The sequence below is a fragment of the Mycobacterium uberis genome, assembly GCF_003408705.1.
Taxonomy (GTDB): Bacteria; Actinomycetota; Actinomycetes; order Mycobacteriales; family Mycobacteriaceae; genus Mycobacterium; species Mycobacterium uberis.
In genome coordinates this window covers 1-57,671 of sequence record NZ_QAYL01000023.1, presented here as the reverse complement: position 1 = coordinate 57,671, position 57,671 = coordinate 1, and the positions used below count along the sequence as shown (strand labels likewise).

The 57,671-nt window shown below is 60.7% G+C and carries 49 protein-coding genes and 6 pseudogenes (1 of these 55 running past the window's edge); 17 read left to right on the top strand and 38 right to left on the bottom strand.

The genetic code is table 11. From position 1 onward, the window contains the following. From ftsZ to MUBE_RS11880, 14 genes are all read right to left on the bottom strand, one after another. Positions 1-896 carry the 5' portion of a cell division protein FtsZ gene (ftsZ, locus tag MUBE_RS11945; RefSeq protein ID WP_116540688.1) on the bottom strand. The gene continues 244 nt to the left of window position 1, outside the view, so 896 of the gene's 1,140 nt are visible here — the first part of the coding sequence; its start codon is at positions 894-896; its stop codon lies beyond the left edge, outside the window. Positions 897-1,113: 217 nt separating this feature from the next. Next, entirely contained in the window at positions 1,114-1,959 is an 846-nt protein-coding gene (locus tag MUBE_RS11940; protein WP_116540702.1) for a cell division protein FtsQ/DivIB, read from the bottom strand. Between the two features lie 194 nt (positions 1,960-2,153). After that, entirely contained in the window at positions 2,154-3,638 is a 1,485-nt protein-coding gene (gene murC, locus MUBE_RS11935; RefSeq protein WP_116540687.1) for a UDP-N-acetylmuramate--L-alanine ligase, read from the bottom strand. Next, entirely contained in the window at positions 3,635-4,858 is a 1,224-nt protein-coding gene (murG, locus tag MUBE_RS11930; protein WP_116540686.1) for an undecaprenyldiphospho-muramoylpentapeptide beta-N-acetylglucosaminyltransferase, read from the bottom strand. Before murG ends, murC begins: the two co-directional genes overlap by 4 nt. A gap of 19 nt (positions 4,859-4,877) precedes the next feature. Continuing rightward, a complete protein-coding gene (gene ftsW, locus MUBE_RS11925; RefSeq protein WP_424399093.1) occupies positions 4,878-6,473 on the bottom strand; it encodes a putative lipid II flippase FtsW in 1,596 nt (531 codons plus the stop codon). Positions 6,474-6,480: 7 nt separating this feature from the next. Next, entirely contained in the window at positions 6,481-7,953 is a 1,473-nt protein-coding gene (gene murD, locus MUBE_RS11920) for a UDP-N-acetylmuramoyl-L-alanine--D-glutamate ligase (protein WP_116540685.1), read from the bottom strand. Position 7,954: 1 nt separating this feature from the next. Continuing rightward, positions 7,955-9,034 (bottom strand): phospho-N-acetylmuramoyl-pentapeptide-transferase, encoded by a 1,080-nt coding sequence (gene mraY / locus MUBE_RS11915; protein ID WP_116540684.1) that lies wholly within the window; start codon positions 9,032-9,034, stop codon positions 7,955-7,957. Beyond that, positions 9,031-10,551, bottom strand: a complete 1,521-nt coding sequence (locus MUBE_RS11910; RefSeq protein WP_116540683.1) for a UDP-N-acetylmuramoyl-tripeptide--D-alanyl-D-alanine ligase — start codon at positions 10,549-10,551, stop codon at positions 9,031-9,033. The genes mraY and MUBE_RS11910 overlap by 4 nt, the downstream gene beginning before the upstream one ends. Continuing rightward, on the bottom strand, positions 10,548-12,143 hold the full coding sequence (locus tag MUBE_RS11905) for a UDP-N-acetylmuramoyl-L-alanyl-D-glutamate--2,6-diaminopimelate ligase (protein ID WP_243633029.1): 1,596 nt from the start codon (positions 12,141-12,143) through the stop codon (positions 10,548-10,550). Before MUBE_RS11905 ends, MUBE_RS11910 begins: the two co-directional genes overlap by 4 nt. 166 nt (positions 12,144-12,309) lie before the next feature. After that, positions 12,310-14,337, bottom strand: coding sequence for a peptidoglycan D,D-transpeptidase FtsI family protein (locus MUBE_RS11900; protein ID WP_116540681.1), 2,028 nt, complete (start codon positions 14,335-14,337; stop codon positions 12,310-12,312). Beyond that, the gene (gene ftsL, locus MUBE_RS11895; protein ID WP_243633027.1) at positions 14,334-15,401 is read right to left on the bottom strand and encodes a cell division protein FtsL; all 1,068 of its coding nucleotides are present in this window, start codon (positions 15,399-15,401) and stop codon (positions 14,334-14,336) included. The genes MUBE_RS11900 and ftsL overlap by 4 nt, the downstream gene beginning before the upstream one ends. Before the next feature lie 41 nt (positions 15,402-15,442). After that, entirely contained in the window at positions 15,443-16,594 is a 1,152-nt protein-coding gene (rsmH, locus tag MUBE_RS11890; protein ID WP_116540699.1) for a 16S rRNA (cytosine(1402)-N(4))-methyltransferase RsmH, read from the bottom strand. 46 nt (positions 16,595-16,640) lie between these two features. Continuing rightward, positions 16,641-17,072 carry a division/cell wall cluster transcriptional repressor MraZ gene (gene mraZ / locus MUBE_RS11885; RefSeq protein WP_116540680.1) on the bottom strand — a complete coding sequence of 144 codons (432 nt, stop codon included), beginning with the start codon at positions 17,070-17,072 and terminating at the stop codon, positions 16,641-16,643. Positions 17,073-17,446: 374 nt separating this feature from the next. Then, the gene (locus MUBE_RS11880) at positions 17,447-17,851 is read right to left on the bottom strand and encodes a DUF3040 domain-containing protein (protein WP_116540679.1); all 405 of its coding nucleotides are present in this window, start codon (positions 17,849-17,851) and stop codon (positions 17,447-17,449) included. A 310-nt stretch (positions 17,852-18,161) separates the two neighbouring features. Between MUBE_RS11880 and MUBE_RS11875 the strand changes: the two genes are divergently transcribed. Together MUBE_RS11875 and lppM are read left to right on the top strand one after the other, a co-directional pair. Continuing rightward, complete coding sequence (locus tag MUBE_RS11875) at positions 18,162-18,788, top strand: GNAT family N-acetyltransferase (RefSeq protein ID WP_116540678.1); 627 nt, start codon at positions 18,162-18,164, stop codon at positions 18,786-18,788. A gap of 89 nt (positions 18,789-18,877) precedes the next feature. Then, positions 18,878-19,537, top strand: coding sequence for a lipoprotein LppM (gene lppM / locus MUBE_RS11870; RefSeq protein ID WP_207801705.1), 660 nt, complete (start codon positions 18,878-18,880; stop codon positions 19,535-19,537). A gap of 26 nt (positions 19,538-19,563) precedes the next feature. Here lppM and MUBE_RS11865 read toward each other — a convergent pair whose 3' ends face one another. Then, complete coding sequence (locus MUBE_RS11865; RefSeq protein ID WP_116540676.1) at positions 19,564-20,460, bottom strand: mycobacterial-type methylenetetrahydrofolate reductase; 897 nt, start codon at positions 20,458-20,460, stop codon at positions 19,564-19,566. Between the two features lie 277 nt (positions 20,461-20,737). Here MUBE_RS11865 and MUBE_RS11860 point away from each other — a divergent pair, with 277 nt between their 5' ends. Then, positions 20,738-21,811 carry a polyprenyl synthetase family protein gene (locus tag MUBE_RS11860; RefSeq protein ID WP_116540698.1) on the top strand — a complete coding sequence of 358 codons (1,074 nt, stop codon included), beginning with the start codon at positions 20,738-20,740 and terminating at the stop codon, positions 21,809-21,811. Between the two features lie 4 nt (positions 21,812-21,815). Beyond that, positions 21,816-23,354 carry an alpha-(1->6)-mannopyranosyltransferase A gene (locus tag MUBE_RS11855; RefSeq protein ID WP_116540675.1) on the top strand — a complete coding sequence of 513 codons (1,539 nt, stop codon included), beginning with the start codon at positions 21,816-21,818 and terminating at the stop codon, positions 23,352-23,354. Here MUBE_RS11855 and MUBE_RS11850 read toward each other — a convergent pair. Then, positions 23,351-23,755 carry an Rv2175c family DNA-binding protein gene (locus MUBE_RS11850; protein ID WP_116540674.1) on the bottom strand — a complete coding sequence of 135 codons (405 nt, stop codon included), beginning with the start codon at positions 23,753-23,755 and terminating at the stop codon, positions 23,351-23,353. The two genes, MUBE_RS11855 and MUBE_RS11850, sit on opposite strands and share 4 nt — an antisense overlap. 79 nt (positions 23,756-23,834) lie before the next feature. Between MUBE_RS11850 and MUBE_RS11845 the strand changes: the two genes are divergently transcribed. Beyond that, entirely contained in the window at positions 23,835-25,076 is a 1,242-nt protein-coding gene (locus MUBE_RS11845) for a protein kinase domain-containing protein (RefSeq protein ID WP_207801704.1), read from the top strand. 12 nt (positions 25,077-25,088) lie between these two features. Here the strand turns inward: MUBE_RS11845 and MUBE_RS11840 are convergent, their stop codons facing one another. The 3 genes and pseudogenes from MUBE_RS11840 to MUBE_RS11830 form a co-directional block, all read right to left on the bottom strand. Then, on the bottom strand, positions 25,089-26,486 hold the full coding sequence (locus tag MUBE_RS11840; protein ID WP_116540673.1) for a class II 3-deoxy-7-phosphoheptulonate synthase: 1,398 nt from the start codon (positions 26,484-26,486) through the stop codon (positions 25,089-25,091). 63 nt (positions 26,487-26,549) lie between these two features. Beyond that, positions 26,550-27,065 carry a polyadenylate-specific 3'-exoribonuclease AS gene (locus MUBE_RS11835; RefSeq protein ID WP_116540672.1) on the bottom strand — a complete coding sequence of 172 codons (516 nt, stop codon included), beginning with the start codon at positions 27,063-27,065 and terminating at the stop codon, positions 26,550-26,552. 115 nt (positions 27,066-27,180) lie between these two features. Continuing rightward, a pseudogene (locus MUBE_RS11830) lies at positions 27,181-28,036 on the bottom strand (hypothetical protein). Positions 28,037-28,154: 118 nt separating this feature from the next. Here MUBE_RS11830 and MUBE_RS11825 point away from each other — a divergent pair. After that, the gene (locus MUBE_RS11825) at positions 28,155-29,438 is read left to right on the top strand and encodes a glycosyltransferase 87 family protein (protein ID WP_116540671.1); all 1,284 of its coding nucleotides are present in this window, start codon (positions 28,155-28,157) and stop codon (positions 29,436-29,438) included. Between the two features lie 16 nt (positions 29,439-29,454). Here MUBE_RS11825 and MUBE_RS11820 read toward each other — a convergent pair whose 3' ends face one another. The 5 genes from MUBE_RS11820 to MUBE_RS11800 form a co-directional block, all read right to left on the bottom strand. Then, entirely contained in the window at positions 29,455-30,183 is a 729-nt protein-coding gene (locus MUBE_RS11820) for a lysophospholipid acyltransferase family protein (RefSeq protein ID WP_116540670.1), read from the bottom strand. 85 nt (positions 30,184-30,268) lie between these two features. Further along, positions 30,269-30,661, bottom strand: coding sequence for a hypothetical protein (locus tag MUBE_RS11815; RefSeq protein ID WP_116540696.1), 393 nt, complete (start codon positions 30,659-30,661; stop codon positions 30,269-30,271). Continuing rightward, a complete protein-coding gene (locus MUBE_RS11810) occupies positions 30,658-31,926 on the bottom strand; it encodes an ArsA family ATPase (protein ID WP_424399092.1) in 1,269 nt (422 codons plus the stop codon). Before MUBE_RS11810 ends, MUBE_RS11815 begins: the two co-directional genes overlap by 4 nt. Further along, positions 31,910-32,356, bottom strand: coding sequence for an SRPBCC family protein (locus tag MUBE_RS11805; protein ID WP_116540695.1), 447 nt, complete (start codon positions 32,354-32,356; stop codon positions 31,910-31,912). Before MUBE_RS11805 ends, MUBE_RS11810 begins: the two co-directional genes overlap by 17 nt. Before the next feature lie 117 nt (positions 32,357-32,473). Next, positions 32,474-32,881, bottom strand: a complete 408-nt coding sequence (locus tag MUBE_RS11800) for a polyketide cyclase / dehydrase and lipid transport (protein WP_116540668.1) — start codon at positions 32,879-32,881, stop codon at positions 32,474-32,476. Between the two features lie 199 nt (positions 32,882-33,080). Between MUBE_RS11800 and MUBE_RS11795 the strand changes: the two genes are divergently transcribed. Continuing rightward, the gene (locus MUBE_RS11795; protein ID WP_116540667.1) at positions 33,081-34,883 is read left to right on the top strand and encodes an AMP-dependent synthetase/ligase; all 1,803 of its coding nucleotides are present in this window, start codon (positions 33,081-33,083) and stop codon (positions 34,881-34,883) included. A 17-nt stretch (positions 34,884-34,900) separates the two neighbouring features. Here the strand turns inward: MUBE_RS11795 and pimB are convergent, their stop codons facing one another. From pimB to MUBE_RS19530, 4 genes and pseudogenes are all read right to left on the bottom strand, one after another. Further along, on the bottom strand, positions 34,901-36,079 hold the full coding sequence (gene pimB, locus MUBE_RS11790; RefSeq protein WP_116540666.1) for a GDP-mannose-dependent alpha-(1-6)-phosphatidylinositol monomannoside mannosyltransferase: 1,179 nt from the start codon (positions 36,077-36,079) through the stop codon (positions 34,901-34,903). 62 nt (positions 36,080-36,141) lie between these two features. Further along, positions 36,142-36,972, bottom strand: a pseudogene (locus MUBE_RS11785) (hypothetical protein). Positions 36,973-37,022: 50 nt separating this feature from the next. Next, positions 37,023-38,159, bottom strand: coding sequence for a peptidoglycan hydrolase RipC (gene ripC, locus MUBE_RS11780; RefSeq protein WP_116540665.1), 1,137 nt, complete (start codon positions 38,157-38,159; stop codon positions 37,023-37,025). A 211-nt stretch (positions 38,160-38,370) separates the two neighbouring features. Beyond that, positions 38,371-38,552, bottom strand: a pseudogene (locus MUBE_RS19530) (hypothetical protein); the annotation flags it as partial. Positions 38,553-38,979: 427 nt separating this feature from the next. On the opposite strand from MUBE_RS19530, the pseudogene MUBE_RS20485 reads away from it, so the two are divergent. Beyond that, positions 38,980-39,084 (top strand): annotated as a pseudogene (locus MUBE_RS20485) (hypothetical protein); the annotation flags it as partial. Between the two features lie 149 nt (positions 39,085-39,233). Here MUBE_RS20485 and trpD read toward each other — a convergent pair. Then, positions 39,234-40,286, bottom strand: a complete 1,053-nt coding sequence (trpD, locus tag MUBE_RS11770) for an anthranilate phosphoribosyltransferase (RefSeq protein ID WP_116540664.1) — start codon at positions 40,284-40,286, stop codon at positions 39,234-39,236. Positions 40,287-40,463: 177 nt separating this feature from the next. Here trpD and ctaE point away from each other — a divergent pair, with 177 nt between their 5' ends. From ctaE to qcrB, 4 genes are read left to right on the top strand one after another with little or no spacing between them, the layout of a single operon-like run. Next, positions 40,464-41,075: an aa3-type cytochrome oxidase subunit III gene (ctaE, locus tag MUBE_RS11765; RefSeq protein ID WP_116540663.1), complete on the top strand. Its 612-nt coding sequence runs from the start codon at positions 40,464-40,466 to the stop codon at positions 41,073-41,075. Positions 41,076-41,103: 28 nt separating this feature from the next. Continuing rightward, complete coding sequence (gene qcrC / locus MUBE_RS11760; RefSeq protein WP_116540662.1) at positions 41,104-41,967, top strand: cytochrome bc1 complex diheme cytochrome c subunit; 864 nt, start codon at positions 41,104-41,106, stop codon at positions 41,965-41,967. Continuing rightward, positions 41,964-43,148 carry a cytochrome bc1 complex Rieske iron-sulfur subunit gene (gene qcrA / locus MUBE_RS11755; protein WP_116540661.1) on the top strand — a complete coding sequence of 395 codons (1,185 nt, stop codon included), beginning with the start codon at positions 41,964-41,966 and terminating at the stop codon, positions 43,146-43,148. The genes qcrC and qcrA overlap by 4 nt, the downstream gene beginning before the upstream one ends. Further along, positions 43,145-44,800 (top strand): cytochrome bc1 complex cytochrome b subunit, encoded by a 1,656-nt coding sequence (gene qcrB / locus MUBE_RS11750; protein WP_116540660.1) that lies wholly within the window; start codon positions 43,145-43,147, stop codon positions 44,798-44,800. Before qcrA ends, qcrB begins: the two co-directional genes overlap by 4 nt. A 55-nt stretch (positions 44,801-44,855) precedes the next feature. Here the strand turns inward: qcrB and MUBE_RS11745 are convergent, their stop codons facing one another. From MUBE_RS11745 to ctaC, 4 genes and pseudogenes are all read right to left on the bottom strand, one after another. Continuing rightward, positions 44,856-45,500, bottom strand: a complete 645-nt coding sequence (locus MUBE_RS11745; protein ID WP_116540659.1) for a DUF2561 family protein — start codon at positions 45,498-45,500, stop codon at positions 44,856-44,858. Next, positions 45,500-46,426 carry an MmpS family transport accessory protein gene (locus MUBE_RS11740; RefSeq protein ID WP_116540658.1) on the bottom strand — a complete coding sequence of 309 codons (927 nt, stop codon included), beginning with the start codon at positions 46,424-46,426 and terminating at the stop codon, positions 45,500-45,502. The genes MUBE_RS11745 and MUBE_RS11740 overlap by 1 nt, the downstream gene beginning before the upstream one ends. A 183-nt stretch (positions 46,427-46,609) precedes the next feature. Next, entirely contained in the window at positions 46,610-47,029 is a 420-nt protein-coding gene (locus MUBE_RS11735; RefSeq protein WP_116540657.1) for a cytochrome c oxidase subunit 4, read from the bottom strand. A gap of 8 nt (positions 47,030-47,037) precedes the next feature. Next, positions 47,038-48,116, bottom strand: a pseudogene (gene ctaC, locus MUBE_RS11730) (aa3-type cytochrome oxidase subunit II). 216 nt (positions 48,117-48,332) lie between these two features. Here ctaC and asnB point away from each other — a divergent pair. Beyond that, positions 48,333-50,315: an asparagine synthase (glutamine-hydrolyzing) gene (gene asnB, locus MUBE_RS11725; protein ID WP_116540655.1), complete on the top strand. Its 1,983-nt coding sequence runs from the start codon at positions 48,333-48,335 to the stop codon at positions 50,313-50,315. A gap of 37 nt (positions 50,316-50,352) precedes the next feature. Here the strand turns inward: asnB and MUBE_RS11720 are convergent, their stop codons facing one another. Further along, positions 50,353-51,327, bottom strand: coding sequence for a carbohydrate kinase family protein (locus tag MUBE_RS11720; protein WP_116540654.1), 975 nt, complete (start codon positions 51,325-51,327; stop codon positions 50,353-50,355). A 187-nt stretch (positions 51,328-51,514) separates the two neighbouring features. Here MUBE_RS11720 and MUBE_RS11715 point away from each other — a divergent pair, with 187 nt between their 5' ends. Further along, entirely contained in the window at positions 51,515-52,156 is a 642-nt protein-coding gene (locus tag MUBE_RS11715; protein ID WP_165849837.1) for an Rv0361 family membrane protein, read from the top strand. A 35-nt stretch (positions 52,157-52,191) separates the two neighbouring features. Here MUBE_RS11715 and MUBE_RS11710 read toward each other — a convergent pair whose 3' ends face one another. From MUBE_RS11710 to MUBE_RS16380, 3 genes are all read right to left on the bottom strand, one after another. Next, positions 52,192-52,548 carry a HesB/IscA family protein gene (locus tag MUBE_RS11710; protein ID WP_116540653.1) on the bottom strand — a complete coding sequence of 119 codons (357 nt, stop codon included), beginning with the start codon at positions 52,546-52,548 and terminating at the stop codon, positions 52,192-52,194. Positions 52,549-52,892: 344 nt separating this feature from the next. Beyond that, on the bottom strand, positions 52,893-53,078 hold the full coding sequence (locus MUBE_RS16385; protein ID WP_207801703.1) for a hypothetical protein: 186 nt from the start codon (positions 53,076-53,078) through the stop codon (positions 52,893-52,895). 220 nt (positions 53,079-53,298) lie between these two features. Further along, entirely contained in the window at positions 53,299-53,463 is a 165-nt protein-coding gene (locus tag MUBE_RS16380) for a hypothetical protein (protein WP_207801702.1), read from the bottom strand. A 397-nt stretch (positions 53,464-53,860) separates the two neighbouring features. Between MUBE_RS16380 and MUBE_RS11700 the strand changes: the two genes are divergently transcribed. The 3 genes and pseudogenes from MUBE_RS11700 to MUBE_RS11690 form a co-directional block, all read left to right on the top strand. After that, positions 53,861-54,496, top strand: a complete 636-nt coding sequence (locus MUBE_RS11700) for a DUF3043 domain-containing protein (protein ID WP_243633030.1) — start codon at positions 53,861-53,863, stop codon at positions 54,494-54,496. 86 nt (positions 54,497-54,582) lie between these two features. Then, on the top strand, positions 54,583-55,665 hold the full coding sequence (cobT, locus tag MUBE_RS11695) for a nicotinate-nucleotide--dimethylbenzimidazole phosphoribosyltransferase (RefSeq protein WP_165849839.1): 1,083 nt from the start codon (positions 54,583-54,585) through the stop codon (positions 55,663-55,665). Next, positions 55,662-56,362: pseudogene (locus MUBE_RS11690) on the top strand (adenosylcobinamide-GDP ribazoletransferase); the annotation flags it as partial. The gene cobT and the pseudogene MUBE_RS11690, both read left to right, overlap by 4 nt. A gap of 67 nt (positions 56,363-56,429) precedes the next feature. Here MUBE_RS11690 and MUBE_RS11685 read toward each other — a convergent pair. Beyond that, complete coding sequence (locus MUBE_RS11685; RefSeq protein WP_116540650.1) at positions 56,430-57,536, bottom strand: branched-chain amino acid aminotransferase; 1,107 nt, start codon at positions 57,534-57,536, stop codon at positions 56,430-56,432. Positions 57,537-57,671: the final 135 nt, after the last annotated feature.

Sequence of the window (57,671 nt, the reverse complement as noted above, 5' to 3'; positions counted from 1 at the left end):
AACGAATCGTCGATGACGGTGCCGAAAATGATGTTGGCGTCTGGATGCGCGGCGTCCTGCACCAGCGAAGCCGCCTCGTTGATCTCGAACAAGCCCAAGTCGCTACCACCAGCGATCGACATCAACACCCCCTGTGCACCCTCCATCGACGCTTCCAGTAGTGGAGAGTTGATGGCAATTTCGGCGGCCTTGAGCGACCGACCATCGCCACGCGCCGAACCGATGCCCATCAACGCAGTGCCCGCACCCGACATGATGCCCTTAACATCGGCGAAATCGACGTTTATCAGCCCCGGCGTGGTGATCAGGTCGGTGATGCCCTGCACACCGTTCAGCAGCACTTCGTCGGCGCTGCGAAACGCATCCATCAAGGATAACGCGGCATCGCCCATCTGCAACAATCGGTCGTTAGGAATTACGATGAGGGTGTCGCAACTCTCCCGCAACGCCACGATGCCGTTCTCTGCCTGATTGCTGCGCCGCTTGCCCTCGAACGAGAACGGTCGGGTGACCACACCGACAGTCAGTGCACCCAACTTGCGGGCGATACTCGCGACAACGGGTGCCCCGCCGGTACCGGTGCCCCCACCTTCACCCGCAGTAACAAACACCATGTCCGCCCCCTGCAGCAGTTCTTCGATTTCGTCCTTGGCATCTTCGGCGGCCTTGCGCCCGACCTCAGGGTTTGCACCGGCGCCTAGTCCCCGAGTGGAGTCCCGCCCGACATCAAGCTTGACGTCTGCGTCGCTCATCAACAACGCTTGCGCATCAGTATTGATCGCGATGAATTCCACGCCCTTGAGGCCCTGCTCGATCATCCGGTTAACGGCGTTAACGCCGCCGCCACCGATACCCACAACCTTGATGACGGCAAGGTAATTATGCGGGGGGGTCATAATTCGTCTCCTCCGTGGTGGGACTAGCCGACGGTGTGTCTGCTTGCAAACCCTTAACCTCAACCATAGGATTAGAGTTATGTTAAGTAGTTATGTTTAACCAGCACGGTATGGCTACGACGGGTACTAACCGAGCAGGCGCGCCGACGCTCCGCGGTTTTTTTTCTGCAGTAAATCGTGAATATTAACTTCGCGTTTTGCGGGTGCACACCCACCACTACCTCACGGTTGGCAAATCGGGGCTAGACACGTCGTATGTCCGTCCAGGCTGCGTCAAGAGCGCGGCCAGCTTCTCGGCCTTCTCTTCGACGCGCTCGGTGCTTCCCCAGATCACTGCCCGCCCGTCAGTCATAGTAAACGTGATCGACGACACTGACGGGGCTGCGATGCGGGCTACCTGGCCTGCGAACTCAGGACGCAACGCGAGCAATACCACCAGCGCGGCCTTGGTGGCCGGGTCGATCGGTCCGGGATTACCGACATCAATATAGGGCAACGCCGGTGGCACCGAAGTTATCGCGAAGTCGACGCCATCGCGATCAAAGAGATGCGAACCATCGGGAAAGTCTTTCACCACTACTGGAACCCGTTCAACGACGGCTATCCGCAGCACTGACGGGTAGTGACGCTGTACCCGCACACTGGCCACTCGCCGGATCGCTGCTATCCTGTCCGCGACCTGGTTTATATTGATCTGCAGGAGCGGCGTTCCAGGCTGCACTCGGGCCGCATCAAGGATCTCCTCGCGGGTCACCTTCTCAATCCCTGTGACTACAATACTTCGCGCTGACATCGTCGGCGTCAAGTAGAGGATCAACCCGAGCCCGACCGCGGCAATACTCAAGATCACCGTCGCGAACAGCATCTTCAGGCCCCGAACAACGCCACGCGCAACCGGTTTAGGAGAGTTGGATTCGTTGCTAATCTGCCCACGGATGCGGCGTTTGGCCTCGCGGCGAGCTTCTTCGATCGCGGTGGCGCGCGCCTGCGCAGCACGGCGTTCAGCCCGCTCACGACGGGCCCGTCGGCGCGGCCCCTCGAGTTCGTCGTGGTCGCCCAGCATTTGGTTGTCCTGCACTGACTTGTTTCGTGTTGAGGCCGTGAGCAGTTCAGTGGTCACAGCTTTAGCGGAGGTTCCGGAGTCCCCGGCCAACACGCCCAGATCGCCCGGCTCTCTTTCGCAAACCGAGCCCCCCCCCACTTCGGCCCGTATCGTCGCCAGGTGGTTGGTCAGCGCGCCCTTGTTCGATGCTGTCACTATACTGTCCTCAGTCGGCTCGGCGGCGCGCTGTGGTTGGCCCGGATCCGCAGCGCGGCAACGATCTCCGGCCCTAACATGGTCACATCGCCGGCGCCCATCGTGACGATGACGTCGCCGGGGCCGGTCGCCTCGGCGACCTCCGCAGCGACCGTTGAGAAGTCTGGTAGATACCGCACCGGAACGCTGACATGCTCCGCAACACTAGCGCCGCTGACGCCAGCGAGCGGTTGTTCGCGGGCACCGTAGACGTCCAGGATGAACACCGTATCGGCGGCATCGAGCGCACGACCAAATTCTCTGGCAAAAGCCCTGGTCCGCGAATACAAGTGGGGCTGAAACACCACAATGCAGCGACCGCCGCCGCTCTGCTCAAGCACCATGCGGACCGTCGCCAGCGTCGCACTGATCTCCATCGGATGGTGGGCATAGTCGTCGAACACCCGCACCAACGAGTTCGGAGCCTGACCAATTCCCGAGGTCCCGACCAGTTCTAAGCGGCGACGCACACCCTCGAAACCAGCCAGCCCATCGAGCAGCTCATCGGTCGACGCATCTATTTCAATCGCCGCCAGCAACGCACCTAACGCATTGAGCGCCATGTGCCGCCCGGGTACCGATAGTCGCATCACCCGCGGGTTTGGTTCACCAGCCAACTGGATATGCGCAACCACTCCGGTACCCTGTTGCTCCCACGACAATAGCGTCCCGGCCAAACCCGCGGGATCGGGCACCGAGCCGTAGCGCAGCACACGAATTCCTAACTCAGCTGTGCGCTGAGCTAGCGCCGCTGCGCCTGGGTCATCAACGCACACTACGAGCGCTCCCCCGGGAGCAATCTGTTCCACGAACGAATCGAACACCCCGACATAAGCATCGACACTGCCGTAGAAATCCAGGTGATCGGACTCAATGTTGGTGACCACCGCGACATTGGGCGTATACTCCAGCAGGGAGCCATCGCTTTCATCAGCCTCGGCTATGAAGCAGTTTCCACTGCCGTGGTGGGCGTTGGTGCCTGCCTCGCCAAACTCACCGCCGACCACGAAGGATGGGTCACGTCCACAGTGCTGCAGAGCTACAATGAGCATCGATGTAGTCGTGGTTTTGCCGTGTGTGCCGGTAACCATCAGCGTGGTACATCCGTTCATTAGCCTGGCCAACACAGCCGGTCGTAATACCACCGGAATGCCACGCCGCCGGGCTTCGACCAGCTCAGGGTTGGTTTTGGAGATAGCGGCGTGGGTAGTGATAACCACGGTAGCGCCGCCGGGCAGCAGGTCCAGCGACGACGCGTCGTGTCCTATGCGGATCAGCGCGCCGCGCGCCCGCAGCGTGCGCACACCGCGTGACTCCTTGGCGTCTGAACCAGACACCAGCCCGCCGCGGTCCAGCAAGATGCGGGCGATGCCCGACATCCCGGCTCCCCCAATGCCCACCATGTGCACCCGCCGCAGCTCGAGTGGTAGCTGCTCGGCGTTCACAGTTTTCCTCCGGCCGACTGACCGGAGACCATGTCACGTGCTGCATACGCCAGGTCCAGTGCTGCCGTGGCGACGTGATGTGCCGCATTACGATGTCCCACTCGCACGGCAGCCGCCATCATCATAGCCAGCCGCGCCGGATCGTTGAGCAATCGGGCGACGTGCCGCGCTACCAGACCGGGCGTCACGTCGGCGTCGGCGACCATCATGCCGCCACCAGCGTTAACCACCGGCAATGCATTGAGCCGTTGCTCACCATTGCCGATAGGCAACGGTACATAGATGGCTGGCAAACCGACGGCCGACACTTCGGCGACCGTCATTGCCCCAGACCGACAAATCACCAGGTCGGCGGCGGCGTACGCCAGGTCCATTCGGTCCAGGTAAGGCACCGCAACGTACGGAGGCTCGCCGGGCTCGGGTGTGCGCAGCTCAAGGGTGTTCTTGGGCCCGTGGGCGTGCAGCACAGCCACTCCTGCAGCGGCCAGGTCCGCAGCAGCACCGGCGACCGCCCTATTTAGCGAGACTGCCCCTTGAGAACCGCCAAACACCAGCAGCACCCGCGCATCCTCAGCGAAACCGAAGTGCTTGCGGGCGTCCGCCCGCAATGCCGCGCGGTCCATCGTGGTAATGGCCGCGCGGACCGGCACTCCGACCACCTCAGCATCGCTTAACCCGGAACCAGGTACTGCCGCGAACACCCGGTCAGCTGTGCGCGCACCGACACGATTAGCAATACCGGCCCGGGCGTTAGCTTCGTGGACCACCACCGGGATGTGGCGCCGCAATCTGTGGATACCGCGGGCAGCCAAGTACGCCGGCAATGCCACGTAGCCACCGAAACCCACCACCACGTGGGCTCCGACCTCCTCAAGCACCGCGCGGGTCTCTCGAACAGCACGCCACACTCGTCGGGGGAGCCGGACCAAGTCTCCGGTGGGCTTACGCGGCAATGGCACCGAGGTTATCAGCTCGAGGTGGTAGCCGCGCTCAGGCACCAGTCTGGTCTCCAATCCACGCGAAGTGCCCAACGCGGTGATACGGACGTGCGGATCCAGCGCGCGTAATGCATCGGCGACGGCCATAGCGGGCTCCACATGGCCAGCGGTACCGCCGCCCGCCAGCACGATCGACAGGATAGAATGAACCGATGACGCGACACCAGTGGGCGAAGGGCTACCCCCCAGCCTGCCAACCGGCTCCCTGATCGAGTCGTTCACCTGTGACGCTGACCTTAAACTATGCGCGAACGCGCGGTGGATGACGTTGGCCAGTGCGCAGTTGATCAGTTTTATGATGCCCTAATCGTCGCGCCGGCCGATCAGCTGCTCGAGGAAATGCCGGGCGCAGTGGCCGGTCCGACTCCCAGGAGACGCTGCGGGCGGACCTGCAACCACCTGGCCTGTTGGTAGGTTGCGGGCGAGGCTGCTTGCGGTCGCGGAACGTCTTCCCCCGGGGCGGCAGGTACGGCACTGGCAGCGGCAACCGTAACAGCTGGTTCACCTTGTCATCGCGCCCGGCCCGCAGCGTTGCCACCGCCTCTGGTTCATGGCGAGCTGCGTTGGCCATAATGCCAATCATGAAAAGCGTTGCAGCCGTGGATGTTCCACCGGCAGAGATTAATGGCAGCTGCAGACCAGTGACCGGTAACACCCCGATTACGTAGCCTATGTTGATAAACGCCTGGCCCAACACCCACATCGTCGTGGTGGCGGTCAGCAGTCGCAGAAATGGGTCAGCGGACCGCCGCGCGATCCGCATCCCGGTGTAGGCAAACAGCCCGAAAAGTCCCAGCAACCCCAACGCGCCGACCAGGCCAAGTTCTTCGCCGATGATCGCGAAGATGAAGTCATTGTGAGCGTTGGGCAGATAGTTCCACTTGGCGACGCCCTGGCCAAGACCGTCGCCGAAGATACCACCTTGGGCCAAAGCGAACTTTGCCTGTCGAGCCTGATAACCGGTGTCTTGCGGATCGCTCTCAGGGTTCATCCAGGACCGCACGCGGTCTGACCGATAGCCCGCGGACACCGCCAGGATCGCCCCCGAAGCAAAGACCGCGAACAGCGAAGTGACGAAGACACGCAGCGGCAGCCCCGCATACCAGAGCAGGGCCAAAAGGATGATACCGAAAGACACCGTCTGCCCAAGGTCAGGCTGAGCCACGATCAGCCCCAGCGCGATGACCGCGGCCGGCACTAACGGAATCAGCATTTCACGTAGTGACGCCCGCTCCATCCGGCGGGCAACCAACAGATGTGCACCCCAGATGACGAACGCAATCTTGGCCAGCTCGGAAGGCTGCATCGAAAAGCCCGCGATCACAAACCACTTACGTGACCCGTTGGCGAGATTGCCAATTCCCGGAATGAGCACCAGCACCAACAAAATGATAGTGCTGACGTAACTGGAGAATGCGATGCGCCGGATGAACCGCACTGACATCCGCAATGAGCAATAGCCGCCGATGAGGCCGATGATCGTCCACAAGACCTGTTTGTCGAAAATGACCCAGGCCGATCCGTCATCACCGTAGGACCGCACACCAGAGGCCGACAGCACCATGATCAGACCCAGTGTCGTCAGCAACCCAGCCACAGCGATGATCAGGTGAAACGAGGTCATCGGCCGGTCCAGCCAAACGCCGAACCGAGTCCGGAGACCGCGTGCTATAGCCCCCGGAGAACCTGATTGTTTGGCCTTCGCTTCAGACGCTTCGGCGAACGTAACAGCGCCAGGCTCAGTTACCCCCATGGTCATGGCGGCCTGCGAACTGCTGTTGCCTCCTGTGCTCTGGCCCCTATCCCGGCCTAGCAACCAGGTCAGCGTGTTACCCACGCCTAATCTACCGAATCGCCGCGCGTACGGCGGCTGCGAATGTGTCACCACGATCGGCATAACCGCTGAATTGGTCGAACGACGCACCGGCCGGTGCCAGCAGCACGGTGTCACCGGGTTGGGCTAAGTCTCGAGCTGCCGCCACGGCCGCAACCATCACGCGAGTGCCGATCGTTCCACCAACATAATCAACTTTTGTCATATCTATATCAGAAACAACAACACCCTCGTACATGCCATTATCCTCACCTGTCACAACCTGGACGACGGGGACATCAGGCGCGTGTCGTGATAACGCCTCGGCAACCATCGCACGATCTCGGCCGATCAGCACTGCGCCGACCAACCGAGGCGCCATGCGCGCGACCTCCGCATCGACAGATGCGCCCTTTAGTAGGCCACCCGCTACCCACACCACACGCGGATAAGCCAACACCGAGGCGAGGGCCGCGTGCGGGTTGGTGGCCTTAGAGTCATTTACATAGCTGATCCCCTCGACGACGGCCACCACTTCCCCCCGATGTCGGCCCAGCCGAAACGATGCGACTGCGTCGGCAATCGCGGTCGCCCCCACACCCACGCTGCGGGCCAGAGCCGCGGCCGCCAACGCATCGAGAACTCCGACCGGACCCGGCACCAGTATCGACGCAACTGGCATCAAGATCAGGTCGTCAGCAAACGCGCGATCAACGAGATAACCGTCACGCACCCCAAGCTCGCCCATGACTGGCTCGCCGAGTCGGAAGCCAACCCGCACCGGCGCTGCCGCCGTATCCAACAGCGCCGCCGCCCGACTATCGTCTAGCCCAACCACCGCCACCCGGCCGGTCAGCACCCGGGCCTTGGCCCTGATGTACTCGGCCATTGTCGAATGCCAGTCCAGGTGATCTTCAGCAATGTTGAGCACCACGCCGGCCTCTGGCCGTAGCGAGGGCGCCCAGTGCAGCTGAAAACTGGACAGCTCAACGGCAAGAACGTCCGAGGGCTCGGCAGACTCGGTTAAAACATCCAACACCGGGATGCCGATATTGCCACACAGTAAGCTACGCTGGCCGCCTGCCATCAAAATCGCGTGCAGCATCGACGTCGTCGTCGTTTTGCCGTTCGTACCGGCCACGACGAGCCAACGGCGCGGCGGCCCATAGTAGCCCGCGGCATCGAGCCGCCAAGCCAACTCCACATCGCCCCAGATGGGCACCCGCGCCGCTGACGCAGCGACGAGCACGGGGGTGGTCGGCGTGAAACCTGGGCTGGCGACCACCAGAGCGTAATTCTTTTCCCGTTCAAATATCTGCTGTGCGGCGGTGGCTGCACTCACGGTCGGCACCGGACTGTCCGCGTATTTATACACGGCGGCTGGGTCATCGTCACATAGCGTTGCCACTGCACCAAAACGGGTCAGCGCTGCCAGCACAGCCCGGCCAGTCACTCCGCCACCAGCTACCAAAACGGGCGCGCCCGGTACTAGCGGGTCAAGCACGTCAGGCGCCAATGGTAGCTAGCCACTCACCGTAGAACAGGGCCAAGCCCAGACCGCAGGTGATCGCCGTGAGCAGCCAAAAACGAATGATCACCGTGGTTTCGGCCCAGCCGGCCAACTCGAAATGATGGTGAAACGGCGCCATCCGGAACACCCGGCGACCGGTGGTACGGAAAGCCAGGATCTGTAAAACAACCGAGGTGATTTCAGCCACGAAAAGCGCACCGAGCACGACCGCAAGAATCTCGGTGCGACTGGTGACCGACAACCCGGAGATCACGCCACCCAACGCTAGGGACCCGGTATCACCCATAAAGATCTTGGCCGGTGCGGCATTCCACCACAAAAAACCGATACACGCACCCACCGTTGCTGCCGCGATCAGAGTCAGGTCCAGCGGGTCGCGAACATTATAGCAGCCCAGGCTCGGTGCTGTCACGCACGCATTGTGGTATTGCCAAAAGGTGATTAAAACATAGGCTGCGGTGACCATCGCCATGCTGCCAGCGGCCAGCCCGTCCAAACCGTCGGTGAAGTTGACCGCGTTTGACCAGGCGCTGACAATGACCACACAGAACAGCACGAACAACGCCGGTGCCAAGGTGACGGTCGCGATCTCACGCACGTAGGACAGATCCGCGCTGGCTGGTGTCAAACCGGCACCATTACCGAACTGCAACACTAACACCCCGAACAGGACCGCAGCGGTGATCTGGCCGACGGTCTTGGTTATCTTGTTCAACCCGAGGTTACGCGACCTGCGAATCTTGATCAGGTCATCGAGGAATCCGACGCCTGCCAACGCGGTGGCCAGACCCAGCACCAGCAGACCCGACGCGGACACGCCTTCACCGTCGAACGCCAAGCCAGCCAGATGAGTACCCAGGTAACCGGCCCAAATGCCGGCTACAATGGCAACACCGCCCATCGACGGGGTGCCGCGTTTGGCGTGGTGGCTGGGTGGGCCGTCCGCACGGATTTCATGGCCGAAGCCCTGCCTGGTGAACAGCCGGATCAGCGCTGGGGTCACCAGGATGGACACGGCCAATGCGACAGCGAAAGCGACGAGGATATGTCTCATGGGCAGGTGCCCCCGTCGCTCACCAGTGCGTCAGCCAGCGCCCCTAACCCAACCGAGTTCGACGCCTTGACTAGGACCACGTCGCCGGATTGTAGCTCGGCCTGCAACAATGCCAGGGCAACGGCGGAGTCTGCCACTTTAACCGTCTCCAAGCCCCACGAGCTTTCCATAATCGCTCCGCGGTGCATGGCGTTTATCGAACTTCCCTCTCCCACGAAAACGAGTCGAGACACATTTAAGCGCACCGCTAGCCGGCCGATACGATCATGCTCAGTGATCGCGTCCTCCCCAAGCTCGGCCATCTCTCCCAACACCGCCCAGCTACGCCGGGCGCCGCGCGCCATCCAGGCCAGCGCCTGCAAACCGGCCCGCATTGAGTCGGGGTTAGCGTTGTAGGCGTCGTCGATCACCGTCACCCCATCAGCGCGCATGGTGACCTGCATCCGATGCTGCGACACTGGCCCGGTGGCGGCGAGCGCGGCCGTTACCTGCTCGACGTTGGCACCGCATTCCATCGCAACCGCAGCCGCACATAAGGCGTTGGCAACCTGATGGTCGCCATATACGCCGAGTTGGACCTCAGCGGCGCCGACGTGTGAATCGCGAGTATGCAGCGCGAAACGCGGCCTGGCCAGTTCGTCGAGCGACACCGGCCCCGCCCAAACATCTGGGCCGTTTGGCAACCCCAGATCGCGACGACCGCCACGGCTCACCCGAATCACGCGGGCCGCGGTCTCATCGGCCATCGCCGCCACCGCCGGGTCATCGACGTTGAGTATAACCACACCGGATTGTGGAATAGCTTGCGGCAATTCGGCTTTAGTCCTGGCGATAATGTCCCGGGAGCCGAACTCACCTAGGTGCGCAGTACCGACGTTGAGGACCACCCCTACCGTTGGCGGGGCGATCGCTGCTAACGCAGCGATATTGCCGGGATGGCGCGCCGACATCTCCAGAATCAGATAGTCGGTGCTGCGGGACGCTCGCAATACTGTCCAGGGATGACCCAGTTCGTTGTTGAACGACTCGGGCGGCGCCACCACCTCACCGAGCGGCTGCAGCACGACATCCACCAAGTCTTTGGTAGATGTCTTCCCGGACGATCCGGTAATCCCGATGATGGTCAGCCCGCTAGCTACCAACTCCGCGGCCACCACCTGAGCCAGCTTGGCCAACGCAGCCAACACCGCCGCACCCAACCCGTCAGTGTCATGCTTGAGCACCCCGGTCAGCCCGCAGTCGTCGGTGCGAGGGTCGGGCGCGACCACGATGGCAGGAACGCCGACCGGCCGGGCGGCCAGCACCGCGACTGCACCAGCCGCTATCGCCGAGGCGGCGTGGTAATGCCCGTCCGAGCGGGCCCCCGGCAGGGCCAGGAATAGGCCGCCGGGACCAACAGCGCGCGAGTCGAATTCCACGCTGCTGGTGACGCGACGCTCGGCAGCCTCTTCGGGCGAGATGTCGACCAACGCACCACCGACAATCTTGGCGATTTGGGCGACCGTCAGGTCGATCATTGGCGTGCCTGTCCAGGAGCAGGACGCCGCCGGACAGTACGGACATGCAGCGCCCGAGCCAGCTCCACCCGGTCATCGAAAGGGCGGGTCTCAGCGGCACCCTGCTGTCCGATTTCATGACCTTTGCCCGCCACAAGCACCACATCATCAGATCCCGCCCAGGCGACCGCATATTGGATTGCGGCCCGCCGGTCGCCGATCTCGACGAGCTGCGCTGCACCACCAGACGCGGCGGCGCCGGCCAGAATGTCACGACGGATTGCCGCCGGATCCTCACCGCGCGGGTTGTCGTCGGTAACGACGACCAAATCGGCAAGCTTAGCGGCAATCTCGCCCATCGGAGCCCGCTTGCCCGGGTCGCGCTCGCCGCCCGCGCCAAATACCACCGCCAACCGACGGTCCGGCTGTAGTAGAGCGGTCAGCACAGCGCGTAACGCGCCTGGCTTGTGTGCATAGTCAACCAGCGCAAGAAAATCCTGGCCGCCGTCGATCTGTTCCAGTCGTCCGGGGACTCGGATATCTCGCAGTCCCAGGGACGCTTGTTCTGGAGAGACCCCAACAGCATTGAGAATCGCCAGGGCGACAAGACAATTGGCGATGTTATAGCAGCCAGGCAACCGGATAGCGACCCGGTGCTGGACACCGGAGGGATCTACGGCGGTGAATTCTTGTCCGCCGACATCCAGTGGCGCAACGTCCATCGCGCGCCACGATGCGGGCTGGCCTAGGGCGCTGACTGTGATAACGTCACCGGCTCGGGCAGCTGTTGCGCGCCCAGCGTTGTCGTCGATGCATACCACGACGGTATGAGCCCGCAGCGACGAGTGCGGATCGAACAGCACCGCTTTGGTTTCGAAGTACTCCTCAATGCTGGGATGAAAGTCGAGGTGGTCGCGAGACAGATTGGTGAAACCTGCCACTGCAAACTGGGTGCCGTCCACTCGGCCCAGACTCAACGCGTGACTAGACACTTCCATCACCACGGTGTCTACTCCGCGTTCGGCCATCGCCGCGAGCATCGCCTGCAGTGCAGGAGCCTCCGGCGTGGTCAGCGTACTGGAGATGCTGGGGATGTCGGCCCCATCAATCCGGATGCCGATGGTGCCGATCAGTCCGGTCATTCGCCCACCGGCCCGTAGACCGGCCTCAACCATATAAGTGGTAGTAGTCTTGCCCGATGTTCCGGTGATCCCAACAACCGTCATCCGAGTAGAGGGATGGCCATACACGGTGGCAGCTAAGACGCCGAGCACGCTGCGAGGTGCCGGATGTACGAGTATCTGCACGCTGCTGGTCTGGTCTGCCAGCTCAGCGACCCCCGCGATGTCGGTGAACACCGCGACGGCGCCGCGCTCGAGGGCGACGCCGGCATACCGAGCGCCGTGCGTGGACGCACCGGCCAGGGCAACGAACAGGTCCCCAGGCAGAACGTCCTGGGCCCGCAGTGCCACACCGGTTACCGGAACGTCCGGAACGGTCGCCCAGTCGGGGCTGTTGGCCAGCACCGCGCCAACCTGAGCTGCAAGCACAGGTAGCCGCCCGCCCGCAGCGGCGCTGGGGCGCAGCCCAATCGGCACTGCCACCACCCTCAATTACACCTCCGTCCGGTTGTCTACCGCAGTTCGATCGCAAGGACCTGCCATGCCACCTTATCTAGGCGCACCAGCTCCAGCGCAGGGCGACGAAATCGGCCGCCAACGCGAAAATAAACGAATGTAGACGTCGAGCCAACATCGATATCGGCTACACCCACACCGGCTAGGTAGCTTGAAGCGTCAACGGTGGTCCCGGATCCGGGGACAGCGGCACGTTCTCGCGCTGCATCAACCAGCTCGTGATGTTGTGAAAAAGTGGAGCCGCATTGTGACCGGGTGTACCATCAGCGCTGCGCTCTGGATTATCCATCATGATGCCGACGACATAGCGGGGATTGTCGGCAGTGGCTATCCCAGCGAAGGTGATCCAGTAAACGTCGTCAAAATAGCACCCGCAGGCGGGATTAATCTGCTGCGCGGTGCCTGTCTTGCCGGAGATTTGATAGCCAGATATCCCGGCTGCGGAACCAGTGCCCTGCTGATAGCCCATCGGATCTTTTTGCACCACAGCACGTAGCATCTGCCGCACAGTACGGGCAGTCTGCGACGACACCACCCGAATACCGTCCGGCCGCGGTTCTTGCGTCCAAGTGCCGTCGGCTGCGATAGTGGCCTTGATGATCCGTGGCGGTACCCATACCCCGTCATTGGCGATGGCCTGATACATGCCTGTCATCTGCAGTAGAGTCATCGAAAGCCCCTGGCCAATAGGCAAGTTCGAAAATGTGCTGCCCGACCATTGATCGATAGGCGGTACCAGCCCAGCACTCTCACCGGGCAGCCCTACACCAGTGCGTTGACCTAACCCGAACTTGCGGACCATGTCGTAAAAGCGTTCCGGGCCGACGCGTTGAGCTAGCATCAGCGTGCCAACGTTAGAAGACTTTCCGAACACTCCGGTGGTGGTATAAGGCATCACGCCGTGCTCCCACGCGTCATGTATGGACACACCACCCATCTGAATCGAGCCGGGCACCTGCAACACCTCATCGGGGTTGGATAGTCCGTATTCAATAACCGCGGACGCGGTGATGACCTTATTCACTGAGCCCGGCTCGAATGGCGAGGAGACCGCCAAATTACCCAGCTGTCTATCGCCTTGGCGCCCGATGTCTTGCGACGGGTCGAAAGTGTTGTCGTTGGCCATGGCAAGCACTTCGCCGTTCTTGGCACCTAGAACTACAGCAGAAACATTATGGGCGCCGGACAAGTTCTTTGCCTGCTGCACCTGCTGCTGCACGTAGAACTGGATGTCGTTGTCGATGGCGAGCTGAACGGTCGAACCGTTGACCGCTCTATGTCGATTGCGATAGCTGCCGGGGATGACCACGCCGTCAGACCCACGGTCGTAGGTGACCGAACCGTCGGTTCCAGACAACACGGAGTCTAAGGAATCTTCAAGACCCAGCAGCCCGTGGCCGTCCCAGTCGATGCCACCGACGATGTTGGCCGCCAGTGACCCGCCCGGATAATGACGCAAGTCCTGCCGCTCGGAACCGACCTCAGGATACTTCTTGGAAATCGCCTCAGCGACAGCAGGGTCGACGGCGCGCGCCAAATAGACGAAATTGTCGTTACTTTGCAGCTTCTTCAGCAGCGTCGGAACGTCGGGCTTATTGTTCAATCGGCTCGCGACGTCTGTGGCGATATCTTGCAGGCGCTGCCGCGGGTCAGAGGCGGACGGAGTCGCCTTTTTGGCCTCCTCCAGCTCCTGGCGAATTCTCCTTGGCTGAAACGTCAACGCACGCGATTCGGTAGTGAAAGCAAGCTTCTCGTTGTTGCGGTCGGTGATGCTACCGCGGACCGCCTTTTCAACATCGGTCACCTTGAGCTGTCCAGCCGCCTGGGCACGCAGACCCGCGGCATTGGAGACCTGCAGAATGAACAGCTGCGTCGCCGCCACCAACATCAACACGAATATGACCATATTGCCGGCCCGATGTCGGAAGACGAAAGATGTGCCACGCGCACCAACTTCGACCACCTGCCGGGTGCGCCGCTCCCACGCTGAACGACCCACCGGCACTGTGTCTGGCGCGACAGTTGGGCGGGATTTCTTGGTGTCCTTAGCTTTCCTGGCTTTCTCTGACTGGTGAGACCGCTTCGGTCGTCGGACGGGAGGTGTGCTGGAACTGCGTCCCTGCCACGGCGACCGCAACGAGCCAGTCCGGTGGACATCGCCGCGTCTCACCGCGACATCCCCAACACTGTGTCCGTTGGGGGCATTGACCCCGGTTGCAGCCGAACCGGAACTTCCGCGAGTAACGGCGCGGGAACTTCTACAGGCACTGGGGCACGCATCGTGCCTTCTGGAAGTGGCAGCCCCGGCATCAGTATCAGCCCCGGGACCTGCCCAGCGGCTTGCCCATTGGGAATACCAGGCAGCTGCGGAAGTGCCTGGGGTAGGTGTTGGCCGCCCAAAGTTGTTGCGCCATCGGGAGCGCGCAGCAATATCTCCGGTCCAAAATTCGCCGGCGGGGGCGGGTCACCGGGGCTGGGTACCACTCGAGTCGGGACCTCCAACGAAACTACCGGCGGTTTCGGCAGCGGAGGGCCTGCGTCAGGAAGCTTCGTGTTCAACGGCGGCGGCGGAACACCGTCAGCCGGCTTAGGCGTACCGACGACCACCCAGTTACCACCCGGGTCTTGTATCAGGTGAGCAGTATCTTTAGTCGGGATCATACCCTGTTTGCGGGCCGCCTCGGCTAGCGCGGGCGCCGATTCTGCGCCCCGCACATCCCGTTCGAGCGCTTCCTTCTGCTGTTGCAGCATCCGCGTCTTTTCGCGGGTATCACTCAGCTGATAGGAACGCTCGGCAGAGTCAGTGGACAACCACAGCGTGAGACCCAACCCAACGCCAAGAGAGCCGATGATCAGCACAACAAACGGAACTTTGTTTGCCACAGTCCACGGCCGCAAGTCCGTAGATGCCAGCCGGGTGATTAAACGCTCACTCAACGTAGGGCGGACAACCTTGGGAACCTTGGCTTTCCGCGCCTTCGCCCGCGCCTTGGCCTGCGTGGTATTCCTAGGTCTAGTTGGCCGTTCAACCGGACGGGACATCGGACTGGTTCGTGGTCCAGGTTTCGACGCCCCGACTTCACGAGCGGGTACCGAGATCTTGCCGGCGTGCGCTTGGGGACGACGTAACTTCACCTCATGAGCCGTGCGCTTGCCACTGCGAGTAGCACCGTTGCGTCCACCCGAACGGTCACTGCCACCACGACGTACCATCGTGTCGCACTGAGCCTTCATGAGTCGCCTCTCCTGGTTGGCTGCTGCGGTTCCACTGAATGCTAGATTCGTTGCAAGGCGCGTAATCGCACGGCGGTGCTGCGGGAATTACGTTCTATCTCGGCGGCATCTGCGCGTTCAGCGCCGCGCGTCAACAACCGGAATCGCGGTCCATGGCCGGGAAGTTCGATCGGTAAGCCCGTCGGTGTGTGGGAGGCGACCGCATCGTTAAACACCTGTTTAACGATGCGGTCCTCAAGCGACTGGTAGGCCAGCACCACGAGGCGCCCGGCCATGGTGAGTGCGTCTAACGCGGCAGGAAGGGCGTTGCGCAGCGAGTGCAACTCATCGTTGACCGCGATCCGCAACGCCTGAAACGTGCGTTTGGCCGGATGACCACCGGTGCGCCGGGCCGGGGCTGGAATCGCCTGGCACAGCAAGGTTACCAGCTCGGCGGTTGAACACAGCGGGGTATGGGCACGCTGGCGAACGATTTGCGCGGCGATGCGGTGCGCAAATCGTTCCTCGCCATACCGGCGAAGGATGTCGACTAATGCGGCTTCATCGTAGTTGTTGACGATGTCGGCCGCATTAACCGGTGACCCCGGGTCCATCCGCATGTCCAACGGCGCGTCTTGAGCATAAGAAAAGCCCCGCTCGACACGGTCCAGCTGCATGGACGATACACCCAGATCAAACAGCACGCCATCGATTGATTCCATTGCAGCATAACCAGATTCGCCTAGCACCGCAGCAAGGCGATCATAGCGTGTGTGTATTAATGTAACCCGCTCAGCAAATCGCGCTAGCCGAGTCCGAGCGATACCCAGGGCGCTCGGGTCGCGGTCAAGCCCGATCAGCCGCAACCCCGGCAACTCGGTCAGGAATCGCTCCGCATGTCCCCCAGCGCCAATGGTAGCATCTACCAGCACCGTATTGGACCCGTCGAGGTGATAGCGGGTCAACGCGGGGGTAATGAGCGCAACACACCGTTGCGCTAGGACAGGAACATGCCCGAAATCACTTGAGCCGTCAGCCATCTTGCCACCCTCCCGGACCTGGTGACATCTACTGTCCCCCGGAACCATCCCGAGGCACACCGACACCCCCGCATAGTGGTCTCTGTCCGAAAGCACGAGCCTGGCGTTGGGGAAGTACGCCAGGGTCAGTTCGGGCAGAGGCCACGATGCACGGACATGCGCCCTAGATCTCATGGCGGTCGCAAGCTCGGCGGAGCCGGGTGCAGCCGGTCGCCACGCCTTAGATGATGTCACCGAGTGCTTCATCATTGGCCGCAGAGAAGTTCTCTTCGTGGGTCTGTTGGTAGTCATGCCAGGCCTGCGCGTCCCAGATCTCGAGGTAGTCGACGGCTCCAATCACCACGCAGTCCTTGGAAAGGCTGGCATAGCGACGGTGGTCAGCTGACAACGTGATTCGACCCTGCGCGTCGGGGTGCTGTTCGTCGGTCCCAGCAGCGAGATTGCGCAGGAACGCCCGGGCTTCGGGGTTGCTTCGCGACGTCTTACTGGCCCGGCGCGCTAGCTGCTCGAATTCTGCCCGGGGGTAGACAGCCAAGCTGTGGTCTTGGCTCTTGGTTACCATCAATCCCCCTGCCAGCGCATCGCGGAACTTGGCGGGCAACGTCAGCCGCCCCTTGTCGTCGAGTTTGGGTGTGTAGGTTCCGAGAAACACCAGTTGACCTCCCGTCGAGACCGGCTCCCGCCTAACCCAAACACTTCGGCCACTATACCCCACAATTCCCCACTTTGCCCCATATAAACCCATTTATAGGGTGTCATAGTTGAATTTTCTCGGCTATCCACCACTTCAGGGTCGATCTAGAGGCACCCGAGGACATCGCACAGCCTGATCGTGACAGCGGAAAACCGCATTTCAAATGCCTAAAGACACAAAACAGAGACCCCGTGGAGCACAGTGGGGCGTAGATTGGGTCCTACGCGGCCCACTGTGCGTTCGGAATCGGGCTAACAATTAAGCTCGGACACAGTAACGGGGCAGCCACTGGCTGCCCCGTTACTGTGTAGGTAGATCGGCTAGAGGTTGCACTACTCATCGAAGCGGCGCCGGAACCGATCTTCCATACGACTGGTGAACGATCCCCCCGCGCCTTTCGTGCGACGCTGGTGCGACGCCCCAGGCGCCGGACCCGGGTGGTCCACCCTGCCGGACAATCGCAAACCAGTAATGGCAAACACCACACCACCGAACATCACAACGAAGCCAACGACGCTAAGAATCGGGAAGCTTCCGATCATCGTGGCCTTGAATGCAACCCCACAAATCAGCATCCCCAGACCAATGACGAACAACGCCATGCCTTGCATGCGCCGCCGCGCGGTCGACGCACACAACCCTTCACCGCGTACACTCGACGCGAACTTGGGGTCTTCGGCGTAGAGAGCGCTCTCGATCTGATCGAGCATACGCTGCTCACGATCGGAGAGTGGCATTCGTCCCTCCTTGCCGACAGGATGACAAGTAACTATCGCTAGAACAAGGATGCCCGTTGCGCGGGCAACTAACTTTCGATGATACGAGGTCAATCTGTGCCGTACCACTGGTTCGCGGGCGATTCTATCCAAGCCGCACCGCCACGACGCCACGGTTCAGAATCGCTGTGGGCCACGAAACCATATTGCGTAAGCAAGTCGGATCGTTGATGTGTTGCCACGCCCCTTAGTCGGTCGGCGGCCATGCCATCCGATAATGGCGATGAAAAATCCCACCGGGTCATTGATTGAATGAGGAGGACACCACAAGTTGGCGATATTCCTCATCGATCTGCCGCCAAACGAAATGGAGCGCCGCCTCAGCGATGCCCTGGGTGTGTATGTCAACGCGATGCGGTACCCGCGGGGCACCGAAAACCTGCGTGCCAGAATGTGGCTGGATCACACCCGGCGATCGGGCTGGCAAGCGGTGGCCGCCGTCGAAGTCGAAGTAACAGACATAGCCGAGACAGCCGACGACCCCACCAAGCAGGTGCCGTCGGCTGACGAACTGAGCAACGCACCATTAGTCGGCGTAGCCTACGGTTACCCGGGGGCACCGGGTCAATGGTGGCAACAGCAAGTTGTCCAGGGCTTGCAACGCGGCGATTTTCCAACACTTGAAATCACTCAGCTGATGACCAGCTATTTCGAGTTGACCGAATTGCACATTCATCCTCGCGCCCAAGGCCGTGGCATCGGTGAGGCATTGACCCGCCGGCTGCTAGCTCATCGTTGCGAGAACAACGTGCTGCTCTCCACACCAGAAACCTACGGTGAAGCCAATCGTGCCTGGCGGTTATACCGGCGGCTGGGCTTCATAGACATCATCCGCCGCCATCATTTCGCTGGCGATCCACGGGCATTCGCGATCTTGGGTCGCCCCCTTCCCCTATAACAGGACGGGTCACCGAAGAGACCCAACGGGTCTGGCACGATGACCTGGTGCGTGCCGGCTGCCCCCCGCTGTTCACCCGAGAACTCACCATTCGGCGGCGCCGCGCGTTGGCCCTCGCGCTGCTGCTCGTGGTACCGCTGGCTACCGGATGCCTGCGAGTCAGAGCCTCAATAACCATTTCACCGGACGATCTGGTGTCTGGGGAAATCATCGCCGCGGCAAAACCGAAAAATAACAAAGACACCGGCCCACAGCTCGACGGAAACTTGCCGTACAGCCAGAAGGTCGCGGTGTCGAACTACGACAGCGACGGCTATATCGGGTCGCAAGCGGTGTTCTCCGACTTGACGTTCGCCGAATTGTCGCAGCTGACCAACATGAACTCCGACGCCGCCGGCGTTAACCTGTCGCTGCGCCGTAACGGCAACCTGGTAACCTTGGGAGGGCGGGTAGATCTGACCTCGGTGATCGATCCCGATGCCGACGTTGAACTAACCGTCGCCTTCCCCGGAGTCGTGACGTCCACCAATGGTGACCGCATCGAGGATGAGGTCGTACAATGGAAGCTCAAGCCGGGCATAGTGAGCACCATGAGTGCGCAAGCCCGCTACACCGATCCCAATACCCGTTCTTTCACCAGGGCCAGCATCTGGCTGGGTATCGCGTCGTTCGCGGCTGCCTGCGTGGTCGTGCTGTTGGCCTGGCTCTGTCGGAACCGCTCCGCGAGATTCGACGCTCCGCGCGATTGATCATTCGACTAGAATGGCTCACCCGACTAGCCCACGCAAACTGGTGACCAGTAGGCAGCCATCTCCGCGAAGGTGTCGAACACTGCTGGAGACACGCCATATGTTGCCTCGAAATGGATGCTCAGCGGAAAGCCCAGCTCGGCGACACCGTCTATCACACGCTGGTACAGATCGAGCATGAGCTGTCGCTTCTGAGCAGGCTCGCTGCCCGCCAACCTTTTGACGAACGCCTGCTCATCGGCCACTGCGGCGTTTCCCGGGTCCTGAATCAGCCAATTGATTAAGCCGACCCGGCTTTCAACCTTAGGCACGAAGCCGAACGACAGCAAAAGTTCGGGCCGATGGTCGGTATGCTGGGCGAACTCGGTAAGGAAACTCACGATTGCGTCGGAATACAGCAGCTGGGTCATGCCGTAAGTCGCGCCCTGATTGCACTTGAAATTCAGCCGACTCCGCTCACCGTCCCTGGTGGGAATGATGATTACACCGCGGTTAGCCACCAACTCGCGATACCTTGACAAGGCATCGGTCGGTGCGACACCAGAGCCTTCTCCGTCATTCATCGTGCGCGGTACACCAACGAAAACCACGCCCTCCATGCCGGCGGCGGATAAGTCGGCAAGCCGCCGACCCAGCGATGCTTCGTCCATGAACGCTGTGACCTGAGTGCACAACCCATTGACCCCGGGCAACTCCGGTTTGATCATCGACCAGAAGTCCAGTACGTCCAGCTTCGGCTTCATCGGAATGGGTCGATCGTCTTCCTCGGCAATCAGTCCCGGAATCATCACGTGCCGAATCTGGCCGCTAAGACCGGATTGAGTAGAGTACTGCACCACTTTGCGCGCATCTTCGGCTGCCCGCTTCCTACCGTCGTCTAAGTTCGGCGGTACCAACTCAAGCGCGATAGTGTTGAGGGTCACACGGCTCCTCGGGTATCAAATGGCTATTTTCCAGCCGCGTCACGCCGCGTCAACGTATCGTGCTGGGCCAGGCACGTCAACTAACGCAGGTCCCTCGAACAGCATAGGGGTGAGCCAGTGAGTACGTCGAAGCCACGTGAGCCGCTACGGCAAGCTAACACCACCCAAGCTACACGGAAACGTCCATGGCGCCACTGCGGAATACACTGTCGCGCCAGAGACACGCCGAACGGAAAGGGGCGACGCGCTGAGAGTAGAAGCAACCATAACCGTCGAGTTGGCCGACGCCATCGCCGGCCAACTGCGACAGTATCTGCGTAACCGACGCGACGACGTCGCCTACAGACGTGGCCCTGAAGGCAACGACTACAACGATTTGCTCGTCGATCGCAAAGATTTTTTGCTGAACGGGGACAAACAACTGCGGCCAACCTTCGCCTACTGGGGTTGGCAGGCCGCCGCGACCCGGAGCCCCAATAACACTGTACTGCTGATGCTGCTGTTTTCCGAGCTGGAATTACTGCATGCTTTCGCACTGCTACACGACGACGTCATCGACAAGTCCTTGACCCGACATGGCAGGCCGACAACCCATGTACGGTTCGCAGCACTACACTGCGACCAGAATTGGCAGGGATCGCCCGATCAGTTCGGGAAGTCGGCAGCCATCCTGATCGGCGACGTGGCGCAAATCGGGGCCGACGACATCATCTCCCACGTCTGCAGGGCAAACTTACCGCCCGACGCCCAGTCACCGGTCCAGCGCATATGGACCGATATCCGAACCAATGTGCTGAGTGGGCAATACCTAAACGTCGTTGCCGAGGCGAGCGCCGCGGAATTGATCGCTTCAGCGATGTCCGTCGCCACCAACACGACCGCTTGCTACACGGTGTCGCAACCGCTGCAACTCGGACTTGCCACCGTCGACAGACCCAACACTGCGGACATCTTCGGCCAATTTGGGACGAACCTGAGGAGAGCGTTCCAGTTACACGCCGATGTGTTCGGCGTGTTCAGGGATCCCGAGGTGACAGGAAAACCGTCCGGCGATGACCTAAGGCCCGGCAAGTGCACCGTGTCGATGGCGGAGGCAATGGTATTAGCAGACAAATCAGATCCCCTGGCTGCCAAACTGTTACGGACTTCAATTGACACCTCGCTCACTGACGCACAGGTTCGTAAACTACGCGACGTCATCGAGTCAGTGGGCACGTTGGCCGCTGTGAAGGACCGCATCACTGCACTCACCAACAGCGCGCTGACCACGCTGGCCATCGCACCCATCAATGCGAGCGCGAAGGCAGGACTGTCCGAGCAGGCTAACATGGCCACGAACCGGTCTGCTTGAACTGATGACCATTCCAACGCGCCTACCGGAGGCAGACTCGCCGACAAAACAATTTCTCGCCCAACATTTTTCACGACTGCGTACGTTCGCCGTCGCCCCGGAGTCCGGACCTGCAAAGCTAGGGTTGCTGGGCTCGCTGCTGATCACCACGGGTGGGCTGGGGGCGGGCAGTACCCGCCAGCACGACCCGCTGCTTGAGTCGATTTGCATGTCCTGGCTGCGCTTCGGCCACGGACTGGTGCTGTCGTCGATTCTGTTGTGGACGGGGGTGGGTCTGATGATAATTGCTTGGCTACAACTGGGCCGACATGTCGTGGCGGGCCAAGCCACTGAGTTTACGATGAGAGCCACCACTAGTTTCTGGTTAGCGCCGTTGCTGCTATCGGTACCGGTCTTCAGTCGAGATACCTACTCGTATCTCGCTCAGGGCGCACTGCTGCGCGATGGCCTGGATCCCTACCTGGTTGGTCCAGTCGGCAACCCTAATGCGTTGCTGGACGACGTAAGTCCAATCTGGACGATCACCACCGCACCCTACGGTCCGGCATTCATTTTAGTTGCGAAGTTCGTCACGATCGCCGTGGGCAACAATGTGGTGGCCGGAACCATGCTACTGCGCTTGTGCATGCTGCCCGGATTGACGCTGTTGATCTGGGCTGCCCCTCGACTGGCCCACCATCTCGGCACCAACGGCCCGACAGCGCTGTGGACCTGCGTTCTCAACCCGCTGGTGCTCATCCATCTGATGGGCGGGGTGCATAACGAGATGCTGATGGTGGGGCTGATGACCGCTGGCGTCACGCTGACCTTTCAGGGCCGCAATATCGCGGGCATCACCCTCATCACGGTCGCGATCGCAGTCAAGGCAACCGCTGGAATCTCCTTGCCCTTCATGGTCTGGGCGTGGATGCGCCAGTTGCGCGACCGACGAGGATACCGAACAGCCCAGGCTTTCTTGGCGGCCACCGCTACAGCGCTGTTGATCTTCGCTGTCATATTCGCGGTACTGTCCGGTGTGGCCAGCGTCGGTCTGGGGTGGCTGACTGCGCTGGCCGGCTCGGTGAAGATCATCAACTGGTTGACCGTACCGACCGCGGTAGCGAATGTAGTCAACGCCCTGGCCAACGGCTTCTTAGCAACTGACTTCTACGGCATGTTACGGGTAACCCGGTCTATCGGAATCGTAATCATCGCGGTATCACTACCGCTGTTGTGGTGGCAATATCGTCGCGACGACCGATCCTCGCTGACCGGTATCGCGTGGTCGATGCTGATTGTGGTGTCATTTGTTCCCGCTGCCCTGCCATGGTATTACTCATGGCCGCTGGCGGTAGCGGCGCCACTGACCCAATCACGGCGAGCGCTGGCCACCATCGCCGGGTTCTCGGCCTGGGTCATGGTCATTTTCAAACCCGACGGATCGCACGGTATGTATTCATGGCTGCATTTTTCGCTCGCCACGACCTGCGCATTGATCGCCTGGTACATACTCTATCGAGCGCCAGAGACGCGCCGCCCGCGAGCCGAAACGCCAGCCTCTTAGTAGGCCATGGCCTGCGCTCGCCGCACCACCTCCCGCGCCTGATGAGCGTGCAGTGCGTCAACGGGACGAGCGTTGCTGACGGCATCACGGCTGCCGTCGCGGGTCAGCGTCAACGACGGGTCCGGAGTGAATAGCCAGCGCACAATCTCGGTTTCGTGATAACCGCCATCATGCAGGATCGTCAGTAACCCGGGCAGGCTTTTCACCACCTCACCGGAATTGGTGAAAAAGACCTGCGGCACTACCAGACCACCGCCACGCCGCACCGCGACCAGATGGCCTTCGCGCAGCTGCTGGTGCACCCTGCTGACCGGTATGCCGAGTAGCTCGGCAACCCGGGACAGGTCATACGTTGGCTCGTCGGGATCCAAAATGTCGTCGCCGGCCGGAATACTGCCCACTGCGCCAGTGTAGAGCCTGGTACACAAAATGAGCCTACGTTCTCACACCTAATCGCACCACCACACCTACGATGGCCCGGTGGCAGCGGTTGAAGCCTGGGACCCATTAGACAGCACGTTGCTTGATGGCCGTTACCTCTTGCAGGCCAAGATCGCCAGCGGCGGTACCTCGACGGTATACCGTGGCATCGACATCCGACTCGACCGTCCCGTCGCGGTGAAGGTGATGGACTCTCGCTACGCCGACAACGACCAGTTTCTGACCCGCTTTCAGCTCGAGGCCCGCTCCGTCGCCCGGCTGAAGGACCCTGGACTGGTTGCAGTCTACGACCAAGGCTTCGATGCCCGTCACCCATTTCTGGTTATGGAACTCATCGAGGGTGGCACGCTGCGAGAGCTACTGGCCGAACGCGGCCCGATGCCACCACATGCCGTCGTGGCGGTGCTTCGCCCGGTGTTGGGCGGCTTGGCCGCCGCCCACCGGGCAGGCCTGGTACACCGCGACATCAAGCCAGAGAACATTCTGATCTCCGACGACGGCGACGTCAAGATCGCCGACTTCGGGTTAGTACGTGCCGTCGCAGCCGCCGGAATCACCTCGACAAGTGTCATCTTGGGGACCGCAGCCTATCTGTCCCCCGAGCAAGTCCGAGACGGCAACGCCAGTCCCCGCAGCGACGTCTACTCCGCCGGAATCCTGACCTACGAACTGCTGACCGGACGCACACCGTTTACTGGCGACTCGGCGTTTTCGATCGCCTATCAACGGTTAGAGACCGATGTCCCCCGGGCCAGCGCAGTGATCACCGGTGTCCCCCCACAATTCGACGAACTGGTGAAACGCGCGACGGTCCGCAACCCGAACGCTCGATATGCCGACGCGATGGAGATGACTGTTGAACTGAATGCCATCGCCGAAGAGTTAGCACTGCCACGATTCCGAGTACCGGCGCCGCGCAACTCCGCCCAACACCGATCGGCGGCACTACATCGTGGTCGCATGGTCGAGTGGCCCGTTGAGCAACACACACAGCCAGCATTCAACGCACCGGTGCCATATCCTACCCGCCAGTTGACCCGCGGACCTGGGGACTGGTCGGCACCAAGGCAACGAGCTCAGCCCGATACCGAGGACCCGGAAGAATACGAATACGAACCGGCTTCAGGCCAGTTCGCTGGTATCGCAATCAGCGAATTCATTTGGGCGCGACAGCACGCCCGCCGGATGGTACTGATCTGGGTTGCAGTGGTGGTGGCAATCGCCGGGTTGGTAGCGACAGTGGCTTGGACAATCGGAAGCCACCTGAGCGGACTGCTGTGAACGTTAGGGCACCTAGTCGCGCAACATCTCCGCGACCAGGAACGCCAACTCCAGAGACTGCTGGGTGTTCAAGCGCGGATCGCACGCTGTCTCATAGCGACCGGCCAGATCTGTGTCAGAAATATCTTGCGCGCCACCCAAACATTCGGTGACGTCCTCGCCGGTGATCTCGACATGGATGCCACCTGGATGCGTACCCAACGCACGATGTACCTCGAAGAAACCCTGCACTTCGTCTACAACGCGGTCGAAATGCCGGGTCTTGTACCCGGTCGACGACTCGTGCGTGTTGCCGTGCATCGGGTCGCACTGCCAGATCACCTGGTGACCGGTGGCCTGCACTTTCTCGACGATCAGCGGTAACACGTCGCGCACCTTGTTATTGCCCAACCTGCTCACCAAAGTTAACCGGCCCGGTTTATTGTGCGGATCGAGCCGCTCGACGTATTCAACGGCCAGCTCTGGGGTCATTGTCGCGCCCATCTTGACGCCGATTGGGTTTGCAATAACCTCGGCGAAGGCGACATGCGCACCGGTGAGTTGCCGGGTCCGCTCGCCGATCCACACGGTGTGCGCCGACAGGTCGTAGAGCTGCAGATCCGCACCCGAGTCTTCCGGCGCTTCAGCCAACCGCAGCATAGCCCGCTCATAATCGAGTACCAACGCCTCGTGGCTAGCGTAGATTTCTGCGGTTTGCAGATTCCGGTCCGCCACTCCGCAGGCGCTCATGAAGGCCAGTCCGCGATCGATCTCGACGGCCAGCGCCTCATAGCGCGCACCGGCCGGAGAGGTTCGAACAAATTCCCGGTTCCAGTCGTGGACCAGATGCAGCGACGCTAGCCCCGACGAAGTTAGCGCTCGCACCAGGTTCATCGCCGCGCTGGCGTTAGCGTAGGCCCGCACTAGACGCGACGGGTCGTGTTCGCGTGCTGCGGCATCTGGCGCAAAGCCGTTGATCATGTCGCCGCGGTAAGACTTCAGACCCAGCGCGTCGATGTCAGCTGACCGCGGTTTGGCGTACTGGCCGGCGATGCGAGCCACCTTCACCACCGGTAGGCTGGCCCCATAGGTCAACACCACGGCCATCTGCAATAGGGTGCGAATGTTACCCCGGATGTGGGGTTCAGTGTTGTCGACGAACGTCTCAGCACAGTCTCCACCCTGCAGCAGGAACGCCTTGCCCTTTGCAACCAGGGCTAGCTGTTTCTGCAACCGAATGATTTCGGACGGCACGGTCACCGGCGGCACGCTTTCAAGGACTGTGCGCATCGCGGCGGCCTGGTCAGCGGGCCAGCTAGGCTGCTGGGCGGCCGGCTTTGCTAGTGCGGCGTCCAGCCGGGCCCGAAGGTCAGCCGGCAACGACGGCAGCGGAGGTAGCTGGTCGATCGGAATGTCGACGGTCCAGTTCATCGGTCCATAGTAACCGGGTTCGACTGCTGATCAGGGCGAACGTTACATCGAACGCACCTTAGTTCAGCGCGCTGTTCGGCTGCCTGCATTGCCTGCGGACATGATGAGCTGGAATCGGCGCAGCTGATCAAGGGCGTCTACCAGGGCATCGTGCAGGTCGCGCGGTCGCGGCGGCATCCGGGGACAGTCCCGATCTTCCCATAACTGCCGAATTTCCCGAGTGAAACGGGGCAGCGCTGCCGGCAGGTCTGGCATCCGGCCCCACAACTGACACAAGGCCACATGGTCGTAGGCACCTATCCAGGCCCACAATTCGATCGGGTCAGCCGGCTCCGGGCCATCAATACCAAAGAACTTCTCCAAGTCCAGACGGATCTGTAAGCGCGATCGCCACAACTGCGAGGCTGGTGGCGGCAGCTTGGGCAGTACGTTGGCGCGCACCCAACTACCAGCCCGATCGGGATCGAATTCGGTTGAAACAGCGTAATATTCGTGGCCATCCTCGGCGACAACGCCGATTGAGATCAGCTCGATGGTACGGTCGTCCTCGATGAATTCTGTGTCATAGAAGTACCGCATTGGCGGTCAAGAGCACGGTGCCCGTGGCTCGGGTCCGGTTCCTATCCCCTTTCTATGAATTCAGGCGTGCAGACTTTCCGCGCCCGACTTGCCGATGACTCAGCCAACTCTGCCACTAATCCAATACAAACGATGCACCCTCGGGTGGAGGCACAAGATGCACGTCGAGATCCAGCTGGGCGGCGACGGTGCGCTGCGTCAGACAGGCGTAGGGTGCCGGCTATCGCGCACTGCAACCACAAGCTTAGTGCGCGCCACCAGGCGGCGCAGTAGACGTTCCCGTTGCGGCGAGCTACCCATCCGATCTAGCTGGGTGATGGAGCGCCACCGAGCCCACGAGGCATGCGGATGCGACAACTGGGTCGCGTCGATGATTAATAACACGACGATGAACATGCCGAGCAGGCCAATCCACACCTATAACTTTCAACAACACCACCACGGCTAGCGGAAGGGCCAAAACGAGCACACCACTCACTCCGGCCCGCGGCACTAAGAAGTCGACAGCATGCCACATCGGCAACACAAACATCAGCGGGTGCAAGCCCGCAATCATCAGTCCCGCCACCGCTGCCACAACGAAGACCGCATTCACCGCAATACGCCCCTCTTCTGACCAGTAGACTTCAGACAGGAGCAGGATCAACACATAACTTATCGAGCATCAACACGACCCAGATGACAAATCATATGGCAGTCAAAATGAATTCGTGCTCCTACCCCTCGATGGATAAGGTCACCAATGTCAGGCCGGAGATCATTACTGACATCACGCCGAACGCCAAGTGGTGAATTATGCACCAACCCGATGTAAATGTTTCGCGGTTGCGGCGGCCGAACAGTTTGGGCACGGTAGCGGATAAAGCGTACAAAAGCTCGGGTGGCAAAAACGTCAGGATGAAAGTGAGCAGGCAGCACAGCAATGGCAATCGGCCACAGTGGACGATGTCATCAACAAACCAGCGCAGCAGCCTAAACACAAACCACTAGACCACCGTTAAAAACTTACGCCAACACTCTGCAACAGTGTGTGAGCCGAGTTGCGGCACATCGATGGAATAGCGATGCTAGACTACGCTGTTTTGCGAAATGAGTAAACAGCAGACGCCCGACATGGGCAGTCAACGCGGGCGGCTCGGGCACTGGTGTCTGCTTTGGTTGCTAGCTGCTGTAGCGCTGGGGCAGGTAGCCTGGCAGTTGTTAGGGCACACACCGTACCGCATCGATATTGATATCTATCAGATGGGTGGTCAAGCCTGGCTGGACGGACACCCGCTCTACAGCGGCGATGTGTTGTTCCCTACATCTATCGGGCTGAATTTGCCGTTCACCTATCCGCCGTTGGCGGCCATCGCGTTCTGCCCGTTCGCCTGGCTGCACATGCCGGCCGCCAGTGTGGCCATCACATTGACAACGCTGGTATTGCTGATTGCCTCGACGATGATCGTGCTGACCCGCCTGGACGTGTGGAGCACGTCGCGAACGGTACCCGGGCCGGCCTGGCTGCGGCAGTTGTGGTTGGCCGTGATCGTCGTGGCTCCGGCAGCAGTCTGGCTAGAACCCATCAGTTCCAACTTCGCCTTCGGCCAGATCAACGTCGTGCTGATGACTTTAGTTGTCGCTGACTGCGTGCCGCGCCGCACGCCATGGCCACGCGGACTAATACTGGGTTTGGGTATTGCGCTGAAACTCACTCCAGCGGTATTTCTGCTTTACTTCGTGCTACGCCGCGACAATCGCACGGCGCTGACCTCTTTGGCATCCTTCACGAGCGCAACACTAGTTGGTTTCATCCTGGCGTGGCGGGATTCGTGGGAATACTGGACCCACACCGTGCACAACACTGAGCGGATTGGTGCCGCAGCATTAAACACCGACCAAAACATCGCAGGTGCCCTCGCCCGACTCGGGCTTGGGGAACACGAGCGCTTCCTGCTCTGGGCGGTGGGTTGCTTGCTCGTGTTGACAGCAACCATATGGGCAATGCGACGGGTATTGCTGGCCGGCGAGCCAATGCTGGCGGTAATTTGCGTCGCCTTGTTCGGGTTAGTGGTTTCACCAGTGTCGTGGTCGCATCACTGGGTGTGGATGCTGCCGGCCGTGCTAGTGACAGGCGTCCTAGGCTGGCGACGCCGGAACGTGGCGGTGGCTGTGATCAGCGCCACCGGAGCGGCCCTGATGAGATGGACTCCCATTGACCTACTTCCTCAGCATCAGGAGACGACCGCGGTGTGGTGGCGCCAACTTGCCGGGATGTCCTATGTGTGGTGGGCGTTGGCAGTCATTGTCGCTGCTGGACTCACCGTCACTGCCCGTGTGACGTCACCGGATTCGACAACGCAGACACTAACGCCAGCAGCGGCTGTTCGTTGATCGGGGGCAGTGCTATCTATCCTACTGCGGTCTCGGGTATGCGCACGGCCTCGTTGGTCGATCTGGCGCCGTTTCTGCGGTCCTTCACACTAGCGGCGTAAATGTCGACGTACTCCTGACCGGACAAGCCCATCAGCTCATAGATAACTTCGTCGGTGACTGCTCGCTCGACGACGCGGTTGCCAGCCAACCCTTCGAAACGTGAAAAGTCCATCGGCTTGCCAAAACGGACGGTGACCCGTCCAAACCGCCACATCCTGCTGCCCGGCGGATTGACGACGTTGGTGCCGATCATCGCCACCGGGATCACCGGAACCCCGGTCTGCAAAGCCAACCGGGCCAACCCGGTCTTGCCTTTATATAGTCGGCCGTCGGGGGAACGGGTGCCCTCGGGGTACATACCGAGCAACTTGCCATGGCCTAGCAGCCGCTCAGCAGTACACAACGCGGCTTCGGCGGTATCAGCGTCGGTGCGGTCAATGGGCACTTGACCGGTGGTGCGATAGAACCAGCTAGTGAACCAGCCTTTCAAGCCGGTGCCAGTGAAGTACTCCGATTTCGCTAGGAAGGTAATCCGGCGGCGTACCACAAGCGGCAGATAAAAACTGTCCGCCACCGCAAGATGATTACTGGCTAGGATCGCCGGCCCAGAACTCGGGACGCATTTTAAGCCTTCGACTTTCGGTCGGCCGAGCACGAAAAGCACGGGGCCCATGAAAACGTACTTGAATAGCCAGTACCACATGGCCCTTCCTCTCCCCCGAACCGGATGGTGTTCTGCGCCAACTGTACCGATCCATGAGGTGCGGGACCACCTCCTGCTCTACCAATCAGTCCTCGACACGAACTGGGATGGGTTGGTAACGCTTTTTCACGGTGCCGTTGCCTGCGCTGGTCTGAACTGGTGTCTCGGGGACTAGGCCCTCACCGGGCGGGCCGTCCGGTGAGGGCCTAGTCGACCGGTCGCTGTCGTTAACGACAGCGTGGATAACATCCAGCAGAACGGCACTGTGGTTCGCGATGACAGTCAGCAACGGATGCTGCTCACCAGCAACCAACGCGGCTAGTGCGCATACCGGGCACCACGCCTGCTGGCATTTCTCGACGCCTTTAGCACCCACCGCCAATGCCGCCGCGGACCGCACTACGGGGTCTATCCCGTCCAAGATCGCCTGAGCAAGCTTACGCAGCTCCGGACCAATGTCGGCATGGCCCCTACTCATGTCGACCACACCTCCGGATCCGGTCGAAAACGAACCGTTAGCTCGCTGTCCCGCAGCTGCGCGTCCAGCACCGTACACCGGCGCAGGACGGAGGCCAATCGAACTCTGCGCCTCAACCCGCCGGCACTGATAATCAGATCATTATCGACCCGCCCCAGGGTCAATGCTGCGGGATCGAGCTGGGGCAACGCTAGCCGCAATCGGTATACAGACTCCAGTCCCGATCCTGATTCCAGGTCGACAATAGGACGTAACGGACTCGGTAGCGCGAGTCCGCTCCGCCGATGGGCAACGTCCAGCAGCGCGGCCAGTGCTTTGGGGCCAACCGGTTCTCCGGACAAGTATGGAGTAATTACCAGCTCCACATCACCAATGGTGACGTCGAGTTCATCAAGGATGGCGCGTTGCTCATCAATGCGTTCGGCATACCAGGAGAGTGCCGGATGCTCAGGCAAGCTCTGGTACTCGTATGACTCATCTCGCACCAACACCTGATTGACGATCAGCTCTTCGACCCGTATGCCCATCAGCGCCAACGAACCCAGGGTCCGAATCGCCTCAGCCGCGACCACCCTCTCTGGGGTCAGTACCAGGTGCGCACTGACTAACGAACCATCAGTTAGCAATGCACCGAGCCGCTCAACGCTGGCGCTGACACGCTCGAACAACTCCACCACTGCCGATGGGGCGTCGCCGGCAGCGATGCCGAGTCTGCGATGGCGTGGCCACGCACGTTCTACATACAGGCTGAAGGTGGAGGGCAGGGTCAACATGCGCAACGCATCTGCAGTCGAGGTGCAGTCGACCACAATGCGATCCCATCGACCAGCTGCCGCAAGCTCGCCAACCGCGTGCAGACCGAGCACCTCCTGGATACCCGGCAACGCTGAAAGTTCTTCAGGAGCAATGCTGTTCAACTCGGATTCGGGAAATCTCCGGTCCAGGGCGTCGACCACATCACACCATCGGGCCTCAAGCAGGGCCAACGTGTCCAGTGCCAACGCATCGAGAAAGCCGCCGCCTGTCTTGACGTCATCGCCAAGCACCCGAACCGGATTGCCGTGGCCGGTGGGGGCGACCACGACACCCAACACAGCGCCCAACGAATGCGCCTGATCGGTGGAGACAACCAACACCCGCCGCCCCTTACCCGCATCACGTACTGCTATGGCGGCTGCCAGAGTAGACTTCCCTACCCCGCCTTTACCAACGAGAAGACTGATCCGAGCCTGAGTCGACACCCGGAACTCACTGGAGTTGCTCAGCCTCAACTCGTTTCTTCAGGTCCTTCAATGCCCCATCGATCAACCTGCGTTCCGCCTTGCGTTTGAGCATCCCGATCATCGGGATAGCAAGGTCGACCGCAAGCTCGTAAGTGACTTCAGTGCCAGAATTTTTGGGCGCCAAGCGATATGAACCTTCGAGGGACTTCAACAGTGAGCTCGATTCGAGAATCCAGCTAACCGATTGATGATCTGCCGGCCATTCGTAAGACATGATCAGGGTGTCTTTGAAAATCGTTGCATCCATTAACATTCGCACCCGTTTCGGGTAATTCTCGTCGTCGGCCTCTAAAACTTCGACTTCCTTGTACTCCGAAATCCATTGCGTGTAGGACTCGACGTCGGCGATCGTCTTCATCACCTCACTTGGATTGGCATCAATATAGAACGTTTGCGTAGCTTTACCCGCCATCTGGCTAAATCCCTTTCCAATTCCCTTCCTGCAAAGCAGGCCGACCGCGACTATCTGCGAGAGTCGATCGATATCCCCGGCAGAAACGGTACTCTCTCGAGCCAACATTGATCGGAGTTAAATTACCGGAGAAACTCCGATGGGGCGTGACCGTTCGAGTGACGTTTTCACCTCAAAGGCCATTGCTTTGCCTGCCACACGGTGACGGTACGTCACCTTGGCCATATTCATCTTGGCCAACTGCCAGGCCGCTACGCCGGCAGGTTCGGCATGCAGGAAATAGTGCAGGACCACCCCATCCAGCCCCTCCGTTAAGGGTTCCAACCAAATCTCCATGGTGCCGGTCAGGGCGCCCATCACCGCCCACCGAATCCCTCGTTCCGCCCGGTCCTCGACGACCTGCAACCGCAGGTCAGGCCACCACCGACGCCAGCTCGATCGATCGGCGACCGCGGCACCTACCAGTGCGCCGTCAGCAGCAACATAAGTGTCGTCCGCGATCTGGATGCTGTTCGTGGAGTTCATGGATCTCAGCTTCGCACATTCACCTAAGGGGGTCGGCACTGGGACGAGCCGGCAGCCCATCAGAGTGGTACTCTGGCTGCCAATCTTCATCTTCTATGAACGTATAAACGAACGTTCTATGAACGTATAAACGCTGGACTAGGCTGTGCGGCAGCACGCCTGCCCCGGAAACGTCTCAAGGTCAAGCGAGGTCAATAGAGTGCGTGAGTCTAGCATCCCAACTCGATTTTCCGTCGGCGAGCACGAAAACATCGCAGCCGTGATCTTCGAGCACGAGCGCAATAATCCCAACTTGGTCATCTATCAACGCCAGATCAACGGCGTCTGGACCGACATCACATGCGCCGAAGCGGCTCACCAAATTCGCTCCGCGGCACTTGGTTTAATCGCGCTGGGAGTGCAAGCAGGTGACCGTGTGTCCATCTTTTCGTCCACCTGCTTCGAGTGGACAATCCTCGACCTGGCGATCTTGTCCGTGGGTGCGGTGACCGTGCCGATCTACGAGACCTCATCGGCTGAGCAGGTGCGCTGGGTGCTGCAGGACTCAGAGACGGCGTTGGCGTTCGCGGAGACCAACGCGCACGCAACGATAATCAATCAGCTCGCCGGTGAACTGCCCGCCCTGCGTCAGGTGCTGCAGATCAACGACACGGATGCTAAGGCGTTCGACCAACTCGCTGAAGCTGGCACATCAGTCGACCCGGCACAGCTGACAAACCGGCTCAAGGCGCTACGCGCCCAGGACCCGGCGACACTTATCTATACCTCGGGCACTACCGGTCGCCCCAAAGGCTGTCAGCTCACGCACTCCAACCTGCTCTACGAGGTCAAGGGCGCCAAGGAATGCCTTCCGACGTTGTTGCAACCCGGTCAGCGGCTACTGGTTTTCCTGCCACTGGCGCACATACTGGCTCGAGCTCTCACCTTGTCTGCCTTCACCTACAAAATGACCGTCGGGTTCACCAGCGATACCAAGAACCTGCTGTCGATGTTGGCGGCGTTTAAGCCCACCGTGGTGGTGTCGGTGCCGCGGGTGTTCGAGAAGGTGTATAACACTGCTGAGCAAAACGCAACCAACGACGGCAAAGGTCGAATCTTCGCGATGGCCGCACAGGCAGCAATCGACTGGAGCGAGGCCTCCGACCGCGGTGGCCCGGGGCTGCTACTGCGCACCAAACACACTGTGTTCGACTGGCTGGTCTACCGCAAGCTGCGCGCGGCTCTGGGCGGCAATTGCCACGCGTCGGTGTCGGGCGGCGCACCCCTGGGCGCGCGGCTGGGCCACTTCTACCGCGGGGTAGGTCTCACCATCCACGAGGGTTACGGACTGACCGAGACCAGCGCGGCCGTCACACTTAACCAGGTTGGCGATGTGAAGATCGGGACCGTTGGCAAGCTGCTACCAGGCAACAGTATGCGCATCGCAGACGACGGCGAGCTGTTGGTACGCGGCGGTGTGGTGTTCAGCGGCTATTGGCGTACCGAACAAGCGACAGCCGAGGCGTTTACCGAGGGCTGGTTTAAGACAGGCGATCTCGGTACGATCGACAAAGACGGTTTCTTGACCATCACCGGCCGCAAGAAGGAGATCATCGTCACCGCCAGCGGCAAAAATGTTGCCCCCGCGGTATTGGAGGATCAGCTTCGGGCGCACCCGCTGATTAGTCAGGCGATGGTCGTCGGGGACGCCAAGCCATTCGTAGGTGCGCTGATCACCATCGACTCCGAAGCTTTCGATGGCTGGAAGCAGCGCAACAGTAAGGCGGCCAACGCGACAGTAGGCGATCTGACCACCGACCCAGACCTGGTGGCCGAGGTGGACACTGCTATTAAACAGGCTAACCGATCGGTGTCACATGCTGAATCGATCCACAAATTCCGCATTTTGCCGGTTGATTTCACCGAGCAGACCGGCGAACTAACACCAACGATGAAGGTGAAGCGCAACGTGGTCGCCCAGAAGTTTGCTTCTGATATCGAGGCGATTTATGAGAAAGCCTAGCGGCTGTCTAAGGAACGTCACACCGGTGTGGCGCTGACATCATCGCCACGCAGCAGAGCTGCAAGCCTAGCTGCCAGTGGGTCCCAGCGCCACTCTGCTGTCACCCATTGCCGTCCGGCCGCGCCCATCGCGACGGCGCGGTCGCGATCGGTCAACAATCCAGTGACGGCGTCGGCCACCATATTCACCGACCGGCCGTCAACCACCAATCCAGTCTTGTTGTGCCACACAGCTTCCGGGGCTCCGCCCGATTTTCCAGCAATTACCGGCACGCCGGTAGCCGAGGCTTCCAGGAACACGATGCCCAAACCCTCAACGTCCATGCCTCCGCCACGAGTGCGGCATGGCATCACAAATACATCAGCCAGCGCGTGGTGAGCGGGTAGTTCAGCGGCCGCCACGCCTCCGGTGAATATCACGTGGTCTGCAACCCCACACCCCTGGGCCAACTTCCGTAGCGCTTCGAGATACGGACCGTCTCCGACGAGCACCAGCGCTGCGCCGTCGATCCGCTGCCGGATCAATGGTAATGCCCTGATCAACATGTCTTGACCTTTGCGCGGCACCAGCCGCGACAGGCACACGACGGTGGGCTGCTCGCCTAACCGGTAGCGGTCACGCAGCTCGGCTCGACTCGCCGGATCAGGCCGGAACCGATCGGTGTCCACCCCTGGAGGGAGATATTCCAACACAGCCCTGGGTCCAAAGGCTGGCGCGAAACGCGATCGTGTGTAATGGCTGACAAAGGTCACCACGTCGGTATCATCACCGATGTGACGCAGTACCGAGCGTGCAACCGGAAGCATCGACCAGCCCACTTCGTGGCCGTGTGTGCTGGCCAGCACCCGGGTCGCTCCCGCCTTTCGGGCACGCGGTGCCAGCAGGGCCAGCGGCGCTGCCGCACCGAACCAGACAGTGTCAATGCCATGGTCAGCGATCAACCGGCGCATCCGAGCATCGACCATCGGGCCGGGCAGCATCAGCGTGCCCGGATGGCGCACCACCCGATAGCCGTCAGCCTGAGCAGCGTCGTCAAAGGTGGCGACACCTTGCCATTGCGGTGCGTACACCACCACATCATGCGACCCGACTCCTGAACCAGCCTGGACCAGACGACTAACATATTCTCCCAGGTAGGACTGGATACCGCCACGTCGCGGCGGAAAGTCATTGGTTACCAGCAGGACCCGGCTCACCTACACCAGGTTAGCGTGGCGGCGCAACCGACTTCGTGGCGGTGTGCAACGAACTCGGCCAATCAGGTCAGCCAATGCTGCCAGTTCGCGAGCAAGGCGGCCAAATCAGTGCCCAGTACTTCGCGGGCGGCGATGATCGGGTCGGCGTGCTCGACACCACACACAGCCAGATAGAACACGCGTAGCTGCGCCGTCCCGAAGACATCAGCGAGAAAGCAAACAAACCACCACGCACGATCGTAAGCCCACGCCCGCTGCGCCCCGCAGTGTATCCAGGTCGGTGTCCGACAGCAACGTCTGGGACGCCAAACGTGCGTCGACAGGCACCGCAGTGTTCGGCCGAGCGACGCTATCCGCTGCCCCCTCGGCCAACCAGCGAGGTACATCCACGACGGTGTAGGTGCGCGCTGCGTAGTGAAAAAGCTTGCGGACCAACACTATTCGTAGTGCAAGGTCAGACATGTTGGCCGCGTCCGGCGCGAACACGATCCGTTAGCCGACAGTCACCCGGCGAGCCAGATCAACGCGGCCGACGACCGTCACCGCCGCAATATCAGCCCACTACGATACCGCACCTCTGCCAGCCGTTGCGCGAAACTGCTCGTCCGTGGCAGCAGCCAGTATCCAAGATATCGGGCGACCAGTCCACTCCCCAAAAGGCTTCCACTACGTCTACCGCGACGCTGATATTCGCCCGCAACGCGAGACAGCAGAAGGTTGGTTGTCGGGCCGCTAACGCCGAGCAACTTGGCCGTGCGGTCACCGACGACCAATCTCCATACCGGCGCACGCACCTGGCTGCGAGTGGACGCGGCAAGTTGCGCGGGAAACAGTACAACCCACTCGACCCACAAGAACCCAATCAGCCCAATAACAAATACCCAGGCCAGCAGGATTAGGGAGCCACCGGCGCTGGCAACAAAGCGACCCCAGTCCGAGGCGTTTAGTAGCGACGAGCGTCGTAAATCGGACCGGACGAGTTCATAGGCACCACCCGCACCGGCACACCATAGGTGGAAGAATGAATCATCATGCCGTCACCGATGTAAATACCGGCATGCGATGCGTCTGAATAAAAGGTTAACACATCGCCAGGTTGTAGGTCCGACAGTGACACCGGCTGACCGCCGCGGGCCAAGGCCTGGCTAGAGTGCGGCAGCGCAATACCGGCCTGCTGGTATGCCCACATCACCAATCCGGAGCAGTCGAATCCACCGGGTGCCGCACCACCCCATACATAGGGGCTTCCAACTTGTGTCAGCGCCGCCTGCACAACAGCCGCGCGGTCACCGCTACCAACGGGACGAGCTGGGACCACCCCGAGCAATCCGGCGGGTGGTGCCGCATCAGCTGGCGGTGGCCCGCCAGGTGGTGCGGCACCGGGCAGCGTAGCCACCGCCGAGACCGGTCCGGGCTCGGCGAGCGTGGTGCGTTGCCCAGGCGATAACGCCAGGTATTGCGATTTGACGACCGCGATCTGCACCTGCAACTGACTCTGCTTGGACTGCAGTCCCGCCCGTACCGCGGCAACCTGATCGGCCGCATGCTTGGCGTCAACAGCAGACTTGGCGGACGCCTGCTCAGTCTTTACAGCTTGTTCCCCAGCTGCCCTGTAACTGGCCATCTTTGTGGCCAGTTGCGCTGCCAGCACTCGCTGTAAGGCCAACTTGTCGATCAGTTGCTGAGGTGAATCAGTTGTCAGTATGGCGGTCATGCCGTTGATGTGACCACACATGTATGTCGCGGCGGCAAGTTTGTTAACCGCAGCCTGAAACGTAGCCAAACGCGCCTTGGCGTCCGCCAGAGCAGCTTGGTCATCCATGTGCTTCTTGTCTGCCACTCGCTGAGCTGCCAGCTTGTCGTTCAGGTCAAGTTGCGCGCTATGCATCGCTTCGGTAGTCTGCTCAGCTTGGCGGGATAGTTCATTGAGTTTTGCCAACGCGTCTTCGGCGGGGTCAGCCGTCGCAGTGGCGGTAAGGAAACTAGATAATACGGCAGAAAATACGGCGAACTCTGCTAGTGTTCCGATGACAGGTCGCGAAATAAGGCGCACGATCGGATGCTTACGACCAAGTCTCAAAGCTTTTTCCTTAACACTTGGCCAAACTGCCAAAGACACTTGGCCGTCGAGCGGGCTTTAGGTCTCAAATAGGTTACGAAACGATATCGACGTTTGTCCAAATGAGATCATTAAGAAAATAGAAAGATTTTCAGTCACCCGCTTGAGAGCGTCGCACAGAAACCAGCGGCCCAGGGTTTTGGCGGGCCTGGATAACCAAGCTATCCTGAAACCCACAATTGCCGCGGATCGGCATCAGACGCAACCGGGATACCAATCCGACGTCGGCGAGCACTTCCAAAGCAGCACGCTCGTCCTGCAACAGGGTCTCCGGTACCACCAGTAGCACACTGATGACACAATCACTGCATCCCAGTCTGCACTACTATTGCAGTCGTCACAGTCGATAACCACCGGCCCCCAGCTTGGGCGCCGCGACGCCTGTGTCATCGGATCCACTGTTTTGTGCCATCAGGGCTCAGTCCTCTCGAGTCGAGTCAGTCAGGCTAACTAAGTCGAGCTGTCCGCACGCTGACCACCGGCACCGACATTCCATCCGCTGCCTTGTATTAATCTGACCGTGACAACGGCGAACACGCGAGTCTACCTAGCGTCAAGGCCATGAGCCTGACCGGTGCGACCCAGCTGAGTTGCACTGACCTGGCTGGAACACCGACGATAGATCAAGTCCCCTACGAGCTTCCTTTACGCGAGACCACCTGTGTCGCGGTGAACCTCAAAACCAATGGCGGACGGAATGAGGGAACGCCCCCCCCCCGATACGATCACCAAGATTTGACACGGTCGAAGTTCAAAACGACGCCATACTTAGGTGAGTTCGCCATACCCCCGCCGTAACATCCCGCCCCAGATCGCGCACTATGGTGGAGTGACGCTGACCAACGAGGCGTTTCCTCGGCTTTCGGTGATGCGTATACCGCGCCACTACTCGGATAACACCGGTTTGACCGCAGTCTTAACATCTGTGGCGTGACAGCGCCTGCGCGCCCTGACCACGCTGCCTGAGCGGATCACCGCTAAGCCGACCAGCGTCGATGTTCAGGATAACTATCACCTCGCACGATGGGGCGAGATCTAGACCTGCTGGCTAAACTGCACCCACCGCGCGAGGAGCTGTTCGGCGGCACCCGAATCGATGGCCTCGATGGCACGCGCCAGCCCATCGGCCCACGTGGGCAACCATTCAGCGCGTCTGGATAACCCGGCATGGGCAACGATCGCGCCGGCAACGTTGAGGATGACGGCGTCCCGGACCGGGCCCTTGGCTCCGGCCAGCACCGCACGCACCTCCGCCGCATTGGCTTGCGCATCACCACCCAACAGATCGTCGAGGTCAGCTCGCGCAAACCCGAATCCGGCGGGATCAAAAGTCAGCTTATCTACCATGCCAGCCTGGACACGCCAAATCGTACTGGTAGTGGTGGGGGTCAATTCGTCGAGCCCGTCGTCGCCGTGCACTACCAGCACACTGGAGCGTCGTGCAGCGAACACCCGCGCCATAACCTCAGCAAGGTTGCCAAACGCGCAGCCGATCAATCCTGCCCGCGGCCAGGCCGGATTAGTCAACGGCCCAAGGATGTTGAACACGGTCGGCACTCCGAGCTCGCGGCGCACCGCGGATGCGTATCGGTACGACGGATGGAACAGTGGTGCAAAGCAGAACCCAATCCCGACTTCGGCAAGGCTGCGCGCGACCTGTTCGGGTCCGAGGTCGATACGCACCCCCAACGCTTCCAGAGTGTCAGCGCCGCCGGACATCGAGGACGAGGCCCGGTTTCCGTGTTTGACCACCGGTACACCTGCGGCCGCAACCACGATCGCAGCCATAGTGGACAGGTTGACCGTGTTGGCGCCATCCCCCCCGGTACCGACAATATCGACAGTGTCTCCGATACCTGGGCGGATCGCATCGGTGGGCAACCGACGTGCGTGGGTGAGCACGACATCAGCGAGCTCACCAACTTCAGCCGCGGTAGGAACCTTCATCTTCATCGCCACTGCGAATGCAGCGATCTGAGCTGGCACCGCTTTCCCGGCCATGACCTGGTCCATCGCCCAGGCAGCCTGGCCCCGCACGAGGTCCTGCCCTGCCGTCAAACGCCCCAGAACCTGCGGCCACGACCACATCGTGTCGCGGGACGAAGGCGGTTGCGATGACAAAACCACCGGCCGATAGTCTCACGAGGACCACTGGCCTCCAACCAGCGCCATAAGCACACTGCTAACGGCGCAAACGCGACACGAGCAGCTGACTTAGCCGCCCCGGGTAGAGCTCGACAACTACAAAGCGCCATACTTGCGGATGTGACGAGCGCTGTGGGCACCTCGGGTACTGCAATTGCGTCGCGAGTACATTCGCTGAATCGACCCAACATGGTCAGTGTCGGCACCATAGTGTGGCTTTCCAGTGAGCTGATGTTCTTTGCTGGACTGTTCGCGATGTACTTCACCGCGCGTGCTCAAGCCGACGGAAAATGGCCGCCGGCGCCGACCGAACTGAATCTCTACCAAGCCGTCCCTGTGACGCTGGTACTCATCGCTTCCTCGTTCACGTGCCAAATGGGGGTATTCGCGGCTGAGCGTGGCGATGTCTTCGGACTGCGCCGCTGGTATGTAATCACCTTCTTGATGGGCCTGTTCTTCGTCCTCGGCCAGAGCTACGAGTACTACCACTTAATGACCCATGGCACCACCATTCCCGCTAGCGCGTACGGCAGTGTGTTCTACCTAGCGACTGGCTTCCATGGATTGCACGTCACTGGGGGCCTGATTGCTTTCATTTTCTTGCTGGCCCGCACTCGGATGAGCAAGTTCACGCCGGCGCAGGCGACCGCGAGCATCGTCGTCTCTTACTACTGGCATTTCGTTGACATCGTGTGGATCGCACTGTTCACCGTGATCTATTTTATCCGATGAGCCGGCAGCCCAGAACAGGAGTTATCGGTTGAAGAAACTGGGTTTCACTCGATCCGAGAGGCGGTGCAGCCAGCCGCAAAAGCGGGGCAGTGACCGCCCGCGGCGGTGGCTGCGCCGCCGCTTATCGGGAGGCCTGCTGCTCCTAATAGCACTGACCGCCGCAGGCGGGGTTGCCGCGGTGCTGACCCCCACTCCGCAAGTGGCCGTCGCTGACGAGTCGTCGTCGGCGCTGTTGCGTACCGGCAAGCAGCTATTCGACACCTCCTGCGTGTCATGTCACGGGGCTAACCTACAAGGCGTACCCGACCACGGGCCGAGCCTGATTGGTGTTGGTGAAGCGGCAGCCTACTTCCAGGTATCGACCGGTCGAATGCCCGCCATGCGCGGTGAGGCCCAGGCAGCGCGTAAAGACCCTATTTTCGACGAGTCACAAGTTGACGCGATCAGCGCCTACGTGCAGGCCAACGGCGGTGGGCCGACCGTGATGCGTAACCCCGACGGCAGTATCGCGATGCAATCGCTACGCGGTACCGACCTGGCCCGCGGCGGCGATTTATTTCGACTTAACTGCGCATCGTGCCACAACTTCACCGGAAAGGGCGGCGCACTGTCATCCGGTAAGTACGCGCCCGATCTCGGACCCGCCAACGAACAACAAATCCTAACCGCGATGCTGACCGGCCCGCAGAACATGCCCAAGTTCGCCGACCGCCAACTTTCCTTCGAAGCAAAGAAAGCCATCATAGGCTACGTGCGGGCCGTCGTCGAAGAGCGTCAGCCGGGTGGCTACGGCCTCGGTGGCTTCGGCCCTGCACCGGAGGGTATGGCGATCTGGATCATCGGGATAGTCGCCGCGATCGGGCTGGCATTGTGGATTGGGGTACGAACATGAGTACAAAGGCGAAAGACAGCGCCAAGGTTTCCCAGGAGCTCAACGAAGTGGCGCTAGGGACGATGTCACGCGAGGAGCTGGTCACCCTGGGCGGCAAGCTGGACGGTGTCGACACCGTCTACAAGGGGCATCGCTGGCCGGTCGAGGGCACCAAAGCGGAAAAACGCACCGAGCGTAGGATAGCCTGCTGGTTTTTGCTGGGGGGCGCATTTGGTCTGGCGTTGCTACTGATCTTCCTGTTCTGGCCATGGGAGTACAAACCCAAAGGGACCGCGGACAGCTTCCTGTACACTATTTCCACCCCGCTATATGGTCTGACCTTCGGTCTATGCATCCTGGCGATTGCTATCGGCGCGGTGCAGTTTCAGAAGAGGTTCATACCGGAAGAGATTTCGATCCAAGAACGCCATGACGGCGCGTCTCGCGAGATCGACCGCAAGACGGTCGTGGCGAACTTGACCGACGCTTTTGAGGGCTCGACGATCAGACGCCGCAAGCTAGTTGGATTGTCGCTAGGTGTGGGCTTGGGTGCTCTTGGTCTTAGCACGTTAGTGGCGTTTATTGGTGGCCTCATCAAAAATCCATGGAAACCGGTCGTGCCCACCGAGAATGGGATGAAGGCCGTGCTCTGGACCTCGGGCTGGACCCCGCGCTACCACGGCGAGACGATCTACCTGGCAAGAGCTACCGGCTCGCATTCAGGAGCACCGTTTATCCGGATGCGTCCGGAAGACATCGACGCCGGTGGGATGGAGACCGTCTTCCCGTGGCGGGAGTCTGACGGCGACGGCACCACCACAGAATCACACGAGAAGCTGACAGCGATCAAGATGGGTATCCGCAACCCGGTAATGCTCATCCGCATCCGGCCCAGTGATATGACTCGTGTGATCAAACGCCGAGGTCAGGAGAGCTTCAACTTCGGCGAGTTCTTCGCCTTCACCAAGGTCTGCTCGCATTTGGGTTGCCCGTCCTCGCTATACGAACAGCAATCCTACCGAATCCTGTGCCCATGTCATCAGTCGCAGTTCGACGCGCTGCAGTATGCCAAGCCGATATTTGGTCCGGCAGCGCGCGCGTTAGCGCAACTGCCTATAACCATCGACGCAGGTGGGTATCTAGTTGCCAACGGTGACTTTGTCGAGCCCGTCGGACCAGCATTCTGGGAGCGCACAACATGAGTCCAAAATTCATCCCGGATATCGGTTATGTCCTGGCCCGTCAAGCTGAAGACATCGACACACGGTATCACCCGTCGGCAGCGCTGCGCCGGCAGCTCAACAAGGTCTTCCCAACGCACTGGTCGTTCTTACTCGGTGAGATCGCACTGTACAGCTTCATCGTACTGCTACTCACCGGGGTGTACCTAACGCTGTTCTTCGACCCCTCGATGACTGATGTTACCTACAACGGCGTTTACCAACCACTGCGCGGGGTCGAGATGTCCCGCGCATACCAATCAACGCTAGACATTTCCTTCGAGGTCCGGGGCGGCCTGTTCGTCCGCCAGATCCACCACTGGGCAGCATTGATGTTCGCCGCGGCGATCATGGTGCACCTGGCGCGCATCTTCTTCACCGGAGCGTTCCGGCGGCCCCGCGAGACTAACTGGGTGATCGGTTCTCTACTGCTGATCCTGGCCATGTTTGAAGGCTACTTCGGCTACTCGCTGCCCGACGACCTGCTGTCAGGCATCGGCTTACGGGCCGCGCTGTCGTCGATCACGCTGGGCATACCGGTGATCGGGACCTGGCTACACTGGGCCCTGTTTGGGGGCGATTTCCCCGGCAGCATATTGATCCCCCGACTCTACGTACTGCACATCCTGCTGATCCCGGGGCTCATCCTGGCGCTGATCGGGCTGCATCTGGCGCTGGTGTGGTTCCAGAAGCACACCCAGTTCCCCGGACCCGGCCGCACCGAGCACAACGTCGTCGGCGTGCGAGTAATGCCGGTATTTGCGTTCAAGTCAGGTGCGTTCTTCGCAGCCATCGTGGGCGTGTTAGGCCTGATGGGCGGCTTGCTACAGATCAACCCGATCTGGAATCTAGGCCCTTACAAGCCGTCACAGGTGTCAGCCGGCTCACAGCCAGACTTCTACATGATGTGGACCGAGGGTTTAGCCCGCATCTGGCCTGCCTGGGAGTTCTATTTCTGGCACCACACCATACCCGCACCGGTGTGGGTCGTAGTGATCATGGGCCTGGTATTTGTCCTACTGATTGCCTACCCGTTCTTGGAGAAGCGGTTCACCGGCGACTATGCGCATCATAACTTGCTGCAGCGGCCGCGCGACGCCCCGGTGCGCACCTCGATCGGAGCCATGGCGATCGCTTTCTACATGGTGCTCACACTCGCGGCGATGAACGACATCATCGCGTTGAAATTCCACATCTCGCTCAACGCGACGACGTGGATCGGACGCATCGGCATAGTGATTCTTCCGCCACTCATCTACTTCATCACCTATCGGTGGTGCATCGGGCTGCAGCGCAGTGACCGGGCGGTGCTCGAACATGGCATCGAGACCGGCATCATCAAACGGCTACCGCATGGGGCATACATTGAGCTACACCAGCCACTCGGCCCGGTTGACGACCACGGTCACCCGATACCACTCGAGTATCAGGGTGCCGCTGTTCCCAAGCGGATGAACAAGCTGGGCTCAGCCGGATCACCCGGCAACGGCAGCTTCTTGTTCGCAGATCCGGCGTCCGAGGATGTAGCACTGCGCAAAGCAACACACGCCACCGAACAACGTGCACTTATTGCATTGCGCGAACACCAGGACAGCATCGTCAGTTCCTCGAATAGGAAGCGCGGCGAGCATTAATTGAACAACCAGAACTTTTCGAGCTCGCCGCGTAACGCCGCGCAAAAAACACCTGCTAATCCGCGTCAACCACACGACGTAATTGCCGCACATGTAGCCACTCAACCACCGGCATCGCCGCCGTGATGACTCCAGCGAGCCCGTAACCAACCCACGACGCGCCGTCACGACCCACAGCCATCAGATAGGTTGACACCGCGACCGCGATCAGTGCGGTCCCCATTGTACCAGCCAATCCGACCGTACCCCGCAGCCAGATCCGGTCCACTGCCGCATCAAACCACTCGCCGGGTTGTGCGACTGTCTGAGCCTTATCCGCGTGTACCCGCCCGACCTCAATGCGTGCTGTGGAACGCCTGGCGCTGACCTGCGGTCTGACTCCCCCGCGCGCCGGCACAATGACCGGTCGAGCCAACGGCTCAACCCGATTCATGCGGCGAGCCCGCAACAGTACTGGCACCGCCCCCACGATAACCAACGCGGAGACGACGATGACGCCGTACAACACCCAGGTGGTGTGCGGGTTACTCGCCATTCTGTGAAAACCGCGACCCAAATCCGCCAGTGCGACGACCGCAGCTACGCTCACCCCTATCAGCACCAGCCAGACTACCGCGCATGCCCCGACCAGAATGCGATCGATGACGTCCGGCGGAATGGTGTCCGACTCACGCCGGTACGCCGAATACCTGCTCACCATCAACAGCTCGTTTGCGGTGAGTTGTTGCTGTTCGAAGAAAGCACCGTTCCGTCGCTCGTCGTGATCGAGCAGTTAAGTTTACTGACCCGGAAGAGACTGGATGCCTCAACCGAGCCGACGTCGGATTGCGAGATCGGCGTAACGGTCATCGACCACGGGATATAGACGTTGTGCTGGGTTCGTCGCCGACCGGAGGCATCAACGTAGGTCACCGAGATGATGTCGCCCGGCGCTTTGGTGCCCGTCACCGAATAGGTGACTTGCCGCGGACCAGCCAGTGTCGTAGCCGGAGTCGTGAGCGTCGTCGGCGGAGGCTCCACCGCCGGTGGCGATGGAGCCGGTGGCGGTGGAGCCGGTGGCGGTGGAGCCGTGGTGCTTATCATCGGCGGTGGTAGCAAGGGCGTTACCGTCACTGTCTGCGTCTCCGTAGCTGTCGAGGTCTCCGTGCTGGGTGAAGGTGGCGATGGCGGCTTGGTGGTCGTGATTTCGTCCTGCACCGGCGGTGTGGACCGGCTAGTAACTGGGGTAGCAAGTTTGCTGGTGCCGGTACGCGTGACCAACAACGACACCGAAACCACCAGTGATATTGCAGCCAAGATGGCAGCAACGCCGACTACCCACGGCCAGCTCGGAGCACCCGACTCATCATCGACCGATGACTCGTCGTAATCGTCGTAGTCATAGAGTCGGAGATCAGCCGGCAAGTACGGGCCACTGGTGAAATGCTCGGCCTCAGGAGCCGAATAAGCCTGCGAATACACGTCAGTCTCGCTGGTTTGGTCGCTCGCTGCTACGACATCGCTATCAGGCAAGGGTACTAATTCGTCAACGGACTCCATGCCATTATGGGAGTCCACTTCGTCGCTGAGCGCGTTGCCGGAATCGGGTTTTTCATTTTCCCGTCCCGGAGGATTCGGCCCGCTCATGTTTGCCTACCCTGTCCAACTGCATCACCTACGCACGGGTCCGCGCGACTACATCGTTGCGTGCGCGCTGGGAAGATTCTCATCCTGCCTCGGCAACCCTACCTAACTGAGCAGGGCAAACAAGTCTTGGCGAACTACCCACGAATCAACTGATGCCCTGATTGTGATCTTCTCCGGTGCCGATCAGTGCTTCTCCGGACCAACGTAGTATTCGAAGACCAACCCGGCTGTCGAGGCTAAAACGAACACAACCCCGGCAACCATTAACCACGGCAGCCATAGTGCAATACCGACCGCTGCCACCGAGCCCGATAAGGCGACTAGGACCGGCCACCAACTGTGCGGGCTGAAGAACCCTAATTCCCCTGCGCCATCACTGATCTCAGCACCTTCGTAGTCTTCGGGTCGGGTATCCAGCCGACGAGCCACAAAACGAAAGAAAGTGGCAACGATCAACGCTAAGCCACCGGTCAACGCTAGCGCGGTGGTGCCGGCCCACTCCACACCACCAGTGGTGAACATCGAAGTCAGCACAGCGTACAGCACCGCGGTTATGACGAAGAACGCGGCGACAAACTCGAATAGCCTCGCTTCGATATGCATTGCGTATCCTAACCTGGGAGACTACCTACTGGCTGTTGGTTAACTGTCCGCGGCGGGTATCGAAAGGGTGGGTGGTCACCGCGAGCGGAGGCTGAGCGATCGCCTGCAATGCTTCAGCATTGGTCTTTCCGTCGATCCGTTGCTGCAAATAGGCCTTGAAGTCATTGGGCACGACCACTCGAACCTCGAAGTTCATCATCGAGTGATATGTACCGCACATCTCGGCGCAATGGCCGACGAATGACCCAGTCCTGGTGATCTCCTCGACCTGGAAAACATTGACGGAGTTGTTCGCTGCCGGATTGGGCATGACGTCGCGCTTGAACAAAAACGCCGGCACCCAAAACGCGTGGATCACGTCAGCGGAGTTCAATTGGAACTCGATGCGCTTGCCGGCAGGCAGCACCAGCACCGGAACTTCAGTGGTAGTGCCCAAGGTTTCGACCTTGTCGAAGTTCAGGTAGGTTCGGTCTTCAGTATTGAGTCCACGCACAGGCCCGACAAGCTCCTCACCGCGGGGGTCCTTGCCCTCCGGCTTGGAGACCATGGCCTTTTTGCGGGCCGAATCGGCCCCGTCGTACGTCAAAGTACCGTCTTTGAAATTAACTCGCTGATAACCAAACTTCCAGTTCCACTGGAAAGCCGTGACATCAATGACGACTTCGGGATCCTTGACGAGGTACAGCATCTTCTCTTGCACGACCACGGTGAAATAGAACAACACCGAAATGATCAGGAACGGCGTCACTGTCAACACCAGCTCCAGGGGCATATTATAGCCGAATTGGCGCGGTAACTCGGGGTCGGTTGTTTTCTTCCGATAGAAGATAGCTGACCAGAAGATGAGGCCCCACACAATGACACCGACGACCAGTGAGGCGACCACCGCACCGATCCACAGCTGTCGGTTGAGGTGAGCTTCCGGGGTGACTCCTTCCGGCCAGCCCATGGCCAACGTGTCCGACCAGCTGCATCCTCCCAGGGTGACCGCCAGTACACCTAGTACCCCAACCAGACCCAGCGGTCGAAGACGACGAGAGACACTCCAACCGACACGTTGCGAACGGACTAGCTCGTGAACTGCCACTTTAGCGCCTCCTGTATCACAAGCTGGGCCGATTCGGGGCTGACCCGCTTAGAGGCGGGATTCGTCAGCTAACTCAGATGTCAAATACTACGCAGCGTAAACCACGGCACTCGCCCAAGCTACGATGCGGGGCCCCAAAACAGCCGGCTAGTCGGACCCCAGGAGGCACGGAACGACAGCCACGAACATTAGTCGAATGCGGCATACTGGAGCGCCGTGTGTGGACTGCTGGCGTTCGTGGTGGCAGCGGCCCGCGCTGATGGCCCCGGCTCGTGCGGAAACGATCACATTCTTCAGGCCGATCATGCCATTGCCCGTGTGGGGCATTTAATGCGTCACCGCGGGCCTGACGAGCCAGGCACCTGGTCCGACTCCAACATCGACGGGTCCTCGGGAGGCGTTACGTTTGGGTTTAACCGCTTGTCCATCATCGATATCGCGCATTCGCATCAACCGCTGCGGTGGGGGCCACCGGAGACACCCGACCGCTACTTCCTGGTATTCAACGGCGAGATCTACAATTATCTAGAGCTGCGCGACGAGCTGGCTACCCGGCACGGGGCTGCTTTCGCCACCGACGGAGACGGTGAAGCTATTGCCGCCGGTTTCCATTACTGGGGCACCGAGGTATTAACGCGGCTACGCGGCATGTTCGCCTTCGCGCTGTGGGATACCGTTACCCGCGAATTGTTCTGTGCCCGCGACCCCTTCGGGATTAAGCCGCTGTTCATGGCGACTGGCATCGGCGGCACCGCAGTGGCCAGCGAAAAGAAGTGTCTGCTTGCCCTAGCCGACATGGCCGGATTCGACACGCAGATTGACGTCCGTGCGCTGCAGCACTACACAGTCCTGCAGTATGTGCCCGAGCCCGAGACGCTGCATCGTGGGGTGCGCCGACTCGAATCGGGCTGCTACGCCCGGATCCGTCCCGAACAACTCGAGCCGGTGATCACCCGTTACTTCGTGCCACGGTTTGCCGCCACCCCAATCACCAGTGACACCGAGCAGACCCTCTACGACGAAACTGCCGCGGCTCTTGCGGATTCCGTGGCCAAGCACATGCGCGCCGACGTCACTGTCGGCGCATTTCTGTCCGGCGGTATCGACTCCACGGCGATCGCTGCGCTGGCGATTCGACACAATCCGGATCTGATTACGTTTACCACCGGCTTCGAGCATGAGGAATTCTCCGAGATCGACGTGGCGGCGGCCTCGGCTGAGGCGATCGGCGCGCGTCATATCGCCAAGGTGGTCACCCCCGACGAGTTCGTCGCAGCCCTACCAGAGATCGTCTGGTACCTTGACGAACCGGTTGCCGACCCAGCCCTGGTTCCGTTGTTCTTTGTCGCCCGCGAAGCACGCAAGCACGTCAAGGTGGTGCTGTCCGGCGAGGGCGCCGACGAGCTGTTCGGCGGCTACACGATCTACCGAGAGCCGCTGTCGTTGAGGCCCTTTAACTACCTGCCCGGGCCATTACGACGCTCGATGGGCAAATTGTCCAAACCGCTGCCCAAAGGCATGCGTGGCAAGAACCTGCTACACCGCGGATCACTCACGCTCGAAGAGCGCTACTATGGCAACGCCCGCATTTTCTCGGATGAGCAGTTGCGAGCTGTGCTACCGGGGTTCCGTGCGGACTGGACCCACACCGATGTCACGGCAGCGCTGTATGCTGAATCAGCCGGCTGGGACCCCGTGGCCCGCATGCAGTACATTGATCTGTTCACTTGGTTGCGAGGCGACATTTTGGTCAAGGCTGACAAGATGACTATGGCCAACTCGCTAGAGCTGCGAGTGCCGTTCCTTGATCCCGAAGTATTCGCTGTAGCATCCCGGTTGCCGGTGCCAGCCAAGATCACCCGCACCACCACGAAATACGCGCTCCGACGTGCACTGGAACCCATCGTCCCGGCACACGTGTTGCACCGACCCAAGCTCGGGTTCCCAGTTCCGATCCGGCATTGGCTGCGCGCCGGCGAACTGCTGGAGTGGGCGTACGCAACGGTGGACTCGTCGCAGACCGAACATCTGGTCAACCTAGCCGCCGTGCGCCGGATGCTCGACGAGCACCGACGTGGCACCAGCGATCACAGTCGCCGGCTGTGGACGGTGCTGATCTTTATGCTGTGGCATGCCATCTTCATCGAACACAGCGTGGTGCCACAGATCAGCGAGCCATGTTATCCGGTGCAGCTGTAACTAGCTCGGCCTCAGTTAGCCCTGCCGGGCTAGTGCACTAGGAAAGCACAGCGGTTATCTCGGCGGCCGCTTCCTCCCCATAAGCGCCGGCTAGCCGGGTCGCGGCAATATCGCGGTCCCAGCTCCACTCCTGAGTGCCAGTCGACTCCAGCACCAACACCGCGACCAACGATCCCAGCTGTGCCGAACGCTCCAGGCTCAGACCGGCGCTGCGTCCGGTCAGAAAACCGGCCCGGAACGCGTCACCAACGCCGGTGGGATCAACTTGGCTTGTCTCAGGCACCACACCGACGTGCACACAGATACCGTCGCGCTGTACCAGGTCCACGCCCTTGGCGCCCAGTGTGGTCACCCGCAGTTGGATCTGCGCCATCACATCAGCCTCCGACCAGCCAGTCTTGGACAGCAGCAGATTCCACTCGTAATCGTTGGTAAACAAGTAGGTAGCACCATCGATAAGGCTACGGATTTCCTCGCCAGATAGCATCGCTAGCTGCTGGGATGGGTCAGCAGCGAAGACCAGTCCGAGCTTGCGGCAATCCTGAGTGTGCCCCAGCATGGCGGCCGGGTCATTGGCCCCGATGATCACCAACTCCGGTGTGCCGATGGTTGCGATCGCATCGGCTAGCTTGATATTGCGGGCCTCCGACATGGCACCGGTATAGAACGATCCAATCTGGGCCATGTCCAGGTCGGTGGTGCAAACGAAACGCGCCGTGTGCGTAGTTTCGGAGATCAGCACGCTGTCACAGTTGACTCCGTGCCTTTGCAACCAATTGCGATAGTCGGCGAAGTCGTTGCCGGCCGCACCGATCAGTGCGACGTCACCGCCTAGTACGCCAATCGCGTAAGCCATGTTTCCGGCCACACCGCCCCGATGAATTACCAGGTCATCGACCAGGAAACTAAGCGAGACCTTGTGCAGATTGTCAACAAGCAGTTGCTCGGAGAATCGACCCGGAAACCGCATCAGATGGTCAGTCGCAATCGAACCGGTTACAACGATCGTCACCAGGCCTTACCCTTCATTTCGTTCATCAAGTCATTTAACCTACCCACGGATAGCTAGGCTCCGATGCATCCACGGCCGCGGGCAGGTGTTGCGCTAGCCTGCCTAGGGAGGCTCGTCTGGTTACCCTAAACCCCAATGTTGAGCGGCAACTGCTCGTCGCCCCGTCCACCACCGCAGGAGAACCACGATGGCCAGTCCGCATACGCCGAATCCTACTGTCGGCACTGACGGACTACCGCCTTATACCGACACCGCCTTCGCAACGACTCAATCTGCCATCCATGTAGACGACGCGACGCCCACCTATCCCGGGATACTGCCACCGCCGGTGTCGTACCCGAGACGACGGCCAAAGTGGCTGATCATCAGCGCGCTGGTGGCTATCGCGCTGATAGCCGCAATGACAGTAGCGATTGTCTACGGAGTTCGCACCAACGGGTCGAAAACCGGCGGCACATTCTCCGAGGCGACAACCAAAACAGCGATTCAAGGGTATCTAGACGCGCTGGAACAGCGCGATGCCGACACTATCGCCCGCAACGCGCTGTGCGGTATTTACGACGCCGTTCGCGACCGGCGACCCGACCAGGCATTGGCACGGCTTAGCAGCGACGCGTTCCGGAAGCAGTTCTCCCGGGTCGAGCTGACCTCGATCGACAAGATCGTGTACTGGTCGCCTTATCAGGCGCAGGTACTATTCACTATTCGGGCATCGCCAGCCACTGGAGGTCCGATGCACGGGCAGCTACAAGGCGTGGCGCAGTTACTGTATCAGCGTAATGAAATATTAGTGTGCTCGTACACGCTGCGCACCAAGAGCTCGCACTAGCCGGATATGGGACCGAGCCACATCCTAAAGTCAAGTCAGTTGAACGAATCCCCGCAGGCGCAGGAGCCAATGGCGTTAGGATTGTCGATGGTGAAGCCCTGCTTCTCGATGGTGTCCACGAAATCAATCGAAGCGCCTTCCACATAAGGTGCGCTCATCCTGTCCACCGTCAAGGTCACACCACCAAACTCAGCGGTAAAATCACCGTCCAGCGTCCGATCGTCGAAAAAAAGATTGTAGCGCAGCCCTGCACATCCACCCGGCTGAACCGCAATACGCAGCGCCAGGTCATCACGTCCCTCTCGATCCAACAGTGACTTCGCCTTGGTGGCAGCGGCATCGGTCAGGATCACCCCATGGGTCTTGGCGCTTGACTCGTTCTGCACCGTCATTGCTTCTCCTACATGCGTCATTATTTGGGTGAGTTCGCTAGCCTATTGCCTTAACGGTACCTTGCAACGCCGCTATTCCCGAGGCACTCCGCGACAACATACACCCAACCCATGAGCTGGTTGTCCGCGTCGGCCCGTGCGAGCAGCACTGAGCCAGTGTATTCGACAATCGATAAGGCAATCGTAGTACCCGCTAACCTAGACGCGGACTTCTCCAGGCACACTTGCCCAGCCAGCTACGACAACCGGAATGTCCAGAGGACCGGCCACGTCGGCGAGTGAGCCAACTGCCTTTCCCTTTCCCCGCAGAGACTGCTCGTCAAACTGGCCCTAGCCAATGACAATCAGCTCGGCCGCGGCAAGGCCGTCGGCCAAGTGGGTATGTCGGCGATGATTGCCACGCCGGACTTGCACCGGCCATCTAGCGTAAACAGCGCGGCACTAATATTACCACCGATGTCGGCACCTGGTGCGGCGCTAACATCGCGTCCGGCCGCGTCCTCCATTTCGAGCACACACGTCTCGGGCAAACTTCAAGCTTTGCTCCGGTAGTCGTGTACGCACTCTTATGCGGCCCAAACACCCCGGCCGCGTCCCACGGTTCCAACAGCGGATATTCGATGTCGGCTAGCTGTCGACGGCCGCCGAGCTCAGCAATTAGTCCTTGTCCACCGTCGGTGTACTCAGCGCCTCTCAAACCGACGATGATCCGCGTCGCCCCAGCCTGCAGCGCCTCGGCAAGGGGCTACCCTACCCCATGCTGTACGCCGACAGCACGGTCTCCAGTGGGGACGGACCGCTCAGCAACACCAGATCACACGTCTGCTCACACCCCAGGCTCGCGCGGTTGACGAACCGGCATAGAACACGCCACTCGGCGTCCACCAGGGCATCCAGCACTCCAGAAACCCGCAACCCCCACAGCTCGCTCAGTTGACTGGCCAGTGCCTCGACAAAACCGGGGCCGCCGTCGAAACTGGAGCGGAACGAGTAACCGATCGCCCAGAGGTGACTCGGTCCTGCTGCTCGAGATGCGCATACTGGTGAATTCAGCCTAGCACAAGTCCGCTGGGATCAGGACCGAGGCTATCAAGCCGTCCATCACAGGCAGCCGTTCATCACACCATTAAGCGTTCATCACACCATTAAGATAGTAATCACACTTAAGCATAGTTGAGTAGGGTCAAGTGACACTGGTGCATGCACAATACGGGCGCATTCCAATGCCACCCGCCGGCGAAGTAACCTGACGACCGTGAAACTACGGGGTCGGAAGAAGAGCCACGAACAGGACACCGAGGCACCGGCGACATTGGACGACGGCACGAGTACGGGGGCTAGTTCCCCAAAAACACGCGGGTCGAGTATGACTGCCCCCAAGGGCCGGCCCACCCGGAAGCGCGACGACGCTGATCGACGCCACACGAAAAAAGGGCCGATTGCGCCGGCGCCAACGACTGCCTCCGAGGCACGGGCTCGGCGCAAGTCACTGGCCCGGCCCAAGTTCAGCCGTGCAGAGCGGAAGGCCGAGAGAGCCGCCAGCCGGACTCGAATTGCGGATCGCCGAGAGCGCATGATGGCCGGTGAAGAAGCATACCTGCTGCCACGTGATCAGGGTCCGGTACGCCGCTATGTCCGAGATGTCGTGGATTCTCGGCGCAACGCACTCGGTCTGTTCATGCCATTAGCACTGGCTCTGCTATTTACCATGTTCGGGCTTCTGCAGTTGCAGCTGTACATATCTCCAGCGATGCTGGTGCTGATGGCCGTAATGAGTATCGACGGAATCATCTTGGGCCGCAAGGTCAACAAACTGGTCGATGCGAAGTTTCCGTCCAACACCGAAAGCCGGTGGAAGCTAGGCCTGTACGCCGTCGGTCGGGCATCCCAAATGCGCCGGCTGCGCGCGCCCCGGCCCCAAGTCGAACGCGGCAGCAGTGTCGGTTAAACATCGCCCGAAGGCCATCTCAGCACGACGATGAGGTTAACCCGAGGGCCAACTGGGCAAACAGTACCGATCAAAGCACCAAGAACCTGATGGAATTCGCACCAGTGTCGCCGCCCGACGGCCGCGCCGCAGCCGCTGCCCGCGCTCGCCAGGACACTTTGTCCAAGCCACATGGCGCGCTGGGTCGTCTCGAAGACCTGTCGGCCTGGGTGGCGTCGTGCCAGGGCCAGTGTCCGCCACGGCAATTCCAGCGTGCTCGGATAGTGGTGTTCGCCGGTGACCACGGTGTCGCCCAGTACGGGGTGTCGGCGTACTCGCCGCAAGTGACCGCCCAGATGGTGGCCAACATCGACCGCGGCGGGGCAGCAATCAATGCACTAGCGGATATCGCTGGCGCGGAGGTACGAGTAGCGGATTTGGCTGTCGACGCAGACACTTTGTCGGCTCAAATCGGCGCACACAAGATACGACGCGGAAGCGGCAATATCGCGATCCAGGACGCGTTAACCGAGGACGAGACTTCCCGCGCGATCACAGCCGGTCAACACATCGCCGACGAAGAAGTCGACTGCGGCGCTGACCTGCTCATCGCCGGCGACATGGGAATTGGAAACACCACCGCAGCAGCGGTTTTGGTGGCGGCGTTGACGAACACCGAACCGGTCGCCGTGGTGGGCTCCGGAACGGGGATCGACGACGCTGGCTGGGCACGCAAAACAGCCGCGGTACGCGATGCCCTGTTTCGGACACGGCTGGTCTTGCCCAGTCCGGTCGGGCTGCTGCGCTGCTGCGGCGGAGCGGATCTAGCCGCGATAGCGGGCTTCTGTGCACAGGCAGCGGTACGGCGTACCCCGCTTCTACTTGACGGCATGGCGGTGACGGCGGCCGCACTAGTCGCCGAGCGCTTGGCACCGGGCGCCTGGCAGTGGTGGCAGGCCGGTCACCGATCCACCGAGCCGGGTCATGACCTGGCTTTAGCGGCTTTGGGCTTGGACCCGATTCTGGACCTGCGCATGCGACTGGGTGAAGGCACCGGCGCTACGGCAGCGTTACCGGTGCTGCGCGCCGCGGTAGCCGCATTGTCGTCAATGATGACCTTCGCAGACGCTGGTGTGGCCGGTCCCACCATCTCGTCTAACACCGGCCATCGACCAGCTACCTCACCGTGATGCATTCGCTGGCAACGGCCTTCACCTTCGAAACAGCTACCCCTGTGCCGCGGGCCGGACAGCACCCGATGGGTCGTGGCGCGATAACCGCGTTGCCGATGGTTGACGCCATGTTGGGCGCGCTGGCCGCAGCCGTAATCACGGGGCAACGCACTTGTCTTCGGCCCGTCCAGAGCGTTATTCAGATTGCTCCCAGTAGCAGCACTGCTGGTCACAACTCGCGGCTTGCACATCGACGCCGTTGCCGATACGGCTGACAGGCTGGACTGCTACGGGCCGCCGCAGTTTGCGCTTGCGATGATGCGCGACGGGTCGACCGGACCATTCAGGATGGCGGCTGTCGTAGTAGCAATCACGGTGCAGGAGCTGGTGTCCTCAATGCTGAACGCGGCGGCCATCGTCCTAGCTGTGGTTGCCGGCCGGGTCACCGCGGCGCTGGCGTGTCACCGATCGGTGCCAACTACCGATGGCAGTACCCTAGGTGTGCGGTTCCCCGGTATCCAACCCATTCCGGTGGTGCTGGTCTAGTACGTGGTGCTACTGATCATTTCGCTGCCGGCAGGCCCGCTGCCATGACAGAGGCCAAATCCCGGCGCTGTTAGCGATATACTGCGGCGCGGCCCTAGTCGCGCAATGCGTGCGCCAGTTTGGGAGCATGAACAGTGACGTACTGAACGCCGCGATCAAACTCACTACTTACGATGGTGAACGCTATGATTACTCACAGGGTTGGCGCAATCAATATATAGCCGGCATCGAACCTGCTAGCCCAGCCGGGCCATCCAGCCGTGGGTGTCGGCAAAGGTGCCACGCTGGATTCCGGTCAGCGTGTCACGTAGCGCCATAGTCACCTCACCCGGTGCGCCATCGGCAATGGTGAATTCGATATCGCCGTACTTAACCCGCGAGACCGGAGTAATAACGGCGGCGGTGCCACAGGCAAAAACCTCGGTGATTTCGCCAGCGGCGGCTTTACTCTGCCACTCATCGATATCGATCTTGCGCTCTTCCACATTGAATCCAGCATCAACAGCCAACTGCAGCAACGACGCTCGCGTGACCCCGGGCAACAGCGATCCGGAAAGCTCCGGGGTGACCAAGCGTGCCGACCCACCGCTGCCGAACACGAAGAAGATGTTCATCCCACCCATTTCCTCGACGAAGCGGCGCTCGACGGCGTCTAGCCATACCACCTGATCGCATCCGTTGTCGGCGGCTTGAGCCTGGACCAACAGTGAAGCGGCGTAGTTGCCGCCGAACTTGGCTGCACCGGTGCCGCCGAGGCTAGCCCGCACGTACTCCGTCGACACCCAGACGGCGACGGGGTTGATACCACCCTTGAAATACGCCCCGGCCGGCGAGGCAATCAGCAGATACCGATACTGCTTGGCTGGCCGGACCCCCAGTCCCGGCTCGGTCGCGAAGATGAATGGCCGCAGATAAAGTGCCTCTTCGCCGCCGACTCGAGGCACCCAAGCGTTGTCGACAGCGATGAGCTGACACAGGGATGCGACGAATAGCTCGTCCGGCAGTTCGGGAATCGCGATTCTTCGCGCCGACGAACGCAACCGGGCCGCGTTGGCCTCAGTGCGAAACGACACAATCGAGCCGTCCGCCCAGCGATATGCCTTAAGCCCCTCAAAAACTTCCTGCGCGTAGTGCAGCACGATCGCGGATGGATCCAGCTTAATCGGGCCGTAGGGGATGACCCGCGCATCGTGCCAACCCCGGCCGTCGGTGTAATCGATCGATACCATGTGGTCGGTATGGTATTTACCGAAACCCGGCTCAGCCAGGATCGCTTCACGTTCCGCATCGGTCACTGGATGTGCCGCGCGGGACACCGTGAACTCAAGAGAGCCGCTGGTCATGGGGCCAATTGTATGTGTGTGTTCGAATGGTTTTTGCTGTCCTCAAGCATCTTGTTGAGTGTTGTGTGGTTTTGTTTTATGTGGGGTGTGGTGGTGTGGGTTGTGGTGTGGGTCGATGGGTTGTGTGAGTTGATC

Bases quoted from the DNA above. Each gene is read 5' to 3' on its own strand.
- MUBE_RS11940 (WP_116540702.1), bottom strand. From the start codon at position 1,959: ATGCTGGGCGACCACGACGAACTCGAGGGGCCGCGCCGACGGGCCCGT.
- mraY (WP_116540684.1), bottom strand. From the start codon at position 9,034: ATGAGACATATCCTCGTCGCTTTCGCTGTCGCATTGGCCGTGTCCATC.
- MUBE_RS11910 (WP_116540683.1), bottom strand. From the start codon at position 10,551: ATGATCGACCTGACGGTCGCCCAAATCGCCAAGATTGTCGGTGGTGCG.
- ftsL (WP_243633027.1), bottom strand. From the start codon at position 15,401: ATGAAGGCTCAGTGCGACACGATGGTACGTCGTGGTGGCAGTGACCGT.
- rsmH (WP_116540699.1), bottom strand. From the start codon at position 16,594: ATGAGATCTAGGGCGCATGTCCGTGCATCGTGGCCTCTGCCCGAACTG.
- MUBE_RS11880 (WP_116540679.1), bottom strand. From the start codon at position 17,851: ATGCCACTCTCCGATCGTGAGCAGCGTATGCTCGATCAGATCGAGAGC.
- MUBE_RS11855 (WP_116540675.1), top strand. From the start codon at position 21,816: ATGACCATTCCAACGCGCCTACCGGAGGCAGACTCGCCGACAAAACAA.
- MUBE_RS11840 (WP_116540673.1), bottom strand. From the start codon at position 26,486: ATGAACTGGACCGTCGACATTCCGATCGACCAGCTACCTCCGCTGCCG.
- MUBE_RS11835 (WP_116540672.1), bottom strand. From the start codon at position 27,065: ATGCGGTACTTCTATGACACAGAATTCATCGAGGACGACCGTACCATC.
- MUBE_RS11825 (WP_116540671.1), top strand. From the start codon at position 28,155: ATGAGTAAACAGCAGACGCCCGACATGGGCAGTCAACGCGGGCGGCTC.
- MUBE_RS11820 (WP_116540670.1), bottom strand. From the start codon at position 30,183: ATGTGGTACTGGCTATTCAAGTACGTTTTCATGGGCCCCGTGCTTTTC.
- MUBE_RS11815 (WP_116540696.1), bottom strand. From the start codon at position 30,661: ATGAGTAGGGGCCATGCCGACATTGGTCCGGAGCTGCGTAAGCTTGCT.
- MUBE_RS11805 (WP_116540695.1), bottom strand. From the start codon at position 32,356: ATGGCGGGTAAAGCTACGCAAACGTTCTATATTGATGCCAATCCAAGT.
- MUBE_RS11800 (WP_116540668.1), bottom strand. From the start codon at position 32,881: ATGAACTCCACGAACAGCATCCAGATCGCGGACGACACTTATGTTGCT.
- trpD (WP_116540664.1), bottom strand. From the start codon at position 40,286: ATGTGGTCGTGGCCGCAGGTTCTGGGGCGTTTGACGGCAGGGCAGGAC.
- qcrA (WP_116540661.1), top strand. From the start codon at position 41,964: ATGAGTACAAAGGCGAAAGACAGCGCCAAGGTTTCCCAGGAGCTCAAC.
- qcrB (WP_116540660.1), top strand. From the start codon at position 43,145: ATGAGTCCAAAATTCATCCCGGATATCGGTTATGTCCTGGCCCGTCAA.
- MUBE_RS11745 (WP_116540659.1), bottom strand. From the start codon at position 45,500: ATGGTGAGCAGGTATTCGGCGTACCGGCGTGAGTCGGACACCATTCCG.
- MUBE_RS11740 (WP_116540658.1), bottom strand. From the start codon at position 46,426: ATGAGCGGGCCGAATCCTCCGGGACGGGAAAATGAAAAACCCGATTCC.
- MUBE_RS11735 (WP_116540657.1), bottom strand. From the start codon at position 47,029: ATGCATATCGAAGCGAGGCTATTCGAGTTTGTCGCCGCGTTCTTCGTC.
- MUBE_RS11715 (WP_165849837.1), top strand. From the start codon at position 51,515: ATGGCCAGTCCGCATACGCCGAATCCTACTGTCGGCACTGACGGACTA.
- MUBE_RS11710 (WP_116540653.1), bottom strand. From the start codon at position 52,548: ATGACGGTGCAGAACGAGTCAAGCGCCAAGACCCATGGGGTGATCCTG.
- MUBE_RS11685 (WP_116540650.1), bottom strand. From the start codon at position 57,536: ATGACCAGCGGCTCTCTTGAGTTCACGGTGTCCCGCGCGGCACATCCA.